Below are 57,671 nucleotides of genomic sequence, written 5' to 3'. Positions count from 1 at the left end.
AAACGTTCATGCAACCCAAACCATCTCCGGCGAAGCACCGGCAACATGCCTAACGCTTCTATCACTTCTGCGTTACGTAAATTAGTACTGGCAAGACTGGCTGAACGCAGAGAGAGTTGACTGGCTTCGGATAAAGGTTGACTTGATAACCATTGATTCAGTACAGCAAGGGCAATTAATACCAGAGCACCTACCAATGCCAGCAAACCAAGCCAAGGGTTAAAAAGAAAAATAACCAACAGATAGATTGGAAACCAGGGGGCATCAAAGAAAGCAAACAAGGCATTGCCGGTCAAGAACTGACGGATATTTGCCAAATCATTGAGCATCTGACCTGCATCTGTTGTGCCATTTTTCAGATTTGATTCATAAGATGCGGTATAAACACGATTATTCAGCTTCATGTCAAGCTGACTACCGATACGAATGACAATCATGCTGCGAATATATTCCAGCATACCCATCATGGTAAACATGCCAAGAGTAATCAGAGTCAACATCAGCAAAGTGATTTCATTGCCCGATGGCAACACTCTGTCATAAACCTGCAACATATAAACAGATGGAACCAACATCAGCAGGTTAATAAAGGCAGTGAACAACCCAATCGTCCAGAACACCCGGCTACGGGCACGAATAACATCAGTAATTTCATCCTTCGGGAGATGTAATTTCACAGTATTTCCTTACTAACTGTTTGATATATTTTTTTATCTTTCTAAAAAAATCGCCATCTGACGTTAACGTTTCCCGTCCTATCCACTTTTCTTATTGGGCTTCATCATCAATTCCCGTCCACCCGCAAAGCGGGCAAACCAGCCATCTGATTCCTGAGCGAAGAAAGCCAAACCACTGCCCTGCTCATCGGTAATCGTGATGCCATCAGGAGTAGGTCGCCACCCGGCAGGTACTTCGCCAAACATATCGGTCAAGCAGGCGCTATCGCCGCTAAGTGACCAAATTGAACCCTCAGGTAATGGTTGGTCAGTCAATGAGACATCACATTGCTGATGTTCATCCGACAGTTGCCACACGCCTTTTAATTCACTGGCGTATGGGAGATGAAGACTGCTTGCCATACTTCCTCCACTGACACTGAATACAAGAGAAACACCGAGCACAAATTTCAGATACCAGGCTGAACAAGTCATTCCGCCTCCAAACTAATAACCGCATCCAGTCAGATGCGGTTGTGTTGTTGTGTTATGCCAGGATGAAATCAGACTCTAATATCGGCTCTCCGACAATCTTCACCCAGAAATCATCGTAAGAGAATTTATCGCCCAAATTAATAGCGAAATCATTCACCTTGTTAACCGTATCATAGCGAAGCACTGCTTCTCCGACTGCACCAGTGAACTCTTCTACAAACTTAACGCCACCTTTCCCAGCTTCACCCAGATCGAACAACGACACATCAATCTTGTCCTCACCGGAAACGAAGTCATGGATCCAATCGCGTTCAAGAGGTGGTGATTCTTTAGCGCTCAGGTAGACAAATGTATCTTTGCCTTCCCCGCCCCAAAGCTGATCGGCACCCAGGCCACCGTAGATAATGTCATCACCGGCCCCTCCCTTAATCGTATTGCCGGCGTCATTCCCGATCAGAATGTCATTACCACTGCCACCAATCGCATTTTCAATCGTGACACCACGGGCAATAGAGACATTGCCTTTCAAGCCACCAACATCCGAGAAAGAAGCTTCATTCAGGTTGATACGTTGATCCTGAGTAAAACCAGAGAAATCAAACGTATCATTACCACCCGCATCCCAAGCAGTGAACAACAGTTTGCTGTTTTCATCTTTTGCGGTATAGAAGTCACGATCTGTGTTGGAATTAAAACCATATATCGTGTCATCTGCACGGATTGTCTTATTAGCGCCGTACACTTCCTGAATGGCAGAAATATCGTTAAGTAATGGTGCAGAAGAATAAACACCTTTAAAGTCCTGCCCGGTATTTTTCTCACTGAAATAACTCATGACAGTATGAGCGCGGCTATCTTCAAAATAAGTAGCGCTGGCCTTATAAGTCGGTCTTTCCTTATCAGTCGCATTATAGGCAGCGGGATGCTCTAACCCCAGTGTATGGCCGATTTCATGAGTAAAAGTCTGACGACCATAACCGTTTACGCCGATATCATTCTCTGAGAAGGTGCGGCTTTTCAGGTTATACCAAGTTCCTGATTGTTTCGATTCAGGGCTGGGAAGATAAGCAAACGCGTAGCTCCCCCTCAAACTAAGGTCAAAGAAACCAAAGGTAATGTGAGCCTTATCCGAATCAGTTGTTTCAGTGAACTTAATATTAGCGACATCAGTCCAAGATTGTATTGACAGTTTCGCAGCAGCTCTTTGTTCTTCATTAAATGCTGAAAACCCAGTAATATGCCAAGGCATATTCTCCGGTTCACTCTCCAGGAAACTATAAGTTAATTGGAAAGCTTCCGATTTATCGTCGCCCTGATGCCCCCAGCGATAATCACCTCGAATTAATTCTTTTGCAGCATTTTTACTTGGCTCATGCTCAACAACAATATTAGGATCCTTGCCTGGGACATAAGCCTGTAACTGTGCCTGAAGCTCATTTGCTTTTGCAGAGCCGATAAGTTCCGAGTATGAAATTTTCTTCTTTAAAGACATATATCTCTCCATAAATGCAGGGCTTAGAATTTTTATTTAATTAAATACAAGTCAATAAAACCTGAGAACAATAGGCCCTCCTGGCCATACAAATAACAATGAAAATCCCTTTCACAACAACGTAACACTAAAGTTAATTATGTAAAAAGCAATTAACATATTTTTTTAATATAAACGTGATAAAAATAACATAAAACAAATAAGCGATTGTTTTATATCACATAACTATTTAAGGCGGAAAAAACGCCGCTAATTTCTTATTGATATTTTATTATAACTAAATTATCTATTATTTAACTATCCATAAAGTAAAATTTAAAAATTTTATAGAATTATTATGGATAATTATGATTAGCAATTATCACCGACAACCAAATAAACAGACTAAATACTAAATAAAAAACTCCCTCTGTCTGCAATATTAGGCGTTCTGGGGTACCTGAAAGTAAATTGAGTTAAGTAATATTCATATCAAACCTATATGTTACTATTTTCAAATGTAACAAAAACTTAGCGAAATCAATAAATAAAAAATATATAATAGGATAATTAATGCTTTCTTTATTCTTAATAATTCCATTTCGATAAAATTAAATTATATTTATGATTTTTAAATAACAAATAGGGACATAAACATAGTTTATTGAATAATATTAAAAATAGAATATATAAACCAATAATTAACATTTCTCAATGTGTATTGAAAGAATGTTATATTTATCTTGACACCTATGACAACGATTATTGAACAGAAAGGAAATATTTCAATAAGACATCAAAATTAACCAATATAAAATAAACATTCAGTTAATATATATTTTAGAAATAAATCAAGATTACAACCAAATAAGAAAAAACAAAACATTCATTATAATTTACAATCTTAATGCAATTAATTATTTCATATTAATCCAATATATCATTAAAAAATTACAATGATATGTTGGATTTATTATTTACCTTAAGTGAGGTTAAAAATCAACATTTGCCAGACAAAAATCAAACAATATTAATTATTACATTAAATCATGATGATCTCACCATAGTTTAATAGTTTCTTTGTTGAATAAATAAAATAATGTTAACTAATACTGAAAAATGAAACCGCCTCAGAAGTTCACTGAGGCGATTTGGGAAGCTTTATTTTCGGAATTTATTCCGGGATACGGATGAACATAAGTTAATCAATAATCATCCCGGTTGGCTGCATTAGCAGACCAAATACGTCGGACATGAACAGTTATTTCTTCCCTGTCATGATAAAGATGCTTTGCTTGAATTTGCGTATTGATACCATTTTCCTTTAATTGCAGATGCATTTTCTGCAAATTATACGCCACTTCTTCATAACGCTTTTTCATTGGCAATTTAAGATTAAAAATAGCTTCCCGGCACCAGCCATTAACCAGCCAATCTGTCATTAGCTGAGTCACTTTCGCTGGTTTTTCCACCATATCACACACCAACCAATAAATATTTTTTGCCGAAGGTACAAATTTAAAACCGTCAACTTTGTGATGTTTAACCTGCCCCGTATCCATCAAACTTTCCGACATCGAGCCATTATCCACAGCATGAACCATCATACTGCGTTTCACCAGCTGATAAGTCCAGCCCCCAGGACATGCACCCAAATCAACAGCATACAAACCACTAGCCAAACGCTCTTCCCATTCGTCATAAGGAATGAAAACATGAAAAGCTTCTTCCAGTTTCAATGTTGAGCGACTTGGCGCATCTGAAGGAAATTTCAGCCGGGGAATGCCCATATAAAATGGCGAGTTATTATTACTGTAAGAATAACCCACATAACAACACCCCGGAGCAATAAAGAAAACATGTATTACCGGGCGATTAGAGTTTTCTCTAATCAGCAAGATCTTTTCCTGACGCATCGCATTACGCAGCGGAACAGTGAATTTCCGGCAAAATTTCAGTAACTCTTTGCTTTCGTTGGTATCAGGCACTTCAACCCGCAACTCACCTGCACGCTCCATGACGCCCTGTAACATACCAATAATCGGGCTTATCCGATCTTCAGGAGATAAATCCCGCAATAGTTCACCCACGACCAACATTTGACGGGCAAAAATCAGCTCCTGGAATGGTATCTCACGAATAAGCCGATCCGCGTCTTCATGTTGATAACACTCAAACAGGACATAGCCACTGTTATCTTTTACTCGGGCAAAACCGTAAATCTCTTTTCGACCCGCTTTATCGGTGATTTCAGCTGCGCACTCTTTTTCAAAACCAGGGCGGCAATATAAAGCAATTTTATTCATGGCGAAGCGCCGATTTCCTTAGACGCAAAGCGCCAATTAACACTAAGAGCCAGCCAATAAGAAAGCTGAACCCTCCAACTGGGGTAATATAAGCAAAAAATTTAACCTGCAATAAGGCCATACAATAGAGACTGCCACTAAACAACAAAATGCCTACCGCGAAAAAGACCCCGCTCCAGTAAAACCAGAGAATAACTCTACGCATCAGCATGGCAGACATCGCCATCATTGCCAGAGTGTGGATACCTTGATATTGCAAACCAAGATCAATCCAACTTATCTGATATTTCGCCATCATCGGGGATAAGAAATGCGACCCGACAGCACCAAACGCTACATAGAAAAAACCACTGAAGCCAGCAAAAATAAGCATTAAACGACTATTCACTGTCATCTTCCTTTTTCACATTATATCTGAGAGTTCTTACAGCCCGAATACCTGGCTCTTCTCTTATTCATTGGTAATAAAACCCAGTTTCTCCTGTTCACGGGCTGCCTGTGCCAGCACCCATTGCCGGAATGCTGCGATTTTCCCCAACTCAGCCTGATTGTCATGACAGACAAGGTAAAATGCATTCTTACTCACTAATACATCATTAAATGGACACACTAAACGCCCGGCATCAATTTCAGTCCGGGCCATAACATTATTTGCCAGTGCAATCCCCTGACCATGAACCGCGGCTTGGATCACCATTGCACTATGACTGAATATCGGCCCTTGCTGAACATTTATCTGCTGCTGCATATCAAGCTGGCGTATATAAGCCTGCCAGTCACGGCGGGAAGAATCGTGTAACAACATATGGCGCGCCAAATCTGCGGGCGTTTTCAGCGGGTTTTCCCCGGTCAGTAACGAAGGTGCGCAAACGGGGAGCAAATATTCCGCATAAAGACGATCCGTTCGTAACCCCGGCCAATTTCCACGACCATAAAATATAGCAACATCAACATCATCCGCGAGCTTATCTTCTTCTCTGTCTACCGCCTGTATCCTGACATCAATTCCCGGATAAGCTAAATTAAAGCTAGACAACCTTGGAACCAGCCACTGAATAGCAAAACTAGGTGAAAGACTGACAGTCAAAGCACCTTTAGCACTTCGTGCCTGAAGTTTACGCGTTGCTTCATTTATTGATGTGAATATTTCTTTAATATCCAGATAGTAGCTTTGCCCCTCTTCGGTCAACAATAACGATCGGTTGCGACGACGAAACAATTTCAACCCAAGGAAATCTTCCAGACTTTTCATCTGGTGGCTAACTGCGGCCTGTGTCACAAATAACTCTTCAGCCGCTTTAGTAAAACTCAAATGACGCGCCGCAGCATCAAAAACCCGCAACGCATTCAATGGTGGTAAACGTTTGGACATGTGAGCCCTTATGCAATGTTGGTGATACCGGTAACTCTTTATATTTAATTATTAGTTTTTGTAATCCGAATCATTATAAATTGTCCATTGAGGATACACCAGTAAATCCCTATAGTGGTGCCACTTCCTAAGCCGGAACGAAAAGTGAATTAGTTGTAACGCTATGAAACTTTTGGCTTTGTGGTTGTGATGTTGTGTTTGCAAATTGTCTGGAAAACCAGACTATGTAGCTTAAGCTACTGTTTTTTTCACTTCCTGTACATTTACCCTGTCTGTCCATAGTGATTTTTAATGCACCGCGATTGCGGTGCTTTTTTTGTCATAATCGCTGGAACATGGCAATATTATTCAATGTAACAACCTATCCATATTCAGTCAGAAGTAAGCGGATCATCATCACAACAGAATAATCTGATCAATAACCACGAAACCTAATTAAAACACTATGAAAAAGTTCGAACCAGAACAGTTCCGCCGGCAATTCCCAGCCCTGCAACAACACACTGTATTCCTGGATAGTGCAGCAACTGCCCTGAAACCACAAGTAATGATAAAAGTAACTCAGGATTATTATCAATACAGTTGTACTACTGTACATCGTAGCCAACACCACACAGCGCTGGAAACCACATCTCGCTATGAAAATGCCCGGCAACGGGTTGCTGAATTCATCAACGCCCCAAAAGCCGAAAATATTATCTGGACAAAAGGCACAACAGAATCTATCAATCTGGTTGCCCAAAATTATTTCCGTCCCCATCTCCAGCCCGGTGATGAAATTATCGTTAGTGAGCAGGAGCACCATTCCAACCTGATCCCCTGGTTAATGCTGGCGGAACAAATCGGTGCCAGAGTGATAAAATGGCCTTTAGGCAACGGAAAATTGCCAGATATCAACACGCTGCCTGAACTTCTGAACAAACACAGCCGATTGATAGCAATCAGCCAAATGTCCAATGTAACCGGCGGAGCCGTCGATCTGACTGCAATAACGAAAATAGCGCACCAACATGGTTGTCTGGTCGTTGTTGATGGTGCACAGGGAGTTGTTCACAATCCCGTTGATGTTCAGCAATCAGATATCGATTTCTACGCGTTTTCCGCTCATAAGCTCTATAGTTCAAATGGTGTTGGTGTACTTTACGGCAAAAGTGAGTTACTTGATGCGATGTCTCCCTGGCAAGGCGGCGGAAAAATGCTTACCCACGCCTCATTCAGCGGTTTCACACCGGAAGCTGTACCATTCAGGTTTGAAGCAGGGACACCGAATGTTGCAGGTGTTATTGGTTTTTCTGCCACGCTGGAATGGCTAAAAAATGTTGATATCGTCAAAGCGGAAGCCCATGCGGTCACACTCGCTGACTACACTGAACAACAACTTTCCGCTTTACCCGGATTTATCAGTTATCGCGTTGCCGGTTCCAGCCTGTTGGCTTTTAATTTTGCCGATATCCATCACAGTGATCTGGCAGCTATTTTGGCAGAACAACATATTGCCTTACGCTCCGGTCAGCATTGTGCTCAACCATTGATTGAGGCTTTAGGTATCAACGGCTGCTTGCGTGCTTCTTTTATGCCTTATAACAATCTGCAAGATGCCGATTCTTTAGTTCAGGCAGTAAAATTCGGCCTTTCTCTATTACAGGATGAATAAAATATGGCTCAAACCGCAGAAAATCTGACCGTACCACATCCATTTGGCAAGGAAATTAGCCAGCAACAGTTGGTTGAAACCTTTAATCAATGTCGCCAATGGGAAGATCGCTATCGTCAGTTAATCCTGCTAGCCAAGAAACTACCTGCACTACCTGACAACTTGAAACAACAGAATATCGAAATGTCTGGCTGTGAAAACCGGGTTTGGTTAGGGCATCAATTACTGGCAGAGGGTTACCTGCATTTTTATGGCGATAGCGAAGGCCGCATTGTAAAAGGCTTGCTGGCGGTGATATTGACCGCAGTGGAAGGAAAAACACCACAACAAGTTTTGGAAACTAACCTGTTGGCGCTGCTCCACCAACTTGGGCTGGAGCAACAGTTAAGCGGCTCACGGTTGAACGGCGTGAAATCGCTGATCCATACCGTGCAAAGTGCCGCAAAAAATTATATTAAAGCGAGCCCTGACGTTGCGCTTTAGCAACCATCCTTTTCAGTGCATGGGAAACGGCAACAAATCCGAATGTCGCCGTGACCATTGTTGCGGCACCAAAACCCGATGCGCAATCCATGCGTTTCGTTCCCTCCGCAGTACTTTTAGCGGCACAAACAGAACCATCACTCTGTGGATAAACTAACTGCTCAGTTGAAAACACACAATCAATTCCCAACTTACCTTTACCATTCTTCACAACGTGATAATCAGATTTCAATCTTTCCCGCAACTTAGCCGCTAAAGGGTCCTGAATCGTTTTCGCCAAATCAACAACCTGAATTTGTGTAGGATCAAGTTGCCCACCCGCACCACCGGTTGTGACCAACGGAATTTTATAACGACGACAATAAGCCAATAGCGCCGCTTTTGGCCTGACACTATCGATCGCATCAATGACATAACTGAATCCAACCGCCATCATCTTTTCAACATTATCCGGCGTGAGAAAATCATCAATACAAGTGACTTTACACTCAGGATTAATCGCCAGAATACGTTCAGCAACCACTTCCGTTTTTGGTTGTCCAATATGCTGTTTTAAAGCATGTAACTGGCGGTTGGTATTGGTGATACAGACATCATCCATATCAATCAGGGTAATCGCGCCTATTCCTGTACGAGCTAACGCCTCGGCGGCCCAGGAACCCACCCCACCGATACCCACGACACAAACATGGGAATGAGAAAATAAAGAAAGTGCTTTTTGACCATATAAACGGGCTGTACCCGCAAAGCGCTGCATATATGCATCAGAAAGAGAAGTTTGCATCATTGAATATCAATCCTGAAAACCTGTTATAAAATTTATGGAAAAGAATTACTGATTGACCATTAGCATAGTAGGCTGCTCTTCTTTCAGCACCCAAACCCGGCCGTAGTGGTTATAGAAACCCGCCGCGATACCAGCCTCATCGCCAATACCATGATAGATATCGAAATGATGCCCCTTTATTGCGCCGCCGACATCCAGTGCAATCATCAGGCGCATCTGGTACTGACCGGTAAATTTACCCTCGTTATTCAACAAAGGTATCTCCGCCAGCAATGTTGTTCCTGGTGGAACCAGCATTTTATCAGCGGCCACAGCGGCTTTTGCAATCAGAGGAACGCTACTCGCTCCCCGCACTGAGGCATAAACTTCAGGTTTAAAAAAGACAAATGATGGGTTCTGTTCCAGCAGCTTACGAACCTCTGCCTCACTGTGCGATTCAGCCCATTTGCGAATCGCCAGCATGGATATATCTTTCTGCGCGATTTCTCCGCGTTCAACCAGCAGCCTGCCAATACTCCGATAAGCCTGTCCATTCTTACCCGAATAACCCAAAAAGGTCAGCGGCTCACCGTCACCAAAATCGACATAACCACTGCCCTGCACTTCCATAATAAAATTATCAATCAGAGAATTACTGTAGCCAATGATCAGGCTGGAGCTGAGGGCGCCATTGTATATCGCGGCCCGGCTTGGTAAATGATATTTGCTTTTAGACGGCATACGGTACAAGGGATATCTAAACTCCCCCTGTTTAACGCGGCGGGCCTGTAACACCGGCGTATAATAACCCGTGAATTGGACATTACCGTAATTATCCACACCTTCCATCTGGTAAGCGCGTAAATTAAACAGATTTAATTTATTGGTTGCACCACCAGCCAGCACCCAGTTCTGAACTGCGTCAAAAGTTGAGCTATTACGATTATACAGGCGGGGAGCAGACTGACTAATAAGCATCACCTGTTCTGAAAAATCTTTAGCATTAACCGGCCTGCCCTGAGCATTGGGCTGATTAACCAGCAATAAATCCTGAGTGATATGACCATCTTTATATTGTTGGCCCTGGGCTGTTGGACGGGAATGACATCCAACTAATAGTGAAATCACGATCCCACACAGAAAATACTTACTCCAGAATGTCATTGCTGCCTTCTCTCTTACCGACATTGCCTAACGGCGAACAATACCAAACCAACAAAAATAATGAAACTTACTACAAAAAAATAACTTAACGAAATAGCGACAAAAACGAATACAAAAACACCAACATGCAGAGCAACTAATCAAAAAAGTAACGAAACAAACAATTTTTAATAAAAAAACTTGCAACGGATCTGATCCTGAGTATAGTGCCCGCATCGGACGCGGGGTGGAGCAGCTTGGTAGCTCGTCGGGCTCATAACCCGAAGGTCGTCGGTTCAAATCCGGCCCCCGCAACCAACACAATGAAGTAGTTCGATATTTGCGAATGAAGAACCTATTCCGTCAGGCATTAATGATGCAGGAAAGCATAAAGTAGGTTCTTAACGGACGCGGGATGGAGCAGCATGGTAGCTCGTCGGGCTCATAACCCGAAGGTCGTCGGTTCGAATCCGGCTCCCGCAACCAATTTTTGCAATTCAGGGTATTAAAAGATTCCAGGTATTAAAGAATTAAAAGTATCAAAACGGACGCGGGGTGGAGCAGCATGGTAGCTCGTCGGGCTCATAACCCGAAGGTCGTCGGTTCAAATCCGGCCCCCGCAACCAATTCTTAATGCGTTTCAGCATACAAACTCCAAAAACAATTTCTGGATGATTTTATCTCCACCACATTTGCCTATCTGTATTCAATTCAAATATCCACCTATAGTCATTTCTGGCTTCACTATCGTTCTGTTGCTTTGCGGCGGCGATAAACGCAAGCAGGACGCGGACATAGCCCGAGCATGTGAATATTGGCGCGAATGGAAAAAAGGAAGCCGGGTTGAATCCTAACCAGCTCTATCGTACCTTGTCGGCTGAAGGCAACCCGGAGGTCAGAAATCTAAGCGCAATCCTGTGTGTCATGGGCTTACACCTGGCAGTTCAACCCATCATTACCCACTAACAGGGCTACGATAAATTTACATTGCCACCATTACTAAAATACGCTTTGATACCCGCGAAAATGGACTCCGCTACCTGCTGCTGGAAGCGCGCTGTTTTCAGTTTTCGTTCCTCTTCCAGATTACTGATAAACGCAGTTTCTACCAGAATAGACGGGATATCTGGTGCTTTCAGTACCGCAAACCCAGCCTGATCCACCCGGTTCTTATGCAGTTTATTCACCTTACCCATGCGCTTAAGCACTTCACTGCCAAATTTAAGGCTGTCATTGATTGTCGCCGTCTGTAGCAAATCAAACATAGTATGATCCAGATACTTATCACCGCTTTTACTTACACCGCCAATCTGGTCGGCTTCATTTTGCGTTTGGGCTAGAAAACGGGCGGTATTACTGGTTGCGCCTTTAGTAGAAAGTGCAAAAACCGAAGAACCACGCGCAGCTCGGTTAGAAAAAGCATCCGCGTGAATAGAAACGAATAAATCAGCCTGCATCTTACGTGCTTTTGCCACCCGGACTTTTAGCGGGATAAACACATCTTCATTACGAGTCATATACACTTTCATACCCGGTTCACGCTGAATAATAGTTCGCAATCGACGGGCGATTTGCAGAACAACGTCTTTCTCACGGGTTTTATATTTGCCTATAGCGCCGGGATCTTCTCCACCATGTCCAGGATCGAGCATGATAACAATCGGCCGGTCTTTACCTGCTTTGCCTGACTTCGGTATTTCCGCAGGTAAATCCTCGGCCAAATTACCTTTATTGTACTCTTCAAGCAGAGCAAGTAACGGATCATCATCCTTATTCGTGCCCGCTGCGGGATAAATATCCAAGACCAGACGGTGCTTAAATTCCGCCACGGGTTTCAAAGTAAACATATGTGGGCTGACCGACTGTTTAACTTCAAACACCAAACGGACGGTTTTAGGATCAAACTGCCCTGCTCTGACCAGTTTAAGATAAGGATCGCGGGATTGAATCTGTTCCCCCATCTCTTTTAGAGTATGATTCAATTGCATGCCTTCAAGATCAACAACAATTCTGTTTGGATTTGTCAGCACGAACTGGCGATATTTGAGTGGAATATTGGACTCAAGAGTCACACGGGTATAACTGGATGCAGGCCAAATACGAACTGCAATAATTTTTGGTGACGCTGCATAACCCACCTGGCTGACACTAAGCAACCACATTGCTGCGGCTCCTTGCAACAAGCGACGTCGTGACAGATTAAGATCTGAATGACTCATCTACTATTTATTCCATTCATAAAATACCAATATTCAGAGTGGCCTTCACCTAAAAAACAGCCAAGTGGAAAATACTAACCAACCAACATTATGCTGTCATCAGTAATAAGCATTTTATATTTGGCAAATTATTCACGTCCACATGTATATCGCAATGTTTTTGTTTTAATTGCCTCTTGCCATTTCCTTTCAAAAGGAATAAAAATACATAAATTACGAATAAAAATTCAATCGAGAGTCTGTTATGAAAGAACGCAGCACCGAATTAGTTGAGGGATTTCGCCACTCGGTTCCATACATCAATGCACACCGTGGCAAAACTTTTGTTATCATGCTTGGCGGAGAGGCTATTGCTCACGAGAACTTCCCGAACATCATCAACGACATCGGATTACTGCATAGTTTGGGTATCCGGCTGCTCATCGTTTATGGTGCCAGACCTCAAATTGAACAAAACCTTGCAACCCATTGTTATGAACCGGTTTACCACAAACACACCCGTGTTACCGATAATAAAACATTGGAATTCGTCAAACAATCTGCTGGTTTATTACAATTGGATATTACCGCACGTCTTTCTATGAGCTTAAATAATACACCATTGCAAGGTGCAAATATTAATGTTGTCAGTGGTAACTTTATTATTGCTCAACCTCTTGGTGTTGATGATGGCGTGGATTATTGCCACAGCGGAAAAATTCGCCGTATTGATGAAGCAGCCATAAATCGTCAGTTAGATAATGGCGCAATAGTGCTCATTGGTCCTGTTGCAGTTTCCGTCACCGGCGAGAGTTTTAATCTGGCATTTGAAGAAGTTGCTACTCAATTAGCGATCAAACTACAAACTGAAAAACTGATTGGTTTCTGTTCTACTCAAGGTGTACAGGGCAAAGACGGAAAAATTCTCTCTGAAATTTTTCTTAATCAGGCACCAAATCTGATTAAAGAACTGGAAGCTGAAGGTGACTATTATTCAGGTACAGCCTGTTTTTTACGGAGTGCCGTAAAAGCTTGTCGTCGTGGCGTTCACCGCAGCCACTTATTGAGTTATCAGGCAGATGGTTCTCTGGTTCAAGAATTATTTTCCCGTGATGGTATTGGTACTCAAATAGTCATGGAGAGCGCGGAACAAATACGCAGAGCGAATATCAATGACATCGGAGGTATTCTTGAACTTATTCGTCCGCTGGAACAGCAAGGCATTTTAGTACGCCGTTCAAGAGAACAACTTGAGAGAGAAATTGATAAATTCATTATTATCGAACGCGATAACCTGACTATCGCTTGTGCCGCGCTTTACCCCTATCCTGATGAGAAAATTGGGGAGATGGCTTGTTTAGCCGTTCATCCTAAATACCGGAGCTCTTTAAAAGGTGAAGTACTCATGAACCGCATTTCGGATCACGCTAAACAGCTCGGGCTGGAAAAACTTTTCGTCCTGACTACCCGCAGCATTCACTGGTTCCAGGAACGGGGCTTTGAGCCAGCAGAAATCTCAATGCTACCGATTCAAAAACAAGAGCTATACAACTACCAGCGCCGTTCTAAAATTCTGATGTTGAATTTGGAACCACAGTAACGAGCTGATTAATGTTGAAAAATAACGCAATCCTATTGGGAAAACGTCCTTTCTGGCGATCGATCAGATCGCCTAAATGGGTGTCCGGTTTTATTAGACCACCACACTTTACAGTTACATCCGTAAAGAAGCAGTTATGTCCTCTCAAATTGAAGGTACTCAATCGTCCCTCAGCGATCTAATGTTGTTTGAAATGGAAGGGATGCTTGGTGTGCCAATGGATGATGTACAAGAGGTATCTTGTTACGTTAATGCTTTATCATTAGGTGTACAACGTATTCAAGAGTCCTATCCCATCACTTTTCGTTTAATCAAAGAACTACATAAAGTTTCAATGATATCAGGAAGAGGTATAAGCCGTGGACCTGGAGAGTTCTGTCAAAACCAAGTGTGGATCGGTGGTCATCGTGCTGATGAAGCTGCTTTTATCCCGCCTCCTGCTAATGAATTGGCTGATTGTTGGGCCGCATTGGAGAAGTTCATTAACGATGTTCCTGAGCCGACAGATCCATTGATAAAAGCAGCTTTAGCTCATGTTCAGTTCGAAACTATCCATCCATTTATGGATGGTAATGGTCGGTTAGGACGCTTATTAATTCCCTTAATTTTGGTGGAAACAAAGGTTCTGAGTCAGCCTTTTCTGTATCTATCCGTCTTTTTCAAAAAACATAGACAAATCTATTATGAACGTCTGCAACAAGTCCGCATAACGGGTGATTGGGAAGTGTGGTTACTCTTTTTTGTTGATGCTGTTGCAGCTACAGCGACACAAGCAGTCAATATCGCTCAACAACTTTATCAGTTACGCCGTGAACACAAAAAACTGTTGCAGCCATTAGGACGTATGGAGAACTCAGCAAGCCAGATATTGGATGCATTATTTGAGCATCCTATCGTCAACATTAATAAATTGGTGCAACTTACAGGGCTGGCACCGGCAACAATTGGCAAGGTTATGGAACGCTTATCTCAGGCTGATCTTGTATTGGTCTCTGAACTTACCGGCCAAAAACGCAATCGCGTGTATGCTTATAACCGTTATATAGAAATTTTGAACCAAGATTTTTAAAAAAACCATATTAGCATTCCTATGAATATCACATAGCAGGATCCCACTTTGTTTATCCTGTCATGTGATATTTATTTATCAGTGATTCTATACTCCGGTTATTTTGCATTTACCTAACATAGCAACTGGCCCCTTTCCAAAAAATTGCACTTATTAGTCGAATCCGCCATATACTATTATTGTTACACTTGATAGCAAGCGGGCATCAGAAGTTACGAAAGCGGTAGTAAAAGTATTATATCCGTTAAAACAGAGGGTTAAGACCATCACATTCGATAACGGTTTGGAGTTCGCAGAGCATGAAATCATAAGTAAAAGATGAGAAACCCAAATTTACTTTGCTCACCCTTACTCACCCTGGGAAAGAGGGATCAATGAGAATATCAATGGATTAATCAGACAATACTTTCCAAAGGGAACGGATTTTAATGAAGTCACTGATCAGGAAATAAATTTTGTGGTAAACCGATTAAATAATCGCCCGCGAAAAACACGGGGAGGGAAAACACCGAATGAATTATTTAAGGGGATACGAACCTGTTTACTTCCGGATTAACGAGTTACTTGAATTCACATATTATGAGCACGAGATTCCCCTCTCTGTCAGTGTTATTAATTGGGGTGACCATTATTCTGACAGAGGGGGGCGGAATGGGATTTGAAGCTACATTAACTCCGATATAAATACCCCGCAGGCTAATAATTTAGCTTTTTTTCCTGTTATTTAGTATGATTTTGCGTATAAAGCCCAGGTTTTGGTATGTTTTCCTGTAAATAAACAGGTAGCTTCAGTTTTTGGCTGAACAAATGGAATGCATCTAACACTTACACTGTATTCACTGATAGCCTCTTTCACTCTCTCGTCATCAACAAAAGGTGCTAGGACAAATTTATTAATTGCATTTTTCTCTTTAAAAATCTGCCTAAATTCTTCAATCGTAGTAACAGTTATTGTATTTTCTAACATTCTATTTTTAGCATTGTTAAACATATTCACCTGAATTGATTGCAATATTTTAATCAAGCTTTTCAAAAAAACACTCGTATCAATTTTTATTATTTCCTTAACATTATTTCGACAAGAATAGGAAACCAGATCTTGCTCTAATTCTTTTTTTCCTATTTCAATACGAATAGGTACTCCACGCTTAATATGATACCATTTTTTTTCTCCGCCATTTACATCTCGTTTATCTATCTTTACTCTTATGTTTTGACCTTTTAATTTTTTTCGAGAAATTTGTTTTCGTAATTTATCACAGAAAGCATATATATCATCAGCATCCTGCTCACTATGTATGATTGGAACAATGATGACTTGTATTGGAGCCACCAATGGTGGGAGCATCATCCCATTATCATCGCCATGAGTCATGATCATAGCTCCAATTAACCGTGTAGACACCCCCCATGAAGTTGTCCATGCCAATTCCTTTATACCTTTTTTATTGATGAAATGGATATCGGATGCCTTCGCAAAATTTTGCCCCAAAAAATGCGAAGTTCCGGCCTGCAAAGCTTTACCATCCTGCATCATCGCTTCAATAGTATAAGTATCTACAGCTCCAGGAAAACGTTCCCAAGAACACTTTATTCCTTTAGTTACTGAGAGTGAAAGATAATCAATGACAAAATTTTCATAAGTATCAACAATATTAATTGTTTCTTTCATGGCTTCATCACTAGTGGCATGAACTGTATGACCTTCTTGCCACAGGAATTCCGAAGTTCTTAGAAAAAGCCTTGGTCGCATTTCCCAGCGTAGTACATTAGCCCATTGGTTGATTAATAAAGGCAAATCCCTATAACTCTGAACCCACCGAGATAGTGAAGCGCCAATCAAAGTCTCACTTGTGGGCCTAATAATTAAAGGCTCATCTAATTGACCCGCTGGTACTAATTTACCATCCAAGGCTTGTTCTAGACGATGGTGGGTGACTACTGCGCATTCCTTAGCGAAACCATCAACATGTTCAGCTTCTTTTTGAAGAAAAGACAAAGGAATAAGCAAAGGAAAGTAAGCATTCTCATGCCCAGAATCCTTGAGTCTTTGATCTAATTCACGTTGCATATTCTCCCATATACCATATGCCCAAGGACGAATGACCATGCAACCTCTAACAGGAGAATTTTCAGCCAATTCAGCTTGGATAATGACTTGTTGATACCATTCAGAGAAGTTTTCGCGTCTAGTTGGATTTATTGCTGTTTTCATGATATTTTTTTATTTATGTAGGATAAGTTATGAAAAATCGTACCACAAATATTAAAAAGACCCAATGTGAAGAGTTCTCAGACAAAAATTTTCAATGAACAGAAACAAAAAACATATAACAATATGAAACTCAACTCAACAACCACCGACTAAAGTCGGTGGCAGACCGCTGACAAACCTCGTTTCAAAGAGGGTGTCGCAAAAGGCGTGTATTATCCGTTAAGATCTGCGTACTTCTTTTAAGCGCAGATCTTTTATGACCTTATTCATTCGAAAACAGGAACCTCCCTCTAGTGAAATCCAAGTGATGACCGCGTTATTGGCGCAGAATCTCACTCTCTCAGGAGGTCACCCGGAAAAGCTGTTATTGGATGCTGGTTATTTCCATGACGATGTGATTGCTGAGGTGCAGAAACATCAGAGCTTGCTGTTTTGTGCAGAAAATTCAGACCGACAGAGTGCACGAAAAATCTATCCCAAATCATTATTTACTTATGATGCTGAGCAAGATTGCTATATTTGTCCTGCCCATCCCCCATTATCCCTGCAAAGTACAGTGAAAGCCACTGAAAAAACGCGGGCCTATCGGGTTTATAGCGCTGACAATTGTGCCGGATGCTCGCAGAAAACGGGCTGCACAAAGGCTAAAGGAGGAAGAAAAATAAAACGTTATCCGGAAGATGAAGGGCGGGAGACGCTTCGTTTGCATATGGCCAGATCCGAGTCAAAACAGATATTGAGTCAACGGAAGAGCCTGGTAGAACCGATATTTTCGGCATTACGGGGAATTCAGAGACTGAAACGCTTTCGGCACAAGGGATTGTCAGCGGTAAAGCTGGAATTTAGCTTGCATGCAATGGCCTATAACTTATCAAGAGCAGTGGCTCTGATATTAGGGATTATTTTTAGCCTGTTATCCATACAAATAACAGTCTGCCCAAAGTCAGTGATTAAATTTAACTTGATGCTTGAAAAAGTGACCTCAACCCTTTTGCAACACCCTCCAAAGAACGGGGTTTGTTTTTTCATGATGAAAAATGTTGTGGTCATTTTCCTCATTAGACCCCTGTGAGCGCCCACCGATGCGCCATTTTTTCCTTTGCCGTACCATACGCCTCCTGTATCCAGCAACAAAAATAACAAAACGTAGCGACTAGCAACGCTATCTTATTGATATTTTGGCTGTTGTCGCCAGCAGACATTGTATCTGAATTTCCTGTACCAGACAGCGTTCACTGGGAATACCAAATAAGTAGCCCAGTAACATCATCTTGAGCAACATGACCGGATCGATAGCCGGTCGGCCATTATTGTGGCAATACAACAGGGCGACTAATTCGCGGATAAATTCGAAATCAATGGCGGCATCGACTTGACGTACCAGATGGTTTTTGGGGACCAGCTCGTCAAGCGAGAACGTTTCTGGTCGGAAAGTTTGGGGGAGGCGGTGTTCTTAACCTATCTCTTGATCAGATCTCCAAATCAACCGATTTAGCCAGCAAATAGCCGTCTATCAGGGTTTGCAGCCGAAACCAGCCTTCCCAAAGTCGTTCCCATCCGACTCGACCCGTGCGTTTGGAATCGTACCAGCCAGCCAGTTTTCCCAGATTGATGAAGGCCCAATGCAAACTCGGGGCTTTTTTCGGCGGACCGCGTTTTTCTTGTTTTGACCACAGTAATTTCCACGCCAGGGGGCTTAATACTGTCTCACAGCTCTCTTTCTCTGCCTCTTCTTTGTGCAGACCCATAAAACGCAGCTGGTGTATCCGTACCGCTATAAAGGCCAGCAACACTATCATGCGCTCCAGATTATCTTTGCTTTGCATACGCAGCGCTTCTACCTGCGTGCCGCCCGTTTTCCACGCCTTGTGAAATTCCTCTATCAGCCAGCGGCGCTCGTAATAACTGAATATTTTATGGGCGTCCTCCTGACTATTGACGGGTTCGGAGGTCAGAAGATGCCAGCAAAGCCCGTCCTCCGGACCTTTTTCGTTGCAACCAACATAAAACATCCGCACCGCTTCACCGTTTTTTCCTTCGGGGATTTTCAACGTCACTTCGGCATAACTGATATCACAATGCGCGACACGCGCCTGACGCCCGCTTTTCTGTCTGACCTGAACTGATCGTTCTCCAGCACTCTGTAACTGGCTGATAAAGTCATAAAGTTTATCCTGACTTTCCTCAATACGCCGGCTTTGCATCGAACGGATGACGAAACGTTGTTTTTGGCTCGTTTTATAACGCAGATATTCGATGATATCGGCTTCACGGTCACAGACAGAAATCACGTTGGCCATCTGCTCCCCTAACCGGCTGTCGACAGCTTGTGAGGCCCGTTCCCACTTATCACTCTCTTTCTCTTCATAAGGGCGTGCATCGCGTTGCTGGCTTTTGCCATAATCACTGACATCCCGGCACCAGCGCTGTTGCTCTATCAATCCCACGACCTGTTGTTCTTCAGGCGCAAATAACAACACCGAGTGTACCTGCAGGCCCCGGGATTTTTCCTTCGAGGTGGTATAGCCGAGTTCATCGGCGACCGACGCATGGGAAAATGACAGGGTTGTCGTGTCTTCCAGCGCTAACAGGCAATGATAACGTTGAGCGTGAGCGGCGGTGGCGGTAAATCCGGCTTCGGCGATGGCTTGAGGTGCAATGGCGGAATTTCGGGTCAGTCGGTAGGCCGCTTCAACATCGGCAGGAGAGTCAAGAGATTGCACGAGCGATTGTCCTATATGGTTAGCCAACGAACAGGCCACTTTCACCAGGCGGTTGGTACGGCGTTTATCACCTAATTCCGCATGTTGAAACGTGTCATTTGCCCATTGTTCGGCGCAGGTTGAAAACATAAAGATTACCTCAAGTCGTGTTTTTTATTGAGATCAATCTATGAGGGAAAAGTTCAATAACGAGGGGGCGGGTTAAAATATTTGTGTAGGAAAGACAGGTTCTTAACATGGCGGCAAGCTCCGTTTGGTGAACGGAACTTAATTAAAATAGAGTGACGGATAAAAAACAAGCACTTTGTCAATAATCTGCAACCACCGACTTTAGTCGGTGGTTGTTGAGATGCCACTATAGTGCGCTGACGCCCCTAGGCTTCAGAAATCGCACCGGTTGAAAAGGTGCTTCTCTGATATTGCTCACCTCAGGTGGCTCAGGGGTAAAGTGTTTTTTCGTTTTCATGAGCGGAGAAATTACCTGACTGAAAGAATCAAGCAACAGGCAAAAGCGGATCAAGCGATGTTCGCCATATTTTGGTTATCAATAGGGGGCTGGTGAATGGTTCCCAAATTTTACTTGTATGAATAAAAAAATAGGGGTGTAATAAAAATTATAATTGAATGATTCATAAGATAATATTATATATATATTAATAATTTTTTCGTTATAACACATTTTTGTTTATGAAAATTTCAAGAGAAAATAATGAATAACAAAATGAATTGTACTATTAAATCGATATTTAATGGATTTCCTGATATACCTCCTGAAAATTATTTTCAGGAAGGTTTTTTCAGAGATCCTGCAAGAACAATAAATACTGATGATAGATATTTTCTATCTCCAGCGGATGGATTCGTTATATATATAGACATAATAAACCCAGATGAAGCAATTGTTGAAATAAAAGGAAAAAAATATAGCATCCAAGATATTATAAGGGATAAGTATTATAATAAACGTTCACTTGTTATTGGTATTTTTATGACATGCTATGATGTACATGTTAATAGAGTGCCATATAATGGCATGCTTAGTTATTCAGAGCATGAACCCCTAGAAACAAACAATCTACCTATGATTGATGTGGAAAATAATATTTTTTACCAAGAGAATCCAAAATTTATACATGATGATTATTTGCATTTAAATCAAAGGGTTATAAATAAAATATATTCTCCTTCTATCAATAAAGAGTATTATGTGGCACAAATTGGTGACTATGATGTTGATACAATAACACCATTTCATATACAGCAAAAAAAACCTGTCTATCAAGGTGATAGGTTTTCTATGATTCGATATGGTTCACAAGTTGATTTAGTAATTCCTGTTACTAATGATGATGAACTAATTTCATTGGTAACTGAAAAAGAACATGTTACAGGTGGTATAACCAAGTTAGTCAGGATTAATGATAATTATCTATAATAAAATGTTATAAACTACAATTAAGGTCTTACAATGATGAAGAATTCTCCTAATATTATTTCTGATATAAAAATGCCAGTCTTTTTACTAGCACCTCCATTTTCACTAAATACAAATGTAAGAAATAACATTTGGATGGAAGAACTTGATGATTCTGAAATCAATGTTAACAATAAAGTTGCATTGAGGCAGTTTTATAATCTTTATAGCTTTATGTCATCACAGTCCCTTGTTTATTTATTGCCATCTGATACTCATCAGGAACTACAAGATCAAGTGTATACTGCTAATTTGGGAATTATTATTGGTGATGAAGATCAAACAGCAATAGTCGCCAATTTTTCATCAGAAATAAGAAGATCAGAAACACCTATTGGAGTGAATTTCTTTGAATCATTAGGTTATAAAACTGAAGTTTCACCTTATCACTTTGAAGGTGAGGCAGAGCTAAAGCATTTATATGGCAATATATTTGTAGGTGGTCATGGGATAAGAAGTGATATTAAATCCTATGATTGGATGGAAGATAAATTTGGCCTTAAAATTGTGAAAATAGAAGAAAAAGATCCTTATCTCTATCATTTAGATTGTATAATTTTACCATTAGATAAAGAAAATACTCTCGTATATACTAAGGGATTAAATAATGATGAATTGAAAGAATTAGAAAAAGTAACAAATATTATCAGTATTGATAAAGACGTTGCGTACAGTGGAATCTGTAATTCTGTTAGAGTTAATCAATATATTCTTTGTTCATCTAATATTAATAATCTAAAGGTAGGAACAGAAGATTATATTAATGAGATGAACAAAAATCATGAATTGGAAAAAATTTGCTCTAAATTGGCATTAACACCAAAACTATTCAATTTATCTGAGTATATGAAGAGTGGAGCATTACTTTCCTGTATGGTAATGCACTTGAATAGATACTCCTATAAAATACAGGTAATATAGTGTGATTTTTATCGTGTCATTTTAATTAACTTTGTTACTATATAATATATATTTAAAAGCATGAAATAGATTCTTATAAAAAATAGCATCTGTACATTTTATTTTTATTAAAATGACCACTTTGTATAATTATCAAATATAACTATTATGATGACCAAATTGAACAAGCATTACTCCTTGCTGTATAAGGGATGACACAAAATTATCTAAATTTTCAATTTATATTGAAAACGAAAATATTTTTATTTTCATAGGATATATTCCAAGGAAGGTTTTTATTACATTTTAATATGACGTATTGATGGTTTTTAATATTCACTATAATATATAAATCAGCATAACTTGATGTAGCCTACATGTCTCATAAGCAATGCTGCCTTGTCATTTGAATTTAGATATTATTAATACAGAGGTGATTTGTATTTTTGTAACTACATGTTACATATAAGTTTAAGACACTCATAAATAAATATAAACTACCACTAGGTTAATATGTCATATTATTTTAATTCTGCTATAACTGAATCTAAGTCCTAACTGTGAACAACATATGAAATATATTAAATTTATTTATTCTTTTATACGCAAACAAAAAACACCATTCATGCTAGCTATTTTTTTTACTATTATAGCTGCTTTGGCTGAGGTTGCATTCCCATTTCTTGTACAAGAACTGGTTAATTTTTTATTGAAAGACAAGCTAATTCTTAATTTTTCATTTAATCAACTAATAATTTCGCTGGTATTAATATCGTTATTAATTGTAATAAGTCATACTATTATTATTTGGATGCAAACAATTAGCACATCTGAACTAAGTTATAACATGAGGAAATCGCTTGTAGACTCTTTTCTTTCATTCCCATATTCTATAAATAGAAAATTTCATTCCGCAAGTCTAGCATTTAGAATAAAAAACGATACTTACCTTATATCAGATAGAGTTAGAAATTTATATAGTAAATTTCTCTATGATACTTTATCTATTATTGGTCCATTTATTGCCATAGCCCTAATTGATATTAAATTATCTATTTTAACATTAATGATAGTTAGTTCAGTCACTTTCATTAGTAAACCTATAACCAATAAAGTAGCTGTTTATGAAAGAATCCTACAAATTTATAACTCTCGGCTGACAGGAGTGATACAGGAGTCATTTTCTTGGATTAAGACTGTAAAAATTTTTAATTCTGAAATATCAGAGAAAAATAGAATCAACGAGGTAAATGTTAAAGTAAAAAATATCGAACGGATAACAGGTTTATTTATGTCATTATCCACTCCTCTTGGTTTCTTTGCTCAGTTTGCATCAACAATCATTATACTTTGGTATGGTGGATTATTATTAATGGATGGAAAAATCAACCCTGGAAATTTTATCGCAGCATTCACCTATGAGCAATTAATGTCATATTCGATTAAAGGATATAGCAATCATTTAAATATATTTTCTTCCTTAAGGTCATTGTTAGAAAGAACTTTAGAATTATTAGACGAAAATAAAAAAAATCCTTGTCGACAAAATCAATCAATAATAAACCACAGCTCTAATAACATTGATATAAATATAAAAAATTTCTCCTATAATGATAGAGATGTTTTGTTAAAAAATATAAATATTTGCATACAAAAAGGTGAGCGAATTCTTATTGTTGGTGATAATGGACAAGGTAAAAGTACGATATTTGATATCATGACAGGATTAACACCATTAAACGAAGGAACTATTTCTATTTTTGGTGATACTCTATCCTCTATAGGTACTAAGAGTTGGTTGAAAAAATTTGGCGTAATGTCACAACAAACTCAGATTATAAAAGGTACTTTATATGATAATCTTCATATCGCTAACACAGAATCAACTAGAGAAGACATGATCTCTTCATTAATAAAAGCCGGTGGTAATGAATTACTGGATAAACTAAAAAACGGCCTAAACTCATACATTGATGAAAAAGGCTCTTCTTTGTCAGGTGGAGAAAGACAACTCATTGGATTAGCGCGATTATATCTTAAAACACCACAGATATTATTATTTGATGAACCAACTACTTATTTAGATAATAACAAGATAAATGGTTTTATAGAATCGATGAGTAACCTTGTTTATGGTAAAACGGTATTCATGATAAGTCATGATCCACGTATATTCAAACTTGCAGAACGAGTTATCAAAATCGATAATGGGGAAGTTACATTCGATGGGGATTCACAGGTATATTTGGAGAAAAAAACAGAAAAATAACAAGTTATATTTTATAATGGTTTAAATCTGGATTATTATTACTTAAAATCGCATAAAACCCCTTAATTATTAGCTATATAAGGAGTAATTGATTATCTTATAGTTTTGATTTTTTATTTATCTTTAAATGAAATAAAAATAATTAAGTTTGCAATCATAAAATAAAACTTATCACTCTGTGGTAAGTATATTCTCTGCATCTTAAAAAGTGAGTTTTAGTGAAAATAAAAATTAACTGATGTAATTATATCACATTAAAATATAGTGGGTATTGAATGAACGAAAATTTACTAGCATCAGATGTGAAGTTAAGAACTTCAAACATATCCTTACCAAAAACAATGTTAGCTCAAACAATAAGGCCTGAGAGATATGGTCATCCCTTAATTGCCTTTGAATTAGAAAGAGTATCTATACCCCCCTTGGAGCCTGATGAATGTTTGATCAAAGTTATGGCTGCGGGAGTCAATTATAACGGCATATGGGCTGCTAAAGGATACCCAGTTGATGTTGTCAACCTTCAGAAAAAATATGGAACATACAATGGACTTCATATTGCTGGCTCTGATGCATCTGGGATTGTAATAGCACTGGGTAAGAACGTTACAAATATAGCTATAGGGGATGAAGTAGTGCTGCACTGTGGCTGGTGGGATGGTAGTGTATCGGGTGATGAAATTATGGATAAATCAGCTAAAATTTGGGGTTATGAAATAAATTTCGGAGCCTTTGCTGAGTACACTCGTGTTAAGCAACATGCAGTCCTGCCTAAACCAAGCCATTTAAGTTGGGAACAAGCTGCTTCCTACATGCTATGTGGTGCTACGGCCTATCGAATGTTCCATGGTTTTGAACCCCATACGGTTAAAGCTGGCGATGTAATACTCATCTGGGGGGGGAGTGGCGGATTGGGTTCAATGGCTATTCAATTAGCTAATGCTGCTGGTGCAATACCTGTAGCTGTTGTTAGTAGTCAAGAAAAAGCTGATTACTGTCGAAAAATAGGTGCTAAGGGAATAATAGATAGACGTAATTATAAACATTGGGGGCCTATAGAAGATCTGATCAACCCATCTAAATACTCACAATGGGTTAGTGAAGCAAGACGCTTTCAAAAAGAAATTTGGAAACAAGTAGGAGAAAAGAAAAATCCTAACATTGTAATAGAACACCCTGGTGAAGATACTTTTCCTACATCTTCTTTTGTTTGTTCTCAAGGAGGAATGGTAGTAATTTGCGCGGGTACCAGTGGATATAGAGGTACATTTGACATTCGTTATCACTGGATGCGTCAAAAAAGATTCCAAGGCTCTCACTTCGCTAATCAAACTCAATGCACTGAATTCAACAAGCTAGTATGCCAAGGTGTAATATCACCATGTTTAACAAGGGTTTTTGACTTTGAAAACTTACCGGAAGCACACCAAATCATGCTTGAAAATAGAGAGCCTTTAGGAAACTTCGCAATTAGAATTGGCTGCCGAGTGGAGAAATAAGAAAATGCATTTCATTCAGAGATTCTTAGACATTTCCCATAATCACCCAGAATCACTAGCAGTTATTGAGAATTCATCTGAAATCTCGTATAGGGAATTATATGAACGAGCTAACCGCCTAGCAAGCATTATTGCTTTAACTGGCACAGGGAATATGGTAGGCGTGTTAATGGGGAAAAGCATTGATTATATAGTTTCAATTTTATCTATTCATATGTCAGGCAGAATAGCTGTTCCCCTAGATAGCAGTTATCCAATTGAAAGATTAAAGCAAATGATTACTTCTGTCGATTTATCGTTATGTCTAGTTAACCAACAACTGAACATAGAATTGGCGAAAACCTTAAACGAACAGACTAATCAACTATGTATCAATGAATTGCCTATGTCTCCTGCAAATAATAGAGATGATGAAATTACTATTAAATTGCAAGATAAAATACCATCCTACGTTGTATTTACATCAGGAACTACTGGAAAACCTAAACCTGTTGTGGTGCCCTACCAAACTTTGTCTACACTGATTTCTTGGATGGGGAAAACACATCAACCAAACGGCACCACATTACTATATGCCACTCAAGGTTTTGATGTTTCATTTCAAGAAATTTATAGCACTTTATGCTACGGTGGTCAGCTATTAATTATCACAGACGAACAAAAGAAAAATCTGCATACTTTAATTCAACTGATATCCTTACGATCAGTAACTCGTCTATTCTTACCTACTTCGATGTTAATCCCTTTTGTTACTTTTGGGTTACATGCAACCCAGCCATTAACCGATCTAATGCAAATAATTGTAGCTGGTGAACAATTAAAAATTACACCAGCTATTAGACAATGGTTTAAATCTCATTCCCATTGCCAACTTATTAATCATTATGGACCATCAGAAACGCACGTGGTGATGGAATATCAACTAGAAGGCGAACCAAATGGCTGGCCAGATTTGCCTCCAATCGGTCAAGTAATTCCGGGCAACATTGCTTACTTACTTGATGAACAGTTTCAACCTGTTTCATTAGGCACTATTGGTCAGCTTTATATTACAGGGCAATCTCTAGCATTAGGCTATCACCAAATGAAAGAGCAAACGCTAGAAAAATTTGTAATACATCCCAAAACCCAACAAATAATGTACAAAACTGGTGATCTCTGTGCTCAAAATAATAAAGGAATGTTTGAATATAAGGGAAGATGCGATCGACAGTTTAAAGTCCGCGGTTATCGAGTTGACCTGAAAGAAATAGAAACTACCGTTACTGACTCTGGTCTGGTAGAGGATTGCCTTGTAGTAGCTAAACAGTCAGGTATGACAACTCTATTAATACTCTACTTTACAGCAAAAAGTAGTACTCATGATATCAGCCTAACTTTACACGCATACCTAGCAGAAAGACTACCAGACTACATGTTGCCATCTTTCTATAAGAAAGTTACAGATATTCCTCTAACTCAAAATGGCAAAGTTGATATTAAAAGACTCCCAACTATTGGGGGAGTTAGATCTCAGATACCTTTGCCCTATGTCGCACCACAAAGCAAGCTTGAATCGGCTCTGAGCGATTTAGCTGCAGCTTGTTTTGGCCTAGATAGGATTGGAGTTAATGATAATTTTATGGATATTGGTGCTAATTCTCTTACCCTAATTTCTTTTTTGGCCGAACTTCGCTACATGCTATCTCATGACTTTCGTCAAACTGAATTATTCGAGTTTCCTACTATTAGACTCTTGTGCAATCACTACCAGCAATTGAATAACAATAATAAAGAACAACTGAGTAACACAATTAGACCTTCCAACAAACGTAAAACAAGAACTAATGCCATTCAACATATACACGGGAAAAAGAGGGGGTAGTATGCTAAATAACCAAGAAGATCAAACATCATTAGATGAAACCACTATTGCAATTGTTGGAATGTCTTGTCGCTTTCCAGGAGCTTCATCAGTAACACAATATTGGAAGAATCTCCTATCTGGAACTGAAAGTATCCAAGTCAATACATATACCGATGGAGGAATTCATTCCCATGCTGAACTACCTGACATAGAAAACTTTGATTACAACTTTTTTGGATTCAACTACAAAGAAGCACAATTGTTAGATCCACAACATAGATTTTTATTAGAGTGTGCTTGGGAAGTGATGGAAAATACATCACTACATTCTAAAAGTGAGTCAATTGGAGTCTTCTGCGGTGCAGGCCCAAGCTCGTATTTCATCAACAATGTTCATGGTCAATCTGACCATAGCGGAGCTTGTGGTTTGTATCAATCAGCTGATACGTTAACTCAATTTATGGCTACTGATAAGGAGTTTCTTGCTAATCGAATTGCTTATAAATTTAATTGTTGTGGTCCTGCAATTAATATTCAGGCGGCTTGTGCGACCTCAATATTTGGTATTCAAGCCGCAATTCAAGCAATCTTATTAGGTGATTGCGATGCGGCATTAGTCGGAGCAGCAGCAATTCCTGTTCCACAATCAATTCCTTACTATTTCGAACCTGGTATGCCTTTTAGTTCAGATGGTCACTGTCGTCCATTTGATGCGAAAGCTAGTGGGACTGTGTTTGGTTCCGGTGCTGCTATCGTTGCCCTTAAAAGACTTACTGATGCTATAAACGACGGAGATCATATCCATGCCATTATTCGCTCAGTAGCTACAAACAATGATGGCAGCAATCGAGCAAGTATGTCAGCCCCTTCTATTGCTGGACAAACCCGTGTTATTCGTGATGCTCTTGAAATGGCAGACATCGATCCTGGACAAATTTGTTATATTGAAGCCCATGGTACCGCTACTCCAATTGGTGATCCTATTGAGATAAAGGCATTAGCTAATGCCTTTATTGATCGCCCCCTCGAAAATACTTGTTACTTGGGAAGTGTAAAAGGTAACATTGGGCACCTGGGATGGGCGGCAGGAATGGCTAGCTTAATTAAGGCGGTATTAATTACTCAACATAAAATAATCCCTCCCACTATTAACTTTGAACAATACAATCCACAATTACATATTGAAGAAACCCCTTTTACCATCAACAAAGACGCGATAGTTATAACAGAACCTCGTGTCATTGTTGGTGTCAGTAGTTTTGGATTAGGAGGGAATAATTCACATATAATCATTGAGGAAGCTCCTAAAAGAAGTCTTATTACTCCATCACCATATCATGAGAGAGCACACTTACTACCTATTTCAGCTCGAAATAGTGATAGTTTACAACAATTACGCACTTCTTATTTACAGTTTCTCGAAAATCAGGAAGATAGCACCTTTCCTATATTCGTTGCTAATCTCCAGCATTCTAGAACATTTTTCGAAAAACGAGCATTCGTTATCGCTAGCCATAGGGAAGATGCTATAAGTACATTAGATAGTTTGTCGCTTAATACCAAGCAAGTAATAGAAGAAGTACCCAAAATTGCTTTGATGTTTTCTGGTCAAGGAGGAGAACATCAAAATATGGGAATGGAACTTTATACTTATGAAGCACTATTCAAAAAAGAACTAGACAAGTTCGATCCTGTGTGTTTAAAAATTTTTGATACTACTGCCGCAAACCTGCTATTTGATCCCCAATTAAATGAGAGAATAATAAACGATATTACCTGTTCACAACCTATGATATTTGCCTTACAGGTGGCAATGGCTAGGTTGTTACTAAATAGTGGCCTCACTCCTGCGGTCTTATTTGGTCATAGTTTAGGAGAATATGCAGCTGCTTGTATAGCGGGAGTTTTCAGCGCCGAGCAAGGATTCAAAATTCTAGTAGAACGAAGTAGGTTATTAGATTCGTTAGGAAATATAGGAGCGATGATATCTCTTGAATGTGACCATACGTGTGCATTGAAATTAATAAAATCTTCAGGAAATAATTTTTCGATTGCAGCAATAAATACAGCCAATAATACGGTAGTTTCAGGAACTTTAGAAACAGCTGACCAGTTAATGCAAATAGCAGCAGAGGCAGGTGTAAAAGCAGTACGATTGAACATTTCACGGCCAGGACATTCTTGGTTACTTGATCCACTGCTAGATCGTTTCGAAGAATACCTTGCTAACGTTGAATTAAGTTCTCCCACATTACCTTTTATTTCTACAGTAACGGGGAAATTAGCTGAGAGTGAAGTGACGACTACTAAATATTGGTGTCGTCAGTTGCGAGAAACTGTGAACTTTAAAGCCAGCGTAGACACTACTATTGAGATTGGAGGGACACATTTAATAGAGATCGGCCCCAAAGGTACGTTATCAGGACTTATACTTGGAGATGTAAAAAATATTTTGAGTGTACTACCAATATCCAGAGGAGGGAGAAGAGATCATCGACAATTTTTGACTGTTTTAGGAGAATTGTTTTACGCCGGTATCAACATTAATTTTCCTCACAATGAAGAAAAAATGCCTGTTCTTGAGGGATTACCAACATATCCATTCCAGCGAGTTCGTTGCTGGATTGAAGCACCAGATGCTTTCCACTCTTTAGAGAATTATTGTTACCAATTAATTTGGCAACCATTAACAGTGGAAAAAATAAATGTACAATCCACCATTTCTCAGAAAGTTTTGTTTCTAGCGCCAGATGAAATACTCAACAATACAGAAATTGGTTACTTAAAAAATTCCTTTCAACAATTTCATATTGTTGACTTGAATACACTGATAACAGTTGATATGCCATCTGATGAAACCTTGAAGGCCACCACAGCTCAAAATTTTAATATGCTATGGCAAAAGTATTCTGATGGTGTGGACAAAATATACTTAGATCTACGCAATCAGCTAAACAACGATATATCAACAGCCATAACCACTTGTTCTCTAGTGCTAAATTTTTTGCAATCTATCATTAATACTTATAAACTCCAACCACAGATTTGCTTGCTATTTTCAAAGAAACCTAGCAGCCATGAAGATATGACCCTCTCACCTGTAACGAATAGCATTATAGGTATGCTCCGTTCGTTGCTAATCGAAGAACCAAACCTTAAGGTAAATGTTATTAATTTTGCCAGAGAAGAAGCACCCCAGAATGAAGAGGAAGCAAGCCCGATCCAATTATTACCGTTAACTGAAGAATTAGTCGTGACAGTTCTGCGAAATCAAATATTCGTGCCACGAGTAGAAAAAGTAGAAAAAGTAGAAAACACTCATTACATATACCCAACAGAACAAGATTATATCCTGATAGGTGGCGCTGGTGGAATTGGTGTGCAATTGATTAAAAATCTTTGTGCCGATCAAGTCCGTTCCATTCATGTAATCGGACGCTCGGCACATCCTAATAAGGAGCTGAGCGAATTAATGGATCGTTACCCAATTATCCAATATTTAGGATTTGATCTATCAACAGAGACAGGATATAAAAAATGTAATGATTGGTTACAGAGTACCTCAATTCACAAAGCAGGAGTTTTCAACCTAGCTGTAGACCTCAATGATAAATTGTTTGGGAGTATTCAATCACATGATCTAACTCTCTCATTCAATTCTAAATGCACTAGTATCTTGAACCTTTATCAACTATTGTGTAAACATAAAGTGGAGATTAGCTTCATTTTCAACTTCTCTTCAGCCACCTCAGTTTTAGGTAATGGTGGACAATCGAGTTATGGTGCTGCTAGCGCTTTTCTCGATGTAGCTCATGCAGCTTTATTTCCTGCTGCGGGTAAGGTATTCACAGTCAATTGGGGAGTATGGCGTGATGCAGGGAAATTAAGAGATGACCAACAGAGAATACAACGTCTTGAATCAGATGGACTTTTTAGCCATAACTGTGAGCAAGGACTCTTATTTATTCGCCTATTGTTAGCCAGTCCAGCTCGTATTATAGCTTTTATGAAAATTGATCCAAAAGTACTAAGTAATAAATCCCCTTTACTAGCACGCTTTCTGGAAAATTTGGTGGATGACACAGACGATAATAATCCCTCTTCATCAATAACCACCATAACCCGCCTTCTCGCGTGTAGAAATGAATCTCAAATGAGTTGTGTGCTCGAAACATGGCTCATGTCTACTATTGATGCATTAATTGGTCTAGAAGAGTCCATCTACGGTCAATATGACACGATAAAAAATATTGGTTTAAAAGCAATGGGTTTTGATTCCTTAGCGATCGTACAACTCAAAAATGCAATTGCCGTTCAATTAGATCTGCAGTGGACTGCTAAACAGCTATATTCTTACCAAACATTAAGTGAGTTACATACTGACTTGCTCTCTCACATAATCCAGCCAGCCTGGCATGAAGCTCATCGAGTATATAATGGAATAACCTCAAAAACTGAGCAAAATTTTTCAATTTCATTACAGCAATCTCGTTGGCTTTCGCTTATAGACAAAAATTATGGCCTGCGTATTATTCCCTATCTGATTTATTGCCCTTTCAATCTCGGGCACTGTCGCACAGCCTTGGCTAAGGTGATAGATGAACATCGTTTGCTGAGAACTTATTTTCCTAGAGGACTGCCATCTGTAAAAACTACATCACAGATCATGGATGATTTTGAAACGTTAAGTTCTAATCTATCTTCACTAACGACCGAAGAAAAAATTCAGCAAATTACTTTTTTAATCCAAGAAATGGAGCAGAGACTTCCTAAACCTAAAAATAATATAACTTGGACTATACACTTTATTGATGTAGGAGAACCGTTCTTTATTGCACTTTTAGGTGTTCAGCATCTGGAATTTGATGGAAAATCTCTAACGCTGTTTTTTGATGTATTTGGTAAATACTTACATTGCCTCTCAAATAATAAACTGTTAGATCATGTCGAACACAAACTCGACTATAATGTATATGCTCAACGTCAGAAGCAGTATCTACATAAACAGTGGAACAATGATTCTATCTTTTTCAAAGGACTATATAACTCCTTTAAAGGCCCGACTGTGTTACCGAACCATCCTGGATTTATGCCTACAATAGCTCGTTCATCATCACGACACAGTATCGAAGCAATTAATGCTAACAGAGCCTTGAACGAACTTTCTGAACTATATAGATTCAGTGTATTCCACGCAATTTTGTATGTTTATGCCAAAAGCATGGCCGACATTATTGGCCAAGACCAGTTGATTATCAGTACAATTAGTAGTGGTCGAGGATTGGGTGAATTCAATGACATAATCGGTCCGTTCACTTCACCTCTACCAGTGCCACTTACTGTAAGCCATGATGACTGGTTAACTGGAATTTCAATAGTTGCACGCACACTTGATGCCATTCATGATTATCCATTAATGCATCCATCAATGTTAATAAGTAAGATACCTGCGTTTGCAGGACTACCAATCGATACCTACTTTTCAGATATAGGTATCAATTTTCTCAATTATCGCCATATAACTGAGGAATCAGAAAAGATAAGAATCGAAGGAATAGAGATTTTAGGTCCCGTATCAGCGAATTTATTATCAGGAGCCAATGTCGAAGATATGCGGCGTGTTCCAGGTCTTCACTTAGTTGTTGAGATTAATGGTGATGATTTGCGTTTCAACTTTTGGTTTCATTCCGAACGATTTACAACAGCTGAAGTCGATCGTTGGGGAAAAAACATGTTACTACATCTAAAACAATTACTGTTTAGCCTGAGAAAAGACAATGAACAATAACAGACTAACGTTATTATGTTTTTCCTACGCGGGAGGCAGTGCTGAATTCTATCTGCGTTGGCAAAATTTACTGCCAAACATAAAAATTATCCCAGTGGAAATTCCTGGTCGGGGACGAGCATTGAACTTACAAGCATTGAATACACGTGATCATCTGGTTGATTATCTAATGAAACACTATACTCAATGGTGTATTCCTCCTTTTGCTTTCTTTGGGCATAGCTTAGGTGCCCGCATAGCACTTGAATTTTTATTGGCTCTTGAAAAAACTTGTGGAATCAGAGCGTCCCAATTGTTTGTAAGTGGATGCCTTGCACCAGCACGCTTTACCCAAGCTATGCGTATTCGGGAACAAGATTTGAGTGATGCAACATTATTACAAGTGCTAGCAGACCTAGGTGGGACGCCTCCTGAGCTTATGACCAATTCAGCACTAATGAAAAATTCTTTACCTATGATTAGAACTGATTTTCAATTGGCAATAGACTTATCAAAAAGCCCCGTAACTAGTATTTCTACCCCTATATACCTTCTACTAGGCAATAAAGATAAAGTTACTAGCCTATTTAAAGATTACTTAGGTTGGGCTCAATATACTTCCGGTAAATGTCAAGTCTCAGTTATTGACGGAGAGCATTTTTTCATCCGTACCCAAACAAAATCGGTTGTTAACTTAGTGAGACATAAGTTAAAAGAACTTTCATTACAAGAGAATAAATTTTGAAGTATTGAATTTGTTAATCAATAAATTAAGATCACTGCAATGTATTAGATGGTAAATTATAGTCCTATTTTTTCGTTTACTAGATACTTATTCTAAGTATAAACATTTCTATAAGGATCATTGACTTTGACACATTCACTCTCTAGTTCCTATATTAATAAGTCTGAAATCTATGATAAAGCAAGACCACTTTACCCACGAGAGGCACTTTTATTTATTCGCCATCAGCTTAATTTATCATCCGAATTACCTGTGTTGGATATTGGTTCTGGAACAGGAATACTTACAAGACAATTAGCAGCTACAGGCATACCCATGATCGGGATAGAACCTGATATACAAATGCTTTCCAAAGCTAGGGAAAGGACTAATCTACTCAATGTAGAGTATTGTCATGGTTCTGCCGAGCAATTAGGAATGGCATCTTGCTCAGTAGCAGCTTTGGTATGTGGGCAATCTTTCCATTGGTTCGAACCGAATAAAACTCTTTCTGAATTCAGACGTGTTCTGGCAACGAATAATCCAGTATTTCTTATCTGGAACATTCGAGATCCTGATCATGATAAATTTCATCGTTCCTATGAACAACTATTGAAAACTTATTTTAAGCGTTATTCAGAAACGTTGCAGATTGACAATATATTGGAAAGTAGAATTCACCAGTTTTTTAATGGCAATTTTAAGGAATGTACATTTAATAACAGTCAGCAATTGGATATGATTGGACTGATTGAGAGAACTATGTCTTGTTCTTATGCACCAGAGATAAGAACACCTGAATACGATTTCGCTAGCATGGCCATAAAAATTCTACATCAATCCTATCAAAAAAATAACTTAATCTCTATCAATTATAAGACCCGAGTAATATATGGACATATTTAGTGCGAAGATTCACTCTAAAAAAATGCATCAAAAAATAGCAAGGGAATTTTAAAAAAAATAAAACTGAAATCACATTAGTAGTGTCAAACATATTAACAGGGTGAACTCTCGCCCTGCCATACTGGCAATGACTGTAAATATTGAATTTATTTTGTGATTTACATCAATAATAAAAAAATCAAGCAATATAGGTATAGTATGTTAAAACATATTGAGTAATAATGTTAGCTTAAGCCACCAAAGTGATTGTATCTCACTGATATATACCCAATAGATTTCAAGTTGCAGCGCGGCGGCAAGTGAACGCAGCCAACAAAGCAGCAACTTGAAAGATGAAGGGTATATATATAATCAGCTATTCAACTAGTCTTATACTCTGTTTAAAAGGTAAATAAAAATGGAATTTCCACTCCCTAAAGATGTTGAATTTAAATATTCATTAGTTTATGAGAATTACATTAATGGAGACACGGTTAAAATAAATGAAAATATGCAAATGCCTTCATCAAGTGTAAGAAAGGTTTTCATAATGACAGCAGTTATGTCATATTTAATTGAAAATAAAATTTCAGTTCATGACGTTATTAAAGTCACTCCTCCTAATACTACAAGAAATGACATTTCTGGGTGTTTACAATATCTTGACATGGCTAATGGAAATATATCCTATCATGATTTATTACATTTAATGATTACCTATAGTGATGTATTATCTACTAAATATCTCGGAGAAATTATAGGAGTAGAAAAACTAAATCAGTACTGTAAGAAACATGGATTTTATGATACAGAACATTATTATCTGGTGCCACCAACTCAAGTACATAACATAAAAAAAAATATGACAACTGCCGCAGATGTTTCTCTTTTTTATAAAAAATTGTTTTATGAACACTCCAATAATAACCAGAGTAGTTTTCATAAAAACCTAGGATTAGATTTTGATTATACTGTTTTAGCTAGAAAAATTCTGGCTAGGCAGCAATTCAGTGACCAATTACCTGAATTCCTTCCTGATGAATACATTGTTGCACATAAACATGGTTGGGGTGTAAATAACTTAGGTGATGCTGGAGTCATTCTAAAAGAAGATACTTTTGAATCACAATATTCTTTAGTTATTTTAATTAAAGATGTTAATTCAACTACATATTTAAATCATGAAGCAATGGTTATTGCTTCACTCTGGATATCTGATGTGTCTTTACAGATCTTCAAAAATAATTATAAAGGTAGAATAACTGAACGCACTATCTTAAATTAACTTGAAGATATAATTTAACCTGAAATTTGCTTAAGAAGGGAACTAAGCGCCTGAGGTACGATCAAAGTTTTTGTCAAAGAAAACAAAATCGTGGAGATCCTCAGGCATGTCTAATTTAGAAGAACTTTACTGCTGCGTCGATGACTTTTGCCAAAAATCTATTCCTCTCTGCGCTTTTTTTTCGTCACGCAAGGCTGAAACCCTGGGGATCGCTTTTATTGATTCAACCAAAATTGCCGTTTGCCATAATCTCCGTATTCCCCATCATCGCGTATTTGAGGGCGTCGCACAGCGAGGGAAAACCAGTACAGGCTGGTTTTATGGCTTTAAACTTCATCGGGTTATCAATGATTGTGGTGAACTTTTGGCGGTTAAGTTGACCTCAGGAAATAAAGATGATCGTCATCCCGTCAAAGCGCGGGTACAAGGGTTAACAGGGTGTTTGTGGCGATAAAGGGTATTTGTCACAGGCCCTGATGAACGGGAAGCAGAAGGAATAACGTTAATCACTCATGTCCGTAGTAATATGAAGGTAAAAGCGTTATCTCTCTGGATAAGCTGATGTTAAGGAGGCGATTTCTGATAGAAAGTGTGCCGCAGGCATACAAACTGGCAGCATAGGGAACGCAGCCAGTATGTAGCATAAGCTCAGGAGGAGATGGTGGCAGGCCCACCGAAGTCCGCTGTCGGAAGCCGGCTTCAAACCCCCTCAAGCGGCTGCCGTAAAGAGCGGTGGTCGTGAGCGTTGAGGTCAAAGCGCGAACAACAGTTCGGCAGGTAGGGTACAAAGAGACGAGTAAAACCTAACCCATGTGGATGCGTCGTAAAGAAAAGATTTGACATCAAAACCGGGGGCGTTTTAATCAAATACTAAAAAATCTAGAACAGCTTATAGCAAGTTGTCAGTCAGCCAATGAAATAGCCTTATTTCTTAAAAAGAATAACCTTGAGACTTGGCTACAGACATTTAAGCAAGCCAGAGACGAAGCGGCTTCTGATTACACCAATCTCCAACAGAGATTGGCACAACAAAACCATCATCTGGAAGTATTAGAAAGCGAGATAGAAATTGGAGATTTACATGCAGCAGAGCAGGAGCGTAATAAGCCTAATATTCTTATCCAAATTTTTAATCGCTCCCGCTACGTTAGCTATCTAAAGCACGTCAGTGACGTTAATCTTCAACAGCGGACATTAAAGCAACAACGTATAGATTTACTCAAAGAAATTGATACTTGTACTCAACAACAACCGTTATTGTTACAAAAGCAGCGAGAAGCAGAACAGTTACTACAGGAAAAACACGACGCATATACACTTAAACAGCAGAAACTTGCGCGTTTCTGTCATGAACATCCTGAGATGAAGCTTCCGGGCACTGAAAAATACATTAATGATAGTGAGCTACAAAGAAATGCCTACTGGCAAGATCCAACGATAAACCATTTCCGCTCACAGCTTTTTATCGCTGCACTCGATTTACACCAAGCCTGGCTTTTAGAAGTACTAAAACATGAAATATTCCGCAAAAAAGTGTTTAAATTGCCAGAGATGCTTGATGGAAAGATTGATCCTAACAATAAAAAAATATGGCAGCTGCTATTTATGATAGTGCCTGTAGTATCAACAACTTTTACCTCCTTAGGCTCGATGTTTAGAAGCTTAGGAAGTGAAGAGCTTGGTTGGTTACTGATTGACGAAGTAGGACAAGCTATACCTCAGGCTGCGGTGGGAGGTTTATGGCGAAGTAAAAGGGCTATCGTGGTTGGAGATCCTTTACAAATAGAACCTGTTTTCACCACCCCGCCAAAGTTGGTTGAATATATCAGTGGTACCATACTTAAAAAAGAAGCGGAGGAATGGAACCCTAACAGATGGTCAATTCAAACTATTGCTGACAGAGCAAATCGTTACGGTTGTGAATAACCGTTGGATTCACTCTGGCGGGAGCTGTACTCTAAAGCAGTACAAACCATCATTGGCTCAAGAAGTCTTAACGCTATTAACTACATTAATAGAAAAAGAAAAAAATCTTTCTCAGATTTATATTATTTCGCCATTCAAAGCAGTTAAACAGCAGTTAGGTACAGAACTATCGTCCCATAAAGATTATTTTCATCAATATCTTGAAGGGGATAATAAAAAGAAACAATTCTCTAAATGGATTAGTCAAAATATAGGAACCGTACATACCTTTCAGGGGAAAGAGAACCATACCGTAATATTTGTCCTTGGATGTGATATTCAAAATGCGGGTGGCGCAGTGTGGGCTGCAAGTAAACCTAATTTACTGAATGTTGCTCTTACTCGTGCCCGTAAAAATATTTATATTATTGGTGACATTAACGTTTGGCAGGATAAAACCATACTTTAGTATGGTAGCGTCAGAATTGAGCACAAAAAACAGTAGCCACAGCGATAATATGAACCACTATCAAGACCAATTTAAGATGACGCCCTAAAATATAGGAATATACGGAGAAGAAATCATGGATAAATTTTCTATTGCCCGCTCCTCATACTATCACCGTGTAACGCGATTAGTAAATCCTGTTAGGTATTTCTACCTTACTAAGGAAATAGATAATTACTCGACAAAGATACAAAAACATTATCGCAGAAGTAAAATATTACTTAGCATTTTCAATATATCTCCTACGCTAAGAGCAATTGAACTCAGCAAGTTTAGTGAACTATATGAGAAGAAATAAAAAGATGAAAGCTTAATAAAATATGGACTAAAGAAAATATCGTCACGAATAATTAAAAAATCCAACTGGAACGACTTTGAAGCCTATTTACTCAAGTGCGGATTTTGCTTCCGTAACACACTTCAAATTATTAAAAATATCTTAATAACCTATCATTATAATTATGATATGAACTACACAACCATAAAAAGGTTTTTTAATAACCTAATGAAATCTCACTCAATTTCTGACCATCATAACGAAGTTTCTTGGCTTCTATGGATATGTAAAGAACTTAGATTAAATCTAAAAAAAGATGTAATACGGGATATAGAAGAAATGCCAAGTTCAATCTGTGAGCTAATCGTTCTCGACCTTTTCAATTCAGAAATTATAAAAAATAATATACATGAAGGGTGAATTCACATAATCAGTGCAACATCGTTAATCTGGAAGTAAACATGTTCGTATTCCTTTAAATAATTCATTCGGTGTTTTCCCTCCCCGTGTTTTTCGGGGGGTATTAAATGAGCTTGCCGATTTATTTAAACACCATTTAAATAGATGTCGATCGGTAAGCTGTTTTTTTCGGTGATTTGTTAACTGAGGATAAAAAACAGGTATCCATTAATGCCAGATTTTGAAAAGGTACAGAATAACTAAAAACGGCTTATTCCCTATCATGTTTAATGCATTTATCAACGACGTTATCCTTCGCTTATTTTACATTTACCTATTCTGCCATAACCATTTAAAAGCACGAAAACAAATATATTAAATCTTTTATATAAAAAACGGATTTAACTATAAGTGCGGTTTTTTTAAATTACATTAACCATTAACATAAAACTTGAAATAAATCAGCGAGAAAAAGAATATTATCCGAAAAAACATAACGGGGTATCTTTATACCACCAAGCTATTTACGAGTTTATTTATGAAGATAAAACAAAGGATGGTAACTTATAAAAGCTGCTCAGAATTGCCAGTAAAACAGCTTCAATAAAGATAAAAACCGAATATGATTAACGTTGATTAAATGTAAAACACAATATACCATGATGATTAAATTTATCCTTATTAAGCATAAATGGAATGTGGCAAACTACCTGAACCAGTAAAAAGAACAGCGCCATGTTGTGCCAACCCACAGAGCTGAAAACATAAAGGCTGAGAATACCACCAACCAGAATTCCCAAACTAAACCCTGCAACCTGACCGACATTCACTTTGACATAACGGCTGCCTACAAAAGTGCGCACAGCCAGAGCATTAACCGCAACATCCTGGCTGGCATAAAGAAGATTGATGAATGTGAGTATGATCAGCAAACCGATGACATCAGTTTGTGGGCTGAAAAACCACAGAGAAGCGACAGCAAGCAATGAAAGTATTTTAAATAGTTGAATCCAGGCTAATCCGGCAGAAAGTTTGCCAAATCCCCACGGTTTATGGTTTTCAATGAAAGAAGCCCAGATAAATTTGAATGCCCAGGGTAACATGCATAAACCAATAAGGCCGATAAACTGCATATCAGCCCCTTGTTGCCGTAAGATCCCCGGCAAAGCAAAAATTGCCAACCCCAAAGGAGCACCTTACGCGCAATAAAGGCCAAATAAACCAACAGGGTTATGATTATATTTCATGATATTTCCTAAATTCATTGATTGCGCGAATGATGCCATGACGCATCAATATTAGTGTTGATATAGTCAAATAAAGCTGAAGATTGATCGTTGAGGTAAAAATGCCCGCCATCAAACACTTTCAGTTCAAATGTTCCTTTAGTTATGCACTGCCACTGCGCCATCTCTTCCGGAGAAACTTCCGTATCGCGTTCGCCTGCACAAGCAAATACCGGGCAATCAAGTTGTTGCTGGCAACGGCGTTGATATGTTTCGATAGCCTGAAAATCTGCACGGAAAATGGGCATTAATAGCGCTTTCAATTCAGGCATTGTCTGGTAATCAATTGCAGAGCCGCCCAGAGATGTAATTTTATTCAGCAGTTGCTGCTCATCCCGACGGTGATAATCATTACCACTATTTTTGTGCGGCGACAGGCGAGCAGAAACAAATAATGCACAGATTTTTCTACCCTGTCGTTGCATACGCAATGCCACCTCAAATGCCAGCGCAGCGCCCATGCTATGCCCGAAAAAATAAGTCGGACGTGAAGGCAAAATATTCAAGGCCTCGACCACGCTGTCTGCCAACTGATGAATACAAGTTTGCAACGGCTCGCTAATCCGCGAGCCATGTCCAGGTAATTGAACGGCATAAACCGCAGTATCTTTTGAAATTCCGTCACGCCAGGGGATAAAATATTCTGCTCTGCCTCCGGCGTAATGAAAACAGATCAGTTGGCTACCGATTCCCGGCTTTATCAGTCGCATTGCTCTATCAAGCGATACCTTATCAAACATAGGTAAACATCCCCTTGTAGTAAAAAACTTGAGGAATTATATAAACAACTTAAAAAAATTCAAATGCAAATGATAACTACTTTCATCATTGTCATTGTGGATAAAATAATACACCTTAATCTTTAATTCAACTTATTGTTTTAATTAATATTAAATATTATCCAAATTTGTTAAGGCGGTTAAATTATCCAGATCTGAAACAAAACTGAGCCCTTGCAAAAACGCAAAACATACCTCAAATACTTAAATCTCTATTGCTATTAGGCTATTTTATTTACTGTTTTTTATAATAAAAAGTAAGCCCAGGCTATACAAAAGAATTATTTATCTGCTCAATACATTTTAAACATTTTCATTAGCCTCCAATATAAATATGCCAAAATGATGAAATGAGCCAAATAAATAGATACGGTGTATTATTAATATCATCGCCCTGACGCTATTATATCCAATAAATCAAACTCAAATTTACTGATAATAAACTTGCAGCCATCACCTCGACTCATTTTTTCTCACAATAAGAAACAGTGACTACTCCCCGCGCCACTCTGAAACTGTCACAAAAGACCGATGTTTCTTGCCAATCCACCTACTGACTGAGCCGTTCAGCCAGCCCGCTTCGCCTTTGAGTCGGCGTCTGAATAGCCTGACGCAATACCGCCTCATGTGCATAAAGAGTCAGTTTTTTTCTGGCGCGGGTCATCGCCGTATAGACCAATTCACGGCTGACAACCGGTACAAATTGGGTTGGCAGTACCAAAGCCGTATGCTCAAATTCTGAGCCTTGCGATTTGTGCACTGTCATCACATATGCGGTTTCATGCTGTGGTAAACGACTTGGCTGAATTCCTTTAATCTGCCCATCAGGCAATTGAAAATATGCACGCAGCTCATTATTTTCGTCCCTGAGCATAATACCGATATCGCCATTAAACAGCCCCAGTGTGCTGTCATTACGGGCAATCATGACTGGCCGGCCAGCATAACCACGGCTGAAAATCCCGGCAGGGCGACGAATAAGCCCCTGACGATGCAATAGCTGTTCTATTCGCTCATTAAGCCCACTGACACCGAATGGCCCTTCTCTGAGTGCACACAACAGACGGTAGCGGTTAAATTCAGCCAGAATCTCTTTTGCAGGCACCTGCTTTGCCACCAGTTGCAAATAAGAATGGTAACCCGATACCGTTTCTGTCAGCAAATGCTGATAATCTTCATCGTCTGATAGTGGGTAAAAACAGATATCATCCAATGGCTGTTGCAGAATAGAGAGAGCTTGCCGGCTTTTTCCTTGATTAACTGCCGCAGCAAGTTGCCCAATTCCCGAATCTGCATCAAAACGATAGCTTTTGCGCAATAAGCACAGACGATCACGAACCTCTGGAACGTTTTCCTGATCACCTGCAACCAAATGACATCCCGTCAACCGACTTAGCTGTTCCGCTCTTACAACACTGTATCCCTGTTCAGCAAAACGACAAATATCACCCAACACAGCGCCAGCTTCCACTGACGCCAATTGATCACGGTCACCCAGCAGAACGATTTTCGCCGTGGGTGGCAATGCATCAATCAACCTGGCTATCATGGGTAAATCCACCATTGAAGCTTCATCCACCACCAGCACATCCAGATTCAATGGGTTATCTCGGTCATAGCGCAATCGCTGGCTATCAGGTTGAGCGCCTAACAGTCGATGAATCGTCTGCGCCTGATCTGGCATAGATTCAAACTGTTTTTCTGTCAGAGGCAATTTTCTAACAGCACTGTTAAGAGATTCAGTCAATCTGGCAGCCGCTTTTCCCGTCGGTGCCGCCAATTGAATAATCTGTTTTTTATCCGGGTTAAGCTTGATTAAGGCCGCCAATAACTTAGCAACGGTTGTCGTTTTGCCGGTTCCTGGTCCACCAGAGATAACTGAAACTCTGCTAGTCACTGCTACAGCAGCAGCCACTCTTTGCCAGTCCACTGTTTCATCAGACAGTATGAATAATTCATCCAGAATCGTTCTCAGCTGCTCTTCCTGAATACTCTCGGCTGATTGATTAGCGGAGAAAAAAGCGGCCACCTGGCACTCACTTTGCCACATTCTCTGCAAATAGAGTCGATTATGCGAAAGCACAACAGGTGTTGGTTGAAAGCCATCACTCACAGCACCACAGTTTTCCAGTGCCACCAGTAAACTCTGTTCATCAGGTCTGCCTGCAATCTGCCATAACTGCTCCGCAAATTCACGATGTCGCCCATCAAAAAAATGTTCAGGTGTTATCCGGTTAACAGGCAGGCAAACGTGGCCGGTACCGGTTTCAGCACTCAACAACGCCATGACCAACAACAGAACAGGATCTTCATCCTCAATCAATGTACGAGCAAACTGTAAATCCAATGAACGCAGGAGCCGGAGATCTACTGCCTGTCGTAATAACGAAATCATCAATTTTTCTCTTTATCAGGCTGTTCATTACCATGGAAAAGCAGATCCAAAGCATCCACAAATTCAGCCGCAGGGCGACAACTGAAAATACCATTCCCCGGTTGTTGTTTATCTATTCCCCTCAAAAACAGATAAATCACGCCGCCAAAATGTTGTTGGTAATCATAATTAACCAATCTGTGACGCAAATAACGATGCAATGCCAGTGTATAAAGTTGATATTGCAGATCATAGCGATGCTCAATCATGGCTTTCTCCATTGCTTCGTGGGTATAAGCCTGACTCCCCTCGCCCAGCCAGTTTGATTTGTAATCCAGTACATAAAACCGGCCTTGCCAACAGAAAACCAAATCAATAAACCCTTTCAGCATCCCTTTCACCTGCTGAAATTCCAATTGAGGGCAGCGGGCAGAAACAGGATCGTAACGACGCATCACCGCATCCAGCTCCTGAGCTCGCAAAAGTTGTTCAACCGGCAGATAAAACTGCATTTCATCCTGTTGGTGATGAAGCGAAATTTCTGCAAGCTGTATACCTTCATCATTCAATGGAGTTGTAAAAATATCTGCCATCCATTGTTGTAATACCCCACTCCAGTGTTCATCAAACCCGGCCGGTTTCAGTTGTTCTGCCAACCATTTCTCATCAGGCAATTGGCTAAAATCAAGCTCTTCCAGAATAGAGTGCAAAAAAGTCCCCGCAGAGGCTCCCCGTGGAAACGTATGTGGTGTCATTCCAGGTTGTTCTGCTATTTGTTTCTCACCACTGGCATCAACATCCAACTTTGGCGCGATAGACTGAACAATGACGTCAATAGACTCTTCCCCAACAACACGAGGGAAAGTATTACTATGATGAACAGCAGAGTTTTGTAAACCAGAATAACTGGTGATCCGCCAATCATCCTGAACCTTACGATTAAACTGCCTTGCCGTCAGCAATAAATCATTTTGGCTTCGTGATTTCCATGGACTATCATCAGTATCACTGATTGCGGAGATAATAATCCCATCCCCGCTCAATTCATTAAGACATTTCGCCAGAAAATCAGCATCACCTTTAACTCCCTTTTGGAGCAGGTAACCCAGAGCACACTGATGCAGATCAGTATCCCCGGCCTTTTTCTTATTGCCTTTTATCAGTGGAGCCACACCGACACTGCAATGGTAAACAGAGCGTGTCAATGCGACATAAAGCAAACGCAAATCTTCTGCCAGCCTTTCTTCTTCCGCCAGTTTGATCGTTTCCTCATCAGGGAAAATATCAAGGCAAGCATCAAAACTTGTACGATCATGATATATCGCCTGTTTCTGTGCCCTGAAATTACAGACAAATGGCAACCATACCAGCGGATATTCCAACCCTTTAGATTTATGAATAGTACAGATTTGTACCAAATGGCGATCGCTCTCCAGCCGCATTTGCTGGTTTTCCGACTGTGGATCAGGATGAGATATTTGTTGAGCCAGCCAACGGGTAATCGCATGTTCACTGTCGAGTTGTAGAGATATCTCCTGTAATAACTCACCAATATGCATCACATCCATCAAACGCCGTTCACCCTCATAACTGACAAGCAAATTTTCAGCAATATGATGGTTTGCTATCACCACCCGTAACATCGGTAACACACCACGGCGTTGCCACAGACGGAAATAACCATCAAATTCATCAACTAACTGATCCCACGACTTTTCATCATGATTCAGCTTGTCTATCTGACGAGCAGTCAAACCAAACAAACCACTGGCAAGCGCACTTCTCAGAACACGTTCTTTCTCTGGCGACAATACAGCTTGCAGTAACCAAAGAACATCCTTTGCTTCTGCGGTATCAAATACACTTTCCCGGTTAGAAAGAAATACAGAAGGAATGGATAGCAAGTTAAGCGCACTACGGATCAGTATGGCTTCCTTTCTGCTACGCACCAAAACAGTAATGTCGGCAGCAGCCACAGGCCGGGAATCATCTCCCTTATGCAACAGAGCACGTCCTTTACTGCCAGCCTGCAACCAATCACGAATTTGCGCAGCGCAAAGCCGTGACATCGTTTGTTCATAATCTCCGGTAGAAATACCTTCTCCTGGCTGTAACCAGAAATTCAACGCTGCCTGTTCTTGACCGTCATAACTAAAAGAAAGTCCCCGATTTTTCTCTGCCGCAGAAACCTCAATAAAAGGAATTTGTTCAAACAAAAATGGATTTTCTGAACGTATAAATAGCTTGTTGACTGCCTGTACCATTGAGTAGGCCGAGCGCCAGTTTGTCTCCAGAGTATAGTGAGCACTTACCTGAGAGCGGGCACGAATATAAGTGAAAATATCTGCACCACGAAATGCGTAAATAGCCTGCTTAGGGTCACCGATAAATAGCAACCCATTTTCAGGCTGATCGCCATAGATGGTATGGAAAATCCGGTATTGCTGTGGATCGGTATCCTGAAACTCATCAATCAACGCAACCGGATAACGCTGGCGGATAGTTTGAGCAAGCAAATCACAGCCCGGGCCTTTCAAAGCATCATCAAGACGGCTTAGTAAATCATCAAATCCCATCTGACCACGTATCAATTTTTCCCGGCGGATTGATTGGCGAATTTCAATAATCGCTCTGGAGATAATCAAATCACGTAAAGTCAGTGGTTGCTGATATAAATCATCGATAGCCACAAAAAGTGAGTGCTCAGGTACATCACCTTTTTTTGTCTTTTCTGTTAATACCGACTGCCGGAATTTCTCCAGCTCTTTTGGTAACTGATAATCATCTGTAGGTTCCTGAACCCAATCAGTGACTCTATTCAGCCAATTTGGTAAGTGCTTACTACTATAACTTCTCTTGTCTACACCAGAACCTGCAATTAAATCATGTAATTTTCCAGCCACTTCATTCCATTGGCCTTTAACGCCGCTGATCAACTGGATAATTTTCTCATGGCGGCTTAACAGCGTTTCATCACTGTCTGGCGCATCAACAATATATGGCATATCCCCTTGTAAATAAGGGTGTAGTTCAGCTAACAGTGCTTCCGGCCCACTCCATTCCTGACTGATGACCATTGCCATTGACAACGGCAATGGATAGCAGTAACGCCGCCAGAAATCAGCACACCCTTGCTTTTCTAATGGATGTTGATCCTGAATTAATGTCTGTTCAAACAAAATCCCAGATTCAAAAGCATTATGCGCCAACATTCTCTGACAGAAACCATGAATGGTATAAATCGCGGCCTCATCCATTTGTCGCTCGGCGGCCAACAACCAGATAGCTGCTTGCTCTTTATCCGGAATTTCATCCAATAGCTGTTGATAGTCGGATTCTGCGCCTTCTACTTCGCTTCGAATACAAGCCAGGCGAAGTTTATGGATATTTTCACGGATACGACCACGCAGCTCATCTGTTGCGGCTTCCGTAAACGTCACCACCAGAATTTCTTCCACGCTTAAAGGCCGTGGAAAAGCGGCATTTTTCCCCAATCCAAGTAGCAAACGGAGATATAAAATGCCAATGGTGTAGGTTTTACCCGTCCCAGCAGAAGCTTCAATCAGCCGCTGACCATTCAGCGGCAGAGTTAATGCATTAAGCCTATGGACAGATATCTCTGTACTCACTGAGCCCTTACCTCAACAGGTAACTTTTTCTGAAGTTCAGTGACATTATGATAAGTTTTCCAACCTTTCAATTTTGCATACCCATCCGGGTTTGCTGATTTGCCAATCACTTGGGAAATCAATGACAGTCCGTGATGTTTGGTTACCGCATCCTGGTAGAAATTAATCAGTTGCTTCTGTGTGGTTTTCTTTAGTACCTGAAGCATTTTATCTCGGCTATCAAAACTAAAGTTATTGCGGCTAAAATCACCGGAGAAACGGGCAACTTCACCATAGAAAGTTTGTGGCGGCTGCTGCCTTTCGTTAATCAGCGCATTTTTGTACTGCTCAAAATCAGTTTGAGACATCACTTTCAGCTTACTCGCTGCTTTCTGATAGAAATCCAGATAACGCTGATTCAAGTATTTTGGTTGTTTACTGTTACTTTGTAGCAGAAAACCCAATCCCCACTGTTCCCCGACACTGGTATTGAAAGCAAACACGGCATACCCCAATTGTTCCGTTGTTCTTAGCTGCTCATAGAACCAAGTTTGAAGCATATTGCTCAACAAACTTGAATAAATATAACCCTCTATACGGTCATACCCCGTCGGGATATAAACTTCGGCTAAAGCACCGTCGGTGCTGCTGCCAACACGCTGGAAATTAACCGGGTAATTTTTATCAATCACCACCTTGTTCCCACTCCACCAGTGGCTTCCTTGATTTGCCAGTTGATGATGGGCAGATTCAGCAATGACTTTGCTCTGCTGTTCGGTCAGGTTTCCCATGATCATCATCTGCAAAGCCGCGTTTTTGATCATCTGATGACGATAGTCAACAATATCCTGAATGGTGATGGTTTCCAGCTCTTTCAAGCGAACAGATTGTTCCGTGTAAGGCACCGCAGAAAGGCGCTTCAATGGTTGCATCGCCATTTCATAAGCTTTACCGTTATTAGAAACTTCTATCTGTTCGCGATACCAGGATTTAGCTTGTTCGAGTTGACTGTCAGTTGGCGTAAACGCCATGTAATTACTGATTAAAGAGGTTAAGAGTTGCGGCAGATTCTGAGTGTAGCCACTGACGCCTAATTGCAATCCCTGCGATGAGCCACTAGAGATACTCATTCCTGCAACAGAAGCCTGATAACCAAGCTGGTCAAGGGAAAGCCCTGCCAAATAATCAAGCAAAGAGGAAGTTACCTGCTTGCGGGCGCTATTCAGACTTTCCGCATGGCGCAAATCAAGAACAATGCTGGCTTTAGGCTCATCAGCAAAATATTGGCTTGGCATATAGAACAAACGGAGATTCTGCTGTTCAAGAATCATCTCAGGATGCTTCTGACTTTTACCTGCTTTTATCAGTTTCAAGTCGTCAGGAATATAAGGATTTGGCGCCGGCAGAGAAAAGTTCATCTGTTCCTCTAGCTGCTGCCATTTTGACTGCTGCTGTGATGTGATTCGATCAACCTGATAAGGTGCCTGAACAAAATAAGCCTGTTTATTGTGCGGCTCTTTTGGGCTGATATACCAGATACGCGCATTTTCAGGGGTTAACTCAGCAAGCCGACTGGCAATTGCTTTCGGATTATAATTATCAGCCACATAGCCGGAATTCAGTACATTGGCAACGGGAACCCGCAGCATAGCATCCGATAACCATTCGATATAATTCATATCACGAACGATAGAGCCATATTGGAAAGAGAGCTTTAAAACCTTAGCGATTTCATCAAAATAACTTTTCTGAATGCCTTTTTGTTTTAATAAATTGATATAAGCAAAAATAGCCGCAACAACCTGATCTCGCTGCTCGAGTCCTTTGTCTGTCAACGTAACATAAATAAAAAAAGCACCTTTGTTGCGGTCAATCATCGGTGCGGCACCTGCGCTGATACTTTCTGCCAGCCCCTGAGTTTGCAGCCAGTCTGATAATGTATTCAGGCTACGATTGCCTATGACATAACCGAGATATTCATCCGTTTTACTGCGAAAATCAGCACTGTTATTGTCAATACTGAACTCCAGTTGCAACGCTTTTTGCGGTTGAGCAGGAATATAATGGATGATAATTCCTTTCTCTTTTTCTGTTACTGCCGGGACGGTAATCGCGGGTACGCTCGCTTTTCTATCCGATATCCGGCCAAAAGTATCAACTGCAATTTGAGCCAGTTTATCAATAGGCTGATTGCCGTAAATGACACCTTTCATCAGATTGGCTGAATAATAGCGCTGATAGAAATCTACCAGTTCTGTCTGTAATTTACTGCCCGGTTTATCTTTCAGCGTTTCCAGATTACCGCCAGAAAAACGGGCATTTGGGTGCGCAGGATTCAGGGTTTCTGAGCGTATTTGGGCAACCCGCATCCCATCACGAGCACGCGCCATTGTCAGTTCCGCATTAACGGCGTTTCGCTCCCGATCTGCGTTTACCGGGTTAAGCAAAGGTTCAGCCAGTGCATCAGCCAGACGATCTGTGGCATCAGCTAACGCTTCATTTTCTACTTCAAGGTAGAAAGCTGTACGGTAAGAGGCGGTGCTGGCATTATAGCTACCACCGTGTTTTTGCAAAAACTCAGATAAACCACCCGACTGTGGATAGCGGGCAGACCCCATCAGAACCATATGTTCCAGATAATGCGCAAGCCCAAGCTGGCTGTCAGGGTTTTCCATACTCCCAACCGGAATCGATACCGCTGCCAGAGATTTTGTCGCCTTCTCATCAGACACCAACAAAACCGTCATATTATTTGCCAATTTGATTCCCTGATACTGACGGTGATCATTTTCGCTTTTATGAATTGTTTCTTGCAGTGGCTGCCACTGTTGTGTTTGCGCATAACCTGCCGTTCCCCAAAAAAGCAGGAACATCACAGCAATCATGCGGACAAGATGTTTATGCATTATCGGATATTCTCCCTATGTGTTCTGATATCGCGCTATCGGTAACAAATAACTGAGCGCTTCCTGTTTAAGTTTTGCTAAAAATGATTTATCAGCTTGCCGGAAAGCCCGCTGAACATAAGGATCGTCACCTTCCCCTCTGCGTCCTTGATCCCCAAGCCATGCTTTCAATAGCTGGCTTTCAGCTTTTGATTGAATTTCATCACTGCTGTCAATCTCACCCGTTTCTTTATTCATACATGTTGAAAGCCACACCCAACCACTTTTACAAAACAAGGGCAAAGGCACTGATCTTCCGCGCTGATAACCTTCAACCAGTTGATTTAGATAATCTTTCGCTTGTTCTGACGGCACCGGGGCAAAGCACCATTCGCTGTTATCACGTCCATAACTGCGGCTTTCCCCCTGACTACCAGCAAGACAGTAAGCCAGATGTTCAATCCACAACTGCATACCATCATTTGCTGTTAGACTAGCTGGTCGCCAACGTAGCAAACCATCCGGCTGCGCCTTATTAATTCGTCCAGTCAGAATGAATTGCCCTAAATCATGATGTAAATCGACAGAGAAAGTCTCTGTTTGTTGTTCGCGAATTTTATCCGCCAGCGGCTGCATCTCTTTTTGCTGTTTTAACCAATAAACCTCACCAAAAGCACCAAAAGGCAGCCCTCCTGCCGCACGAAGTCGGTTGAAGAGTGGCTCAGGCGATTGTTGTTCAATGAGTGTATTCAACAATAGCTGATTAAATTGATAACGTTGAAAGTTATCCAAAACAAAAGGTTCTTCCTCTGGTAATTCCGTTTCTTCAATGACAAAGTTTATTTTCAGGCAACGCTGGAAAAAAAACCGAACGGGATGACGGTAAAAGCGGATTAAATCATCAAGTGTAATTTCCCGAATGTGTTCTGCTTCAATAGGCTGACAAAATTCAGAATATGCCGCACCTTGCTCAGTTGCTGCCGGTAGCCACTCTTCTGCATAACTTTGCTGATAACTGCCCGGTATAAAGTTTTCCGGCGCAAATGGAACTCGAGTATGAAGAGACAACAGATGTTTTCTGATATTAGCGGCACTTTCATCAACGTTCAGTTTTTTATTACCCGGCAAGCAGAAACTCTGGCAAACATAATCCAGCAATTCGTTAACCAGCACTGAAGGATTGCATTCCGTATCATCTCGAATGGATTTGCCAATGTAACTGATATAAAGAAACTGTTCAGCGGATATCAGCGCTTCAAGGAATAAATAACGATCATCATCCCGCCGTTTTCTGTCTCCCCTTTGGCTTTTTTCTGCCATCAGGTCAAACCCAAGTGGTGGAATTGAACGGGGGTAAATACCGTCATTCATTCCTAATAAACAGACAACCTTAAAGGGGATAGAACGCATTGGCATCAAGGTGCAAAAGTTGACAGATCCAGCGAGAAAACGCTGACTTATTTTTTCATCATCAAACCGGAGCGCCAATTCATCCCGCAACAGAACCAGTGGCACGATTTCCTGATAGCGAGCATTCAAACCATTGCCTATCACTTTTTGCCACTGCTGCTCTATCATTGCCAGTACTAATTCAGTTTCACTGTCTGCGACGAAAAATGCCTCCAACAATTGCTGACAAACAGGTAACCAGCCCATTAACGTCTGATTCTCACCCAGAATTTTGCGCCAGTAGCTCAATTGCATTAAAAACTCAGCTAATTGGCCGGCAAGCTCCGCCGCCAAACCGCTGGATTCATCATAAGGCAATACCTCTTTCCAAGGGCCTGACCGACTATCCATGGCATAACCCAACAACATTCTGGTCAGTCCAAAACGCCATGTATGCTGGCCTGTCACCGGCAAGGACAACTCTTCCACATTGTCATCATCCAGCCCCCAGCGAACACCAGACTCTTCAACCCAACGCCTTAATAAACGTAAACCCTCTTCATGAATTTCAAATTTATTTGCCAGAGCAGGCACTTCCAGCAATGCTAAAACCTGCTCAGTGGTAAAACGGCTTTGAGGTAAATCAAGCAGTGTAATAAATACCTGTAAAATTGAATGCGCCTGACGGGCTTTGCGATCAGAAATTGCGAATGGAATATAACGTTCAGCAGAGACATTACCGAATACCGCCTGAACATAGGGAGTATAATTGTCGATATCCGCGACCATCACAATAATATCCCTTGGCGTTAGTGATGGATTATCTTCCAGCAACCTTAAAAGCTGATCCTGTAAAACTTCCACTTCCCGTTGAGGGCTATGGCAAACATGGAAAGACAAAGAACAATCCGAAGGATTAATCAACCGTTTTTGCAGGCTATTTTCAAATGTTTCTTTTGTTGCGCCAATCTGGGCATGATCCTCCAGATAGAGAATATCTCTTTGCAACTGATGTAACATGTTGTCTTGTTCTAATTCGACAAAAGCGTGAACATCCGAACTTTGCTCAAGCTGCGACAGTAAATAAAGATTATCACGCCCCAATCGCCCCCATGACGCCAACAAGGGATGACTGATATCCTGTTCACCTTCATCGTTAAATAGTGATTGAGCATTGCCAGGATCTTTAAAATATTCCAGTTCCTGCTTATTTTTATAGTGACGCGGTTTACGGCTGTTCAGTTTTGCCAGAAAAGCATAATTCTGAATATCTCCCCAATAATATTGACATGGATTGGTAAACATCAGGTGAATATCAATATGCTGTCCCAGTGCCTGTAAGGCTTGTAAATAAACAGGCGGCAACGCAGAAATACCACAGATAAATACCCGTTTCGGTAAACAAGCTGAAAGTTCAGCACTGTTTTCCAATAGTGAAATAAAACGGCGATACAAGTTAGCCCGATGCCATTGAGGTTGTTGTAGCTGGTGGGTATATTCCGTTAATTCCAGCCACAATCTCTTCTGCCACAATTGATTGTCGCTCAAACCATCAATAAGCTGCCCTTGCTGCCAGCTTTCCAGCCATTGCGGGCGATAAACAAGATATTGGTCAAACAGGTCAGCAACCCGTCCGGCCAATTGATGAATTTTCCGTTTATCAAAATCCTGATCAAGATAGTGCCTGAGTGCAACAAATTCTGCTTCTGGCAATAATTGAGGCAATAACGTCATCAGTTTCCATGTCATGGCATCTTTACTGAAAGCGCTTTCTTTAGGGATATCAGGCAATACTTTGGTAAACATATCCCAGATAAAAGTAGCCGGAAGCGGAAACGAAATATTGGCTGATATGCCTATTCTTTCAGCCAGTTGGATTTGCAGCCACTGTGACATTCCTGGGCTTTGTACCAGAATGACTTCCTGCTCAAACGGATCAGTCAGAGGATTATTTCCGATAAGTATTGTTATCAGCTCTTTAAGAAGATCCAACTGATTAGAATGATAAACCTTGAACATCAGGACTCCCGTTTGAACAAATCCACCGGCTTGCTTTACTTTGCTGATTATAAGGCGTTGTCACTATAACTGTAAGCTGATAGCAATCAGATAACTGATATGTCGTCTGAAATTCAGCATGCCATCCCGGTGGCGGTGTTAATTCTGCTAAAGCACTTTGACCTGCAATTAATTCATATTGTTCCAGGTATCCATGAGATAATTTGTCCGCCTTTGATTGTTGCCAATGTTGCTGAAATCCAAATAATAGCGCCTGATGATAACGCATTAATCCCAGCAAAGAGACAGAAAAGACCATAACGGCAACCATAACTTCGGGTAAACTCATCCCTGATTGATGATCACAGAAAGGATCTGATTTCATGAGCAAAACCCCTCATCTACTTCAGGACAGAAATCCAACCAACCGCTTTCTACCGGAATAAGAGAATCACTGCCACCAGAAGAGACTAATTTCATCCATTGATATAATCCGACAGATTGCCCAGATGCCACTTCTGCCACACCTTTCAGCAGAAAAAAATTACTTGAGTACCTTTTTAAACAACTTGTCAGATGGAACTCCTGCTGTTGCAGGCAATACCATTCTTCTGTTTTATCACTATAAAGTAGCCATGACTGAGCCATTCCCCATGCCAATGCAGATTCTGCTTGCTGAAAAGCTTTTAAATATCTGCGTTCATCGATCATCATGATTAATGCATTATCAAGATGATGATGTAAAGCTTTCAGCATCATAAGGCTGACAGCCAGCAACATCAGCACTGAAATCAACAATACATTTCCTTGTTGAAATTGCAGGCAGACATTTGGAGAATGCTCAGTCACGGTACTTATCCCCTGATATTGCGCAAACGTATTACTGCCTGATATTGGTAGTTTATTGATGGATGTTTAAACCAATGTGCAATAAGCGTCAATTTGATAAAAACTAATCCATCTTTTGTTGGTAATTTTTCTGCTTTAAATGAATCTACCATTATCTCATTTGGGTCAAATAGCCTTTCCCAGCCATTGCCCTGACAGTTACCCGCACCTCTTTTCCATTCCATTGACTTATTACTAAGACGATAGCCAAAGAATTCTGACTCACTGTGTTCTGGTGGTTCCCATTGGTTATTTACATTAAGATCGTATGCAATAATTAGGCATGAATCCTCACTTTCATCATTTTTACTATTGATTAATATTGGCTTTCCATCGCAATAATACTGGCAATATCCTGCTCGACGAATATCTTTTTCTATAATATGTAATGTTTGTTTAACGAAATAGCCTAAACGATATCGCTGATATAACTCCATTATTTGTCTGGTTAAAACCGGGTAACTTTTAGCAATCGCCAGTAAGATAATCGTGCCAATAGCCATTGCCACAATCACTTCTAACAATGTCATTCCAGATTGGTTTTTATGTTCCATTATTACAATAGAGTATCACTTATTTTATAAGAAAAAGCATCATTAACCACAAGCTGGGATACTATTAAACTTATTATTGCTACATGATCTTACTCTTCCTCGTGAAGAAAAAATAACTGATATTTCACCTGCGGAATTAGCCAAGATAAAACTCGCGGGCATCATCGTGTTTCTTATTCCATGAAACTCTATCTGCTCCTTAGTTGCTGAACTTATAACAACATCCTGATAGGATGATTTTATACCCTCAACAGTCTCTAAATCACAATCAGCAAGTGCAGATCTAGAAAGCGCTATACACCACTCTTTTCCCGTTTTCAGCCACAATACGACTTCTTTGTTTAGATAATTTGCCATAGATTGCTGTCTGGCGATAAATGTTAATACCTTCTGTACTGATTCCTGTAATCTGGTCCTTTCCTGATGATCGCCCCATGCTTGTATCCCCCATAAAGAAAATATTGAAATTAAAACAATAACAATCATCAATTCCAATAAGGAAAAACCTAATTGATTATCAATATTATAACTACCAGTTATATTAATGTTATCTTCCATTAACAATTCCTTCCATCCTTTCGTAAGACATTCTATTTATTTTAAAAACAGAATAAACACATAATTGAACTTTATGCGAGAGTGCGTCAATAAAAAAATAACAACACATTATTGTTACATTTAAATTGCGTAGAGCCTCGCAAAAATCAATAAGAATAGACGTTTTTGTTTCTTATTATTATAATACACAGTAAGTTCACATGGTTATGAGAGAGAGTATTTGCAAAAATGCAATCTAAGGAAAAATAAGGTATTTTAAAGTAAGAAACTTATTTTCTTAAAGAATTATATAAAGATAAATAATATCAGCCAGAAAAATAATTCATCAAGAATATAGATATCAGCAATGACTCTTTCTATAGGCTCTAAGCACAATAAATCCATCAGGATATGTTTGACCAATGTGCCATTCTGGTTGGTGCCTTGAACTGTTTCGGTATCTATTCCTGTAGAGTCTATTTTATTAATATCAACACCATTGAATGTTCACATTTTGCAAAATAAAACTTTACATATTGTAAAATTTTATTTTTAGAGTATACTATCCGAACAGCTAAGGAAGGGGAACAATGCGGGTCATATCCAGAACACCATTTATTGAGGCGCAAAAGCGTTTTCCCAATGAGCGTGACGCTATACAGGGTGTATATCTCCTACTTAAGTCACTCCATGTTAAAACCCCGCTTGAATTAAAGCAGTATTTTCCCAGTCTTGATCGTTTTAAGTATCGCGATCGATGGTGGTGTATCGATATTGGTGGTAACAATGTCCGGTTATTGGCCTTTATCGAGTTTTCAATGGGGCACTGTTACATTAAACACATCGTATCCCACACAGAATACGACAAGTTAACCGACTACTACCGGAGAAACAGAGCATGATCAATTTTGTAGTCGTTCAGGAACGGGCTAACGCTCTGTTTTCAGAGATCCCTTGGCTGACCTACATCAATACCTCAGAACAGCACAAAGAAGCACTGGCTTTGATTGATGAGCTTTTCAAAAACTATGAAAATAACAAAGGGTTAATTGAAATTCTAGCTACTGCAATTGAACGCTATGAAGATACTGCGCCTGAATTTGCAGAATTTAATCAGGCTATTGAAAATATTCCTACCGGGGTTGCAGCCCTGCGGGTTCTGATGGATCAACACGGCCTTAAACAAGCCGACCTTAAAAACGAAATCGGGGGAGCTTCCCTCGTATCACAAATTCTGAGTGGAACGAGGTCGCTAACAGTAACCCATATAAAAGCCTTGAGTACACGTTTTAAGGTTTCTAGCGCAGTTTTTATCGATTAGCTTTATCTGTTCCCTCAGGGAGACAATTTATCATAAATTGTCTCCCTCCAGATTGTTGCTAATAACCAAGCAACTAAATAGCAACCGGTGCCTTTATTCCTGGATACGGGTCATAATCGACAATGTCAAAATCATCAAACTTATAATCAAAAAGTGATTTCGGCTT

40 protein-coding genes, 3 tRNA genes and 4 pseudogenes (2 of these 47 cut by a window edge) are annotated in these 57,671 nt (G+C 40.0%); 24 read left to right on the top strand and 23 right to left on the bottom strand.

Going from position 1 to position 57,671, the window contains the following annotated elements:
* From ACGF7G_RS00705 to ACGF7G_RS00680, 6 genes are all read right to left on the bottom strand, one after another.
* Positions 1-677, bottom strand: partial view of a type I secretion system permease/ATPase gene (locus ACGF7G_RS00705; protein WP_387462865.1) — the beginning only. Its footprint begins 1,048 nt before the window's first position; the window shows 677 of its 1,725 coding nt (coding positions 1-677); its start codon is at positions 675-677; the stop codon falls past the left edge of the window.
* A gap of 78 nt (positions 678-755) precedes the next feature.
* Positions 756-1,151 (bottom strand): protease inhibitor Inh/omp19 family protein, encoded by a 396-nt coding sequence (locus tag ACGF7G_RS00700; RefSeq protein WP_387462863.1) that lies wholly within the window; start codon positions 1,149-1,151, stop codon positions 756-758.
* A gap of 52 nt (positions 1,152-1,203) precedes the next feature.
* Positions 1,204-2,655: a serralysin gene (gene prtA, locus ACGF7G_RS00695; protein ID WP_387462861.1), complete on the bottom strand. Its 1,452-nt coding sequence runs from the start codon at positions 2,653-2,655 to the stop codon at positions 1,204-1,206.
* A 1,172-nt stretch (positions 2,656-3,827) separates the two neighbouring features.
* Positions 3,828-4,928 (bottom strand): 23S rRNA (cytidine(2498)-2'-O)-methyltransferase RlmM, encoded by a 1,101-nt coding sequence (gene rlmM, locus ACGF7G_RS00690; RefSeq protein ID WP_387462859.1) that lies wholly within the window; start codon positions 4,926-4,928, stop codon positions 3,828-3,830.
* Entirely contained in the window at positions 4,921-5,316 is a 396-nt protein-coding gene (locus ACGF7G_RS00685; protein ID WP_387462857.1) for a DUF423 domain-containing protein, read from the bottom strand. Before ACGF7G_RS00685 ends, rlmM begins: the two co-directional genes overlap by 8 nt.
* Positions 5,317-5,379: 63 nt before the next feature.
* Positions 5,380-6,300, bottom strand: a complete 921-nt coding sequence (locus ACGF7G_RS00680; protein WP_387462855.1) for a transcriptional regulator GcvA — start codon at positions 6,298-6,300, stop codon at positions 5,380-5,382.
* Positions 6,301-6,745: 445 nt separating this feature from the next.
* On the opposite strand from ACGF7G_RS00680, the gene csdA reads away from it, so the two are divergent.
* Together csdA and csdE are read left to right on the top strand one after the other, a co-directional pair.
* The gene (csdA, locus tag ACGF7G_RS00675; RefSeq protein WP_387462854.1) at positions 6,746-7,954 is read left to right on the top strand and encodes a cysteine desulfurase CsdA; all 1,209 of its coding nucleotides are present in this window, start codon (positions 6,746-6,748) and stop codon (positions 7,952-7,954) included.
* A 3-nt stretch (positions 7,955-7,957) separates the two neighbouring features.
* Positions 7,958-8,437 (top strand): cysteine desulfurase sulfur acceptor subunit CsdE, encoded by a 480-nt coding sequence (csdE, locus tag ACGF7G_RS00670; RefSeq protein WP_133813745.1) that lies wholly within the window; start codon positions 7,958-7,960, stop codon positions 8,435-8,437.
* Here the strand turns inward: csdE and tcdA are convergent.
* A complete protein-coding gene (gene tcdA / locus ACGF7G_RS00665) occupies positions 8,409-9,221 on the bottom strand; it encodes a tRNA cyclic N6-threonylcarbamoyladenosine(37) synthase TcdA (protein WP_387462954.1) in 813 nt (270 codons plus the stop codon). The genes csdE and tcdA overlap by 29 nt on opposite strands.
* Before the next feature lie 48 nt (positions 9,222-9,269).
* A complete protein-coding gene (gene mltA / locus ACGF7G_RS00660) occupies positions 9,270-10,367 on the bottom strand; it encodes a murein transglycosylase A (RefSeq protein WP_387462952.1) in 1,098 nt (365 codons plus the stop codon).
* Positions 10,368-10,587: 220 nt separating this feature from the next.
* Between mltA and ACGF7G_RS00655 the strand changes: the two genes are divergently transcribed.
* The 4 genes and pseudogenes from ACGF7G_RS00655 to ACGF7G_RS00640 form a co-directional block, all read left to right on the top strand.
* A tRNA-Met gene (locus tag ACGF7G_RS00655) sits at positions 10,588-10,664 on the top strand.
* Positions 10,665-10,755: 91 nt separating this feature from the next.
* Positions 10,756-10,832, top strand: a tRNA-Met gene (locus ACGF7G_RS00650).
* Between the two features lie 63 nt (positions 10,833-10,895).
* Positions 10,896-10,972 (top strand) — tRNA-Met (locus tag ACGF7G_RS00645).
* 205 nt (positions 10,973-11,177) lie between these two features.
* Positions 11,178-11,312 (top strand): annotated as a pseudogene (locus ACGF7G_RS00640) (DNA-binding protein); the annotation flags it as partial.
* A gap of 5 nt (positions 11,313-11,317) precedes the next feature.
* Here the strand turns inward: ACGF7G_RS00640 and amiC are convergent.
* The gene (gene amiC / locus ACGF7G_RS00635) at positions 11,318-12,565 is read right to left on the bottom strand and encodes an N-acetylmuramoyl-L-alanine amidase AmiC (protein WP_387462852.1); all 1,248 of its coding nucleotides are present in this window, start codon (positions 12,563-12,565) and stop codon (positions 11,318-11,320) included.
* A 244-nt stretch (positions 12,566-12,809) separates the two neighbouring features.
* Between amiC and argA the strand changes: the two genes are divergently transcribed.
* The 3 genes and pseudogenes from argA to ACGF7G_RS00620 form a co-directional block, all read left to right on the top strand.
* Positions 12,810-14,144: an amino-acid N-acetyltransferase gene (gene argA / locus ACGF7G_RS00630; RefSeq protein ID WP_387462850.1), complete on the top strand. Its 1,335-nt coding sequence runs from the start codon at positions 12,810-12,812 to the stop codon at positions 14,142-14,144.
* Between the two features lie 118 nt (positions 14,145-14,262).
* Positions 14,263-15,213 (top strand): Fic family protein, encoded by a 951-nt coding sequence (locus ACGF7G_RS00625; RefSeq protein WP_387462950.1) that lies wholly within the window; start codon positions 14,263-14,265, stop codon positions 15,211-15,213.
* Positions 15,214-15,382: 169 nt separating this feature from the next.
* A pseudogene (locus ACGF7G_RS00620) lies at positions 15,383-15,769 on the top strand (IS30 family transposase); the annotation flags it as partial.
* A gap of 168 nt (positions 15,770-15,937) precedes the next feature.
* Here ACGF7G_RS00620 and proS read toward each other — a convergent pair.
* The gene (gene proS / locus ACGF7G_RS00615; RefSeq protein ID WP_133813738.1) at positions 15,938-17,428 is read right to left on the bottom strand and encodes a proline--tRNA ligase; all 1,491 of its coding nucleotides are present in this window, start codon (positions 17,426-17,428) and stop codon (positions 15,938-15,940) included.
* A gap of 256 nt (positions 17,429-17,684) precedes the next feature.
* On the opposite strand from proS, the gene ACGF7G_RS00610 reads away from it, so the two are divergent.
* Complete coding sequence (locus tag ACGF7G_RS00610; protein ID WP_387462847.1) at positions 17,685-18,500, top strand: transposase; 816 nt, start codon at positions 17,685-17,687, stop codon at positions 18,498-18,500.
* A gap of 132 nt (positions 18,501-18,632) precedes the next feature.
* Here ACGF7G_RS00610 and ACGF7G_RS00605 read toward each other — a convergent pair.
* Positions 18,633-18,842: pseudogene (locus ACGF7G_RS00605) on the bottom strand (transposase); the annotation flags it as partial.
* A gap of 55 nt (positions 18,843-18,897) precedes the next feature.
* On the bottom strand, positions 18,898-20,280 hold the full coding sequence (locus tag ACGF7G_RS00600; RefSeq protein ID WP_387462846.1) for an IS4 family transposase: 1,383 nt from the start codon (positions 20,278-20,280) through the stop codon (positions 18,898-18,900).
* A gap of 580 nt (positions 20,281-20,860) precedes the next feature.
* Between ACGF7G_RS00600 and ACGF7G_RS00595 the strand changes: the two genes are divergently transcribed.
* From ACGF7G_RS00595 to ACGF7G_RS00540, 12 genes are all read left to right on the top strand, one after another.
* A complete protein-coding gene (locus ACGF7G_RS00595; RefSeq protein ID WP_387462844.1) occupies positions 20,861-21,586 on the top strand; it encodes a phosphatidylserine decarboxylase in 726 nt (241 codons plus the stop codon).
* A gap of 33 nt (positions 21,587-21,619) precedes the next feature.
* The gene (locus tag ACGF7G_RS00590; RefSeq protein ID WP_207627270.1) at positions 21,620-22,546 is read left to right on the top strand and encodes a dimethylarginine dimethylaminohydrolase family protein; all 927 of its coding nucleotides are present in this window, start codon (positions 21,620-21,622) and stop codon (positions 22,544-22,546) included.
* Between the two features lie 550 nt (positions 22,547-23,096).
* On the top strand, positions 23,097-24,794 hold the full coding sequence (locus tag ACGF7G_RS00585; RefSeq protein WP_133813733.1) for an ABC transporter ATP-binding protein: 1,698 nt from the start codon (positions 23,097-23,099) through the stop codon (positions 24,792-24,794).
* 275 nt (positions 24,795-25,069) lie between these two features.
* Positions 25,070-26,290: a crotonyl-CoA carboxylase/reductase gene (gene ccrA, locus ACGF7G_RS00580; protein ID WP_207627271.1), complete on the top strand. Its 1,221-nt coding sequence runs from the start codon at positions 25,070-25,072 to the stop codon at positions 26,288-26,290.
* Positions 26,268-28,154: a non-ribosomal peptide synthetase gene (locus tag ACGF7G_RS00575; RefSeq protein ID WP_133813732.1), complete on the top strand. Its 1,887-nt coding sequence runs from the start codon at positions 26,268-26,270 to the stop codon at positions 28,152-28,154. Before ccrA ends, ACGF7G_RS00575 begins: the two co-directional genes overlap by 23 nt.
* Before the next feature lies 1 nt (position 28,155).
* Positions 28,156-33,924 (top strand): beta-ketoacyl synthase N-terminal-like domain-containing protein, encoded by a 5,769-nt coding sequence (locus ACGF7G_RS00570; protein ID WP_387462841.1) that lies wholly within the window; start codon positions 28,156-28,158, stop codon positions 33,922-33,924.
* Entirely contained in the window at positions 33,914-34,648 is a 735-nt protein-coding gene (locus ACGF7G_RS00565) for a thioesterase II family protein (protein ID WP_133813730.1), read from the top strand. Before ACGF7G_RS00570 ends, ACGF7G_RS00565 begins: the two co-directional genes overlap by 11 nt.
* 126 nt (positions 34,649-34,774) lie before the next feature.
* Positions 34,775-35,533, top strand: coding sequence for a class I SAM-dependent methyltransferase (locus ACGF7G_RS00560; protein WP_166295808.1), 759 nt, complete (start codon positions 34,775-34,777; stop codon positions 35,531-35,533).
* A gap of 397 nt (positions 35,534-35,930) precedes the next feature.
* Positions 35,931-36,797: a serine hydrolase gene (locus ACGF7G_RS00555; protein ID WP_387462838.1), complete on the top strand. Its 867-nt coding sequence runs from the start codon at positions 35,931-35,933 to the stop codon at positions 36,795-36,797.
* 106 nt (positions 36,798-36,903) lie between these two features.
* Positions 36,904-37,251 (top strand): transposase, encoded by a 348-nt coding sequence (locus ACGF7G_RS00550; protein WP_133813726.1) that lies wholly within the window; start codon positions 36,904-36,906, stop codon positions 37,249-37,251.
* Positions 37,252-37,817: 566 nt separating this feature from the next.
* Positions 37,818-38,723 (top strand): AAA domain-containing protein, encoded by a 906-nt coding sequence (locus tag ACGF7G_RS00545; protein ID WP_387462836.1) that lies wholly within the window; start codon positions 37,818-37,820, stop codon positions 38,721-38,723.
* A gap of 52 nt (positions 38,724-38,775) precedes the next feature.
* Positions 38,776-39,171, top strand: coding sequence for an AAA domain-containing protein (locus ACGF7G_RS00540; protein ID WP_207627272.1), 396 nt, complete (start codon positions 38,776-38,778; stop codon positions 39,169-39,171).
* A gap of 1,383 nt (positions 39,172-40,554) precedes the next feature.
* Here ACGF7G_RS00540 and ACGF7G_RS00535 read toward each other — a convergent pair.
* The 10 genes and pseudogenes from ACGF7G_RS00535 to ACGF7G_RS00490 form a co-directional block, all read right to left on the bottom strand.
* Positions 40,555-41,019 (bottom strand): annotated as a pseudogene (locus ACGF7G_RS00535) (MFS transporter); the annotation flags it as partial.
* Between the two features lie 128 nt (positions 41,020-41,147).
* The gene (locus ACGF7G_RS00530) at positions 41,148-41,912 is read right to left on the bottom strand and encodes a thioesterase II family protein (RefSeq protein WP_387462835.1); all 765 of its coding nucleotides are present in this window, start codon (positions 41,910-41,912) and stop codon (positions 41,148-41,150) included.
* A 589-nt stretch (positions 41,913-42,501) separates the two neighbouring features.
* A complete protein-coding gene (recD, locus tag ACGF7G_RS00525) occupies positions 42,502-44,346 on the bottom strand; it encodes an exodeoxyribonuclease V subunit alpha (protein ID WP_387462834.1) in 1,845 nt (614 codons plus the stop codon).
* The gene (gene recB / locus ACGF7G_RS00520) at positions 44,346-47,954 is read right to left on the bottom strand and encodes an exodeoxyribonuclease V subunit beta (RefSeq protein ID WP_387462832.1); all 3,609 of its coding nucleotides are present in this window, start codon (positions 47,952-47,954) and stop codon (positions 44,346-44,348) included. The genes recD and recB overlap by 1 nt, the downstream gene beginning before the upstream one ends.
* Positions 47,951-50,839, bottom strand: coding sequence for a pitrilysin (gene ptrA, locus ACGF7G_RS00515; RefSeq protein ID WP_387462831.1), 2,889 nt, complete (start codon positions 50,837-50,839; stop codon positions 47,951-47,953). Before ptrA ends, recB begins: the two co-directional genes overlap by 4 nt.
* Positions 50,840-50,854: 15 nt before the next feature.
* Entirely contained in the window at positions 50,855-54,226 is a 3,372-nt protein-coding gene (gene recC, locus ACGF7G_RS00510; protein ID WP_387462830.1) for an exodeoxyribonuclease V subunit gamma, read from the bottom strand.
* Entirely contained in the window at positions 54,204-54,590 is a 387-nt protein-coding gene (locus ACGF7G_RS00505; RefSeq protein ID WP_387462829.1) for a prepilin-type N-terminal cleavage/methylation domain-containing protein, read from the bottom strand. The genes recC and ACGF7G_RS00505 overlap by 23 nt, the downstream gene beginning before the upstream one ends.
* Entirely contained in the window at positions 54,587-55,054 is a 468-nt protein-coding gene (locus ACGF7G_RS00500) for a YgdB family protein (protein ID WP_387462828.1), read from the bottom strand. The genes ACGF7G_RS00505 and ACGF7G_RS00500 overlap by 4 nt, the downstream gene beginning before the upstream one ends.
* A 5-nt stretch (positions 55,055-55,059) precedes the next feature.
* On the bottom strand, positions 55,060-55,647 hold the full coding sequence (locus tag ACGF7G_RS00495; protein WP_387462827.1) for a prepilin peptidase-dependent protein: 588 nt from the start codon (positions 55,645-55,647) through the stop codon (positions 55,060-55,062).
* Between the two features lie 42 nt (positions 55,648-55,689).
* Entirely contained in the window at positions 55,690-56,205 is a 516-nt protein-coding gene (locus ACGF7G_RS00490) for a prepilin peptidase-dependent protein (protein WP_387462826.1), read from the bottom strand.
* A 569-nt stretch (positions 56,206-56,774) separates the two neighbouring features.
* Here ACGF7G_RS00490 and ACGF7G_RS00485 point away from each other — a divergent pair.
* Both ACGF7G_RS00485 and ACGF7G_RS00480 read left to right on the top strand, forming a co-directional pair.
* A complete protein-coding gene (locus tag ACGF7G_RS00485) occupies positions 56,775-57,086 on the top strand; it encodes a type II toxin-antitoxin system HigB family toxin (RefSeq protein ID WP_133813714.1) in 312 nt (103 codons plus the stop codon).
* Positions 57,083-57,505: a type II toxin-antitoxin system HigA family antitoxin gene (locus ACGF7G_RS00480; protein WP_133813713.1), complete on the top strand. Its 423-nt coding sequence runs from the start codon at positions 57,083-57,085 to the stop codon at positions 57,503-57,505. The genes ACGF7G_RS00485 and ACGF7G_RS00480 overlap by 4 nt, the downstream gene beginning before the upstream one ends.
* 73 nt (positions 57,506-57,578) lie before the next feature.
* Here the strand turns inward: ACGF7G_RS00480 and thyA are convergent, their stop codons facing one another.
* Positions 57,579-57,671: the 3' portion of a thymidylate synthase gene (gene thyA / locus ACGF7G_RS00475; protein WP_387462824.1), read on the bottom strand. 702 nt of this gene lie beyond the right edge of the window; 93 of the gene's 795 nt are visible here — the last part of the coding sequence; its start codon lies beyond the right edge, outside the window; it ends in the stop codon at positions 57,579-57,581.

The organism is Photorhabdus sp. RM323S, from assembly GCF_042879375.1.
GTDB lineage: Bacteria > Pseudomonadota > Gammaproteobacteria > Enterobacterales > Enterobacteriaceae > Photorhabdus > Photorhabdus tasmaniensis.
Note: the sequence above shows the minus strand (reverse complement) of the source record. Positions and strands in the feature narration are given on the sequence as shown.

Bases quoted from the DNA above. Each gene is read 5' to 3' on its own strand.
- mltA (WP_387462952.1), bottom strand. From the start codon at position 10,367: ATGACATTCTGGAGTAAGTATTTTCTGTGTGGGATCGTGATTTCACTA.
- ACGF7G_RS00600 (WP_387462846.1), bottom strand. From the start codon at position 20,280: ATGTTTTCAACCTGCGCCGAACAATGGGCAAATGACACGTTTCAACAT.
- csdA (WP_387462854.1), top strand. From the start codon at position 6,746: ATGAAAAAGTTCGAACCAGAACAGTTCCGCCGGCAATTCCCAGCCCTG.
- ccrA (WP_207627271.1), top strand. From the start codon at position 25,070: ATGAACGAAAATTTACTAGCATCAGATGTGAAGTTAAGAACTTCAAAC.
- ACGF7G_RS00570 (WP_387462841.1), top strand. From the start codon at position 28,156: ATGCTAAATAACCAAGAAGATCAAACATCATTAGATGAAACCACTATT.
- ACGF7G_RS00700 (WP_387462863.1), bottom strand. From the start codon at position 1,151: ATGACTTGTTCAGCCTGGTATCTGAAATTTGTGCTCGGTGTTTCTCTT.
- tcdA (WP_387462954.1), bottom strand. From the start codon at position 9,221: ATGCAAACTTCTCTTTCTGATGCATATATGCAGCGCTTTGCGGGTACA.
- ptrA (WP_387462831.1), bottom strand. From the start codon at position 50,839: ATGCATAAACATCTTGTCCGCATGATTGCTGTGATGTTCCTGCTTTTT.
- ACGF7G_RS00610 (WP_387462847.1), top strand. From the start codon at position 17,685: ATGACCTTATTCATTCGAAAACAGGAACCTCCCTCTAGTGAAATCCAA.
- ACGF7G_RS00550 (WP_133813726.1), top strand. From the start codon at position 36,904: ATGTCTAATTTAGAAGAACTTTACTGCTGCGTCGATGACTTTTGCCAA.
- rlmM (WP_387462859.1), bottom strand. From the start codon at position 4,928: ATGAATAAAATTGCTTTATATTGCCGCCCTGGTTTTGAAAAAGAGTGC.
- ACGF7G_RS00590 (WP_207627270.1), top strand. From the start codon at position 21,620: ATGATGAAGAATTCTCCTAATATTATTTCTGATATAAAAATGCCAGTC.
- ACGF7G_RS00565 (WP_133813730.1), top strand. From the start codon at position 33,914: ATGAACAATAACAGACTAACGTTATTATGTTTTTCCTACGCGGGAGGC.
- ACGF7G_RS00680 (WP_387462855.1), bottom strand. From the start codon at position 6,300: ATGTCCAAACGTTTACCACCATTGAATGCGTTGCGGGTTTTTGATGCT.
- csdE (WP_133813745.1), top strand. From the start codon at position 7,958: ATGGCTCAAACCGCAGAAAATCTGACCGTACCACATCCATTTGGCAAG.
- ACGF7G_RS00595 (WP_387462844.1), top strand. From the start codon at position 20,861: ATGAATAACAAAATGAATTGTACTATTAAATCGATATTTAATGGATTT.
- amiC (WP_387462852.1), bottom strand. From the start codon at position 12,565: ATGAGTCATTCAGATCTTAATCTGTCACGACGTCGCTTGTTGCAAGGA.
- ACGF7G_RS00530 (WP_387462835.1), bottom strand. From the start codon at position 41,912: ATGTTTGATAAGGTATCGCTTGATAGAGCAATGCGACTGATAAAGCCG.
- ACGF7G_RS00585 (WP_133813733.1), top strand. From the start codon at position 23,097: ATGAAATATATTAAATTTATTTATTCTTTTATACGCAAACAAAAAACA.
- ACGF7G_RS00485 (WP_133813714.1), top strand. From the start codon at position 56,775: ATGCGGGTCATATCCAGAACACCATTTATTGAGGCGCAAAAGCGTTTT.
- recC (WP_387462830.1), bottom strand. From the start codon at position 54,226: ATGTTCAAGGTTTATCATTCTAATCAGTTGGATCTTCTTAAAGAGCTG.
- ACGF7G_RS00495 (WP_387462827.1), bottom strand. From the start codon at position 55,647: ATGGAACATAAAAACCAATCTGGAATGACATTGTTAGAAGTGATTGTG.
- ACGF7G_RS00490 (WP_387462826.1), bottom strand. From the start codon at position 56,205: ATGGAAGATAACATTAATATAACTGGTAGTTATAATATTGATAATCAA.
- ACGF7G_RS00480 (WP_133813713.1), top strand. From the start codon at position 57,083: ATGATCAATTTTGTAGTCGTTCAGGAACGGGCTAACGCTCTGTTTTCA.
- recD (WP_387462834.1), bottom strand. From the start codon at position 44,346: ATGATTTCGTTATTACGACAGGCAGTAGATCTCCGGCTCCTGCGTTCA.
- prtA (WP_387462861.1), bottom strand. From the start codon at position 2,655: ATGGAGAGATATATGTCTTTAAAGAAGAAAATTTCATACTCGGAACTT.
- ACGF7G_RS00555 (WP_387462838.1), top strand. From the start codon at position 35,931: ATGGAATTTCCACTCCCTAAAGATGTTGAATTTAAATATTCATTAGTT.
- argA (WP_387462850.1), top strand. From the start codon at position 12,810: ATGAAAGAACGCAGCACCGAATTAGTTGAGGGATTTCGCCACTCGGTT.
- proS (WP_133813738.1), bottom strand. From the start codon at position 17,428: ATGAAAACAGCAATAAATCCAACTAGACGCGAAAACTTCTCTGAATGG.
- ACGF7G_RS00505 (WP_387462829.1), bottom strand. From the start codon at position 54,590: ATGAAATCAGATCCTTTCTGTGATCATCAATCAGGGATGAGTTTACCC.